Origin of the sequence: Streptomyces sp. NPDC047022, from assembly GCF_040644155.1 — a bacterium.
Classification (GTDB): Bacteria; Actinomycetota; Actinomycetes; order Streptomycetales; family Streptomycetaceae; genus Streptomyces.
This window is the reverse complement of sequence record NZ_JBEYVV010000008.1, coordinates 1-57,671: the sequence shown is the minus strand read 5'-3', so window position 1 is coordinate 57,671 and position 57,671 is coordinate 1. Positions and strand designations below refer to the sequence as shown.

Sequence of the window (57,671 nt, the reverse complement as noted above, 5' to 3'; positions counted from 1 at the left end):
CGCGGCGGTGGCGTCCGCGAAACCGCCCGGCGCGGTCCACATGGGGGTGCGGACCGGGCCGGGGGAGATCGCATTGACGCGGACGCCCTGGGGCGCGAACTCCTCGGACAGCGACTTGCTCAGGTTGGTCAGCGCGGCCTTGGCCGCCGAGTAGTCCACGACCATCGGGAAGGGCAGACGGGCGTTGATCGAGCTGATGTTGACGATCGCCGCCTCGCCGGCGCTGACGAGGTGGGGAAGTGCCGCGCGGCTGGCGCGTACGGCGCTGAAGAAGGTCAGGTCGAGGATCCGCTGCCATTCCGCGTCGCTGACCTGGAGGAATCCGGCGCGATGTGCCGCGGCGCCTACGTTGTTGACCAGGATGTCGAGCCGCTGGTGGCGCTCCACGGCCTGTCGGACCAGGGTCTCGGCCCCCTCCGGGGCCGCCAGGTCGACCGCGACGACCGTGACGTCATGAGTGTCGCGCAGGGCGTCGAGTTCGGGCGTGGAGCCGCGGCTGCCCGCCACGACCCGGACGCCCTCGCGGGCCATCGCCTCGACGACGGCCAGGCCGATGCCCTTGCTGGCTCCGGTGACGACGGCGACCTTGTCCTTGAGGTGGAGTTCCATGACACTCTCTTTCTGGATTGATCAGTACATAACGTTGGCACGCGAAAGCCGGGTGCCGGCACTTGAGCCGACGATCGAGTGGCGGTCAGTCCAGTGCGCGCATGGCCGTGGTGACCGCGTCCTCGACGAACGTCCTCCCGAGGCGAGCCCGGCCGACGACGCGGATCCCCTGGACGAAAGTGGTCAGGAAGCGGGCCAGTTCCGCCGGGTTCTTGTCCGGGGCCAGCTCGCCCCGGGCCTTCGCACGCTCCAGGGCGCCTGCGAGCAGTGACTCCAGCTGTCGTATCCCTGAGGCGACGCGGTCCGTCGCCGAGGACTGGGCCTCGCACCGCGTGGCGGCGTTGACCACCAGGCAGCCCCGTGCCGGGTCGGCGAGGTCCGCCTCGACCATGGAGACGAGAAGGTGGCGCACCGCGGGCCGGATTCCGGTCGCGTCCTCGAGGATCGCCGAGAGGTCGCCGCCCTGCAGCGAGATGTAGCGCTCGAGGGCGCGTATGTAGAGCTGTTCCTTCGAGCCGAAGGCGGCGTAGAAGCTGCCGCTGCCTATCGACAGCTCCTTGAGCAGGTCCTGCAGGGATGTCTCGGCGTAGCCACGGCGCCAGAACAGGTCCATCGCACGGTCGACCGCCTGGTCGATGTCGAATTCCCTGATGCGCGCCATGGGTGCAGCGTAGCACTCTTTCTGGAATGGTCAATCAAGTATGTCTGGCGTCCCGGCGCCGGTCCCGGACCTCAGGAAGTCGCTGAAAGCCGGCCGACCTGTACGTGGCGACGGCACCGGCATTGGAGCTCGGGGTGCAGACGATCGCGCTCGAAGAGCCCAGCTCCCCGAGTGCGGCCGCCGCTGCGAGGGTGATCGCCCTGCCGTGGCCGTGACCGCGATGCTCCCGGTGCACGCCCATAGGCTCGAGCAGCCCGGGCTTCCCCGGCCCGGCCGACCACACCGTCACCGCCGCCACCGCATGGCCCCGGTCGTCGTACGCGACCAGACACCGGGCGTCGGCGTAGGGCACTCCGGCCGCCATCGCGTGCCAGCGCTCGTTCGTGAACGTCGACCTGTCGAACGATGCCCGCAGTACGGCGGTCTGCACATGCGCCCGCTCCGGCCCGATCACCTCGATCCGCACGCCTGGGTCCTCCACCGGCTGAGTGAGGTCGCGGCGCAGCGGAGTCCACGGCTCGTCGGTGTTCCAGCCGTCCTCGAACAGCAGATCTTGGACCAGCGCGCCCATCGGCGCCTCGACGTACGCCGTCCCCGCTATCAGTACGCCGCGCTCCGGCTCGGTGATGTCCTCGACCAGCTGCCGCGCCAGCTCCTCGTCCCGCTGAGCGTCCGGCGCGATCGTCAGCCGCAACAGCTCGTCACCGTCCAGCAGCCCGACGGCGAGAATCCGTCCGTCCCGGCTCCAGGTGCGCACCGCCGCGGCCGTGGCCTCCGCACCGAACCGCCAGAACCAGCCCAGATCCCCCGGATGCAGTTGCATCGGGGCGTCGTCGTACTGCCACTCACGCAGCACGCCCACAGCCTCGGTCAGCCCGTCGACTCCCGGCACGCGCAGCACAATCGCCATACCCTCGATCTCACACCACCGAGCCGGCTGTCCGCACCCGATTTCCGGCCGGAGGGCGTGGTGTCGGTCAACTCCCGGACACCGGCAGGAATCCCGGCGTGCACCTACGTCTCGGCCGAGCCGAAACTCGCTTCAGGAAACCCGGAAGACCTTGGGATGATCGGCCGTGGGCCGCGCATCGAACCGCCCGGCTGCCGTGGTCGTGGCTGCGGCGGCCCTGGCACCGACGTTCCGAACGGTCGAGTCACCTCGGCCGGAGGAAGGCGAGTACACCCGCCATGTGCGGTGGCTGGAGCCCCGGATCCGGGAGTACCGGGAGCTGCTCCACAGCAAGAGCATGCGCACCGTGCAGAAGTCGATGCGCGCGGCCCGTCTCCCCGCGATCACGGCCATCGTCATCACCCGGGAACTCCTCGGTTCCGCCGACCACGGCCTGGAGGACGCGCGCATCGTCGTGTTCGACGACCCGGCGTGGCAGCGACTGGCCGACATCTACCGACGTGATCGCAGCTGGCTCGACGGGGAGCTCGAACGACTGTCCTGATCGCGCCGCATCGGGCCGTCCCGATCGCGAACGGGGACGGGACCCTTCCGCGGCGGCGAGTGCGCATGACGAGTGCGACCGATGGGCCGCTCAGTGCGGCTGGTTCATTTGGTGTGCGCCGACTCGACCCGGAACAGCCGCGGCTGGATGTCGGTGGCGATCGCGACGGCCTTGGCCATGTGCGCCGTGGCCTCGGGGTCGGCGAGCATCCTGCGGTAGTGCTCCTCGCTTTCCCACTGGGCGTAGTTGATGACGCGCTCCCCGTCCTGGGAGGCGTGGAAGTTGGCGCATATGAACCCCGGCTGATGCCTCATCGTCTCCTCCGTGGCGCGGGCGAGCAGGGCGACGAGTTCGCTCTGCCGGTCGGGAGCGACGGTGAACACGTTGATGAGCGTCATCACCGGGCGGGTGGTGTCGATGAACGCGGTGACAGCCATGCTTGCTCTCTCTTCTTGCGGTGGCGGGGGAGCGGAAGGGGCAGGTGAGTGGGTTCGCCGCGCACGGCTGCCAGGGGCCCGTCCACGGCATGGGTCACTATTCCGCAGAGCCCCCTTGTGTGCCGCCGCGTCGTCGTCGCCTGTCCGGATCAGCACGCCTGCGGCGGGGGCCGGCCGCACATCGCGGCAAATGCCTCGCGTAGGCGAGCAGAGGCCGTACTGGCCTCTGCTTCGCCATACGCCGCTACGAGTCAGGAGGTGGGACCGATCATCGCTGTGACGGGTCGGGGCTCCCGGTCTTCCCTCGAGTCGGCTGGGGAGTGCCCGCGGTAGGCGTTCCGAAAGGCTTGAAACGCACGTGCGCTTCACGTCCAACACGTGCGCTTCACCTCCAAGGCGTCGTCCGGCATCGTGGACCGGTCCTCTGCTTTCCGGCCGGGGCAGCACTTCCGGGAGACGCTGGATGTGTCCCCGCGCGCGTACCGCTCCGGCCTCCGAGGGGCGGGGCAGGGGTACGCGCGCGGGTAGCGCGTCGGCGGGGCGTGAACCGGCGTCCCGTCAGGCGGAGGCCGCCGGGGCGTGGAAGTAGTGTCCCTTGTCGAGGTCCTCGAGGATGCCGGGCTGGACCGGCTCCCAGTCCAGCAGTTCACGGGTCAGTGTGTTCGACGCAGGGGAGTCGGCGCCGATGAAGCGGCCCAGCCAGTCGAAGTGCTCGGCCGCGGCTTCGGGGGCGACGGAGACCACCGGCAGTTCCAGGTGCCGGCCGATGACCTCGGCGATGTCACGGATCGCGACTCCCTCCTCCGCGGCGCCGTGGAGCACGGTTCCGGCGGGTGCCTTCTCGGCCGCCAGACGGAACAGCCGCCCGATGTCGAGGCGGTGCGCGGCCGGCCAGCGGCTGGTGCCGTCGCCGACATAGCCCGAGATGCCCCTGGCGCGGGCGATGGAGACCAGGGCCGCCATGAATCCCTTGTCCCCGTCACCGTGGCAGGTCGGAGCGAGCCGCACCACCGATGAGCGCACCCCGCGCGAGGCGAGGTCGAGCACCGCCTGGGCGGTCGTCGACCGGATCGAGAACGGGGAGCCGTCGATCGTGGGCATGTCCCGCTCGGTCACCACGCGTCCCGGCATGAGCCCGAGCAGGCCCGCCGCCAGGACGAACGGGCGGTCGGTACCGGCGAGCGCGTCGCCGAGCGTGTCGGCGGCGCGGCGGTCGGCTTCGGCGGCGCCCCGGAAGTCGCCGGTGAAGGCGATGTCGTGCTTGAAGGCGAGGTGGATCACCCCGTCCGAGGCGGCGGCCGTGTCCCGAAGGACGTCGAGGTCGTCGATGGTGCCGCGGACGGCCTCGGCCCCGGCCGCGGCGAGCGCGGCCGCGGAGGCTGCGGAGCGGGCGAGCCCGGTCACCCGGTGACCCGCGTCGATGAGCTCGGGGACGACGGCGGAGCCGAGCCAGCCGGATGCACCGGTCACGAAGATGCGCATGGGAGTACCCCAGACTTGTTGATGTCAGTTGCTGTCATCGACTGTAGCACCTGATGTCAGTGACTGTCATCACGTACAATCCGCGCATGGGACGATGGGAGCCGAACGCGCGCGGGCGCCTGGCGGACGCGGCGCTGGAGCTCTACAGCGAGCGCGGATTCGAGCTGACCACCGTGGCGGATATCGCCAGACGAGCCGGACTCACCGAGCGGACCTTCTTCCGGCACTACGCCGACAAACGCGAGGTGCTGTTCTCCGGTGCCGTCCCGATGCAGGACCTGATGACCCGGGCGGTGGCCGACGCCCCCGAGGCCGTCGCACCGGTCGACGCTCTGGCTCTCGGCCTGGATGCGGTCTGCGAGGCGTTCACCGACGACCGCCGCGAGTTCTCGCGCAGACGGCAGGCCGTGATCACGGCGAACGTGGAACTCCGGGAGCGCGAACTGGTCAAGCTCGCCTCGATGGCGAGTGCGCTCGCCGACACCCTGCGTCGGCGCGGCGTGACGGAACCAGCCGCCACCCTGATCGCCGAGGCGGGGGTCGCCGTCTTCAAAGTCGGCTTCGAGCGCTGGATCAGTGCCGACGAGAAGCGGGAGATGGCGCCGCTCGTACGGGAGTGCCTCGACGGGCTCAAGGCCGTGATCGCCGGGGGCCGGGCTGCGGGCGCGGCCTGACGCGGCGCGGGTCGGGGCCGGGGACCCGGCCCTCGGTACCGGCGCGGTGGTTCGCCTCCTTCGGCGACCCCGACGGCAACGGCTGGGTCCTCCAGGAGGTCACCGAACGCTTTCCCGGTCGCTGACGCGAGCGATGCTCGCCGCGTCGTCCCCCTTCAGCACCGACTTCAGGTCGCCGCGCCGGCGGATGCCCAACTTGCGGTAACTATGCGTCAGATGGGTCTCCACGGTGCGGCGGGCCAGATGCAGCAGATCCGCGATCTCCGCGTTGGTGCGTCCCCCCGCGGCCAGCTCGGCGACGCGGCGTTCGCTGTCGGTGAGCGAGGCGGAGCCGGTGCGAGCGGCCGGGCGGCGCGCACCGCCCGCGCGCAGCGCCTCCTCCGCCAGGTCCCGCAGCCGTACCGCGCCGAGGCGCTCGGCGAGTTCGGCCGCCTCCCGCAGGGCGTCGCGGGCGCGGGACGACTCCCCGGAGGCGGTCAGCCGGTGGCCCAGGGCGAGCAGCGCCGCCACCAGTTCCAGCCCGGCGGGGCCGCCGCGCAGCAGTCGTACCGCCTCTTCGGTCAGTTCCAGACCCCGGCGCCCGCCGGTCGCGGTGCCGAGGACGCGCAGCGCCCGGCCCACCGTACGGGGCGTGTTCCAGACCCGGGCCAGGCGCAGCTCCTCCTCGGCCAGGGCCAGCGCCTCCCGGGGGACGCCCAGGGCCAGATGGCACTCGGCGGCGGCCGTACGCCACGGGGTGACGACCGGGCTGAACACCTCCCGGGCCGACTGGCGGCGCCCGCACTCCAGGAAGTCGTGCAGGGCCCCCGCCGTGTCCCCGCTCGTGGCGCGCAGCACCCCTCGCGCGTACAGGAAGCGGTTCAGTTCCCAGGACTCCGGCGCCGTCCGCAAGTCGAAGGCGGCGGCGAGGAGTTCGGCCTCGGCGGTGCGGCCCGTCTCCACGAGCGCCACCAGTGCGTGCGCGTGGGCGTTGGTGGGGGCCGCGGTGGCCGGGGGCCGCTCGGCCGGCAGGAGCGCGTGGTCCGCCCGTGCCGCGACGATGTCCATTCGGGTGTGGAGCAGCGCCTCCTGCATGGGGTGCAGGACGTCGGGGCGCTGCCCGGCCAGCCCGCGCTCCACGAGCCGTTCGGCCTCGTCGAGTTCGTCGGCCCACTGGGCGACCGAGGCGGCCGTGCCCAGCAGGTACGGCTCGGACAGCGGATCGGCGGGCTGCGCCAGCAGACCGCGCAGGCGCAGCATCGCCTCCCGCGCCGAGGTCAGGCCGGCCGTGACCGCGTACTTGACCAGAAACGCGTGGCCGGCCGTGCTGATCGACTCCGGCGAGCGCGCGGCGGCCTGGGTCAGCCGCTCGTACGCCTCCTGCCGCACGCGCTGGTCCTTGTCCGACAGTTGCAGGAGCGCTTGCCGCAGGATGCGCACCAGGTCGGGGCGGTCGCCGAGAGCGTCGTACAGCGAGCGCAGCACCTCGACCCCCGCGCGGGTCATCCCGCGGCCGGTGAGCGCCGTGCCCAGGGCCACCGCCGCGCGTACCCGCTCCTGCGGCGGTCCCGGCAGCCTCAGCGCCTCGGTGAGCCTCGGGATGCCCGCCGCGGAGCCGGGCGCCGCGTACTCCAGGGAGCCCAGTTCGGTCAGCAGTTGTTGTCTGCCCTCGTCGGAGAGGGGTTCGTTCAGGGCGCGGCGCAGGAACGCGACCGCGTCGTCCATACGCCCCTCACGCAGCGCGAGGGCGACCGCGTCCTGGAGTACGGGCAACGCCCAGGGGGCGTCCACCGTTTCGGCGAGCAGCAGTTGACGGGCAATCAGCTCGCTTGGGGCGCCCCGGTGCAGCATCGCCTCTGCGTTCGCCCGGTGCGCGGCGCGCCGCCGGGCCGCCGGGACACCGGTGAGTACCGCGTCGCGCAGCAGCGGATGGGCGTAGCGGGTGCGGCCCGTGGGGTCGGTTCGCAGCAGGCCGAGACCGGTCATCGCGGTGATCCAGCCCGCGACCCTGGCCGGGTCGGCGCCGGACTGCTCGGCGAGAAGCGAGGGAATGCCGAGGGCGGGAAAGGGTCCGGGTAAGGGGGCGCACGGGTCAGGCCCCTGATCCCAGCCCTCGTCCAGGACCGCCAGTGCCTGCGCCACCTCGGTCGTCCCCGGCCCGGCGCTGTCCAGCCACCAGCGCACGGCGGCCGGATACGCCCCCGGGTACAGCGCGGCCGAGCTGACCGGTACGACAGGGTGACCGCCCCCGGCGAGGTCGTCCAGGAGGGCGCGCAGCAGCAGGGGGCTGCCCGCACCGGCCCGTACACAGTCCTCGATCCAGGAGGCGGAGGCGTCCGGGAAGACCGAACGGACCGCGGCCGCCGCCGGGCCGTCGGTCAGCGGGTGCAGCGTGAAGGTGGTGACCAGGGCCGGGGAGAGGCCCTGGGTGAGGCCCTGAACAGGCGGGTCGACGTCGTACTGGCTGCGCTCGGTGACGGCCAGGACGATCGGCAGACGGTCCACCAGCCGGGCGCACTCCACCAGCCAGCGGCGGGACGCCCCGTCGGCCAGGTGGACATCGTCCACGGTGATCAGCAACGGTGACCGCTCGGCGTACGAGCGCAGCACCCGCCACAGCCCGGCCGCGTTCGCCCGTTCGTCGCCGTCCACCGCGAGATCGGCGAATTCCGCTACAGTGCCGAGGAGTTGCAGGACGGCCCCGAAGGGAATCGCGGAGTCGTCCGGGGAGCAGCGGGCGCGCAGTACCCGCATGCCGTGTACGGACGCGTCCTTCGCGGCGGCCTCCAGGACCGATGTCCGGCCGGTGCCGGTGGCGCCCCGCAGCAGAACCAGACGGCCGATGCCCGTCCGGGCGTGCTCGGCCGCCGCGGCCAGCAGCGTTTCCGCTTCGCGCAGTGCACATCCAGGTCGGGACACCATCCCTGCCTCCCAGCGTGAACATGGTCATCGTCGCTCACGGGGACGTCGGACGTGGGACATCGGTGGCCTGATCCGCGCCGTGACAAGAACCACCATGACGGCCCGCCCCCGCGACGGAACCGTTGCCGGACGTTTGCCGTCGCGGCCCACCGTCGTGGTCCCCGCGCGGCCGATCTCGTGGTCCGTGTCGTGGTCCTCCACGATTGCGCCGGTCATGGGCGTCACATGAATGTGGAGGGCCTCCGCCCGCCACCGACCCCACAGAGGTGGCGGGCCCTTGGACAGGGGACTCCGTTGCTCAACTCATTGCCGACGAACCGTCCCGGTACGGCCGATGACATCGCCGAGCCCCCGACGAGGATTCCCGTCGCGGTGCACGCCGGGGACCCGATCTTGCGCGAGGGGGCGATCGCCCAGCTGTCCCGGTTCCCGGGGCTGGAGCTGCGGGACGAGTCGGCAGGCGGCCCCGGTACGGTGGCCCTGCTCATCGGCGATGCGCTGGACCAGAGCACGCTCACCCGGCTGCGCGGACTCGTGCGCGGTGAGGGCGCCCGAGCCGTGCTCGTGGTGGGCGCGCTGCGCGAGAGTGAACTCCTCGACGTGATCGAGTGCGGGGTCGGCGCCATCGTGTGGCGCCACGAGGCCACCGCGCCCCGGCTGGAGCAGGCCGTGCTCGCGGTCGCCCGCGGTGACGGCGACCTGCCCGCGGACCTGCTCGGGAGGCTCATCAGCCAGGTGGGCAACCTGCACCGCAACATCTCCGGCCGGCCCGGCCTCTCCACCTCCTCGGGGCTCACGCCACGCGAGTCGGATGTGCTGCGGCTGGTCGCAGAGGGCCTGGACACCGCGGAGATCGCCGCCAAGATGGCGTACTCCGAGCGCACCGTCAAGAACGTCATCCACGGGCTGACCACCCGGCTGCACCTGCGCAATCGCGCACACGCGGTGGCCTACGCCCTCAGGGAGGGCCATATCTGACCGGCCGGGCGTCCGCGTGGCCTGTCGGGCGGTCGGCCCCGCCCCGCTCGTTCCCGGACGCGAACGCGCCCGGGACGGGAGTTCAGACGGTCACCTTGAACGCGTCGAGCCAGTGATCGTTGTCGGTGGTGCCGCCGAAGTTGAAGTCGGGATCTGCCTGGAGGCACTGCTGGTTGTGCCAGCCTTCGCCGTGGACATGGGACGTCTGGCAGCTGCGCCCGCTTTCGACGGCCAGGATGAAGCCCAGCATGTAGGGCGCGTCGCTCTTGGTGCTGCCGACGTAGAGGTCCTCGCCGTCGGCGATGATGGACGTCCATTGCGGTTCCGCCACACCGCGGCCGTCGATCGGATGGGCGGTGTGGAGCATGGCGTTGGCGAGCAGGCCCTTGGCGTTGTTCGCCGCGAAGTTGATGGCCTGGATGCGCTGGTTACCCACCGAGCCGGCCACGGCGCCGTCGCACACCGGCTTCTGCCAGCCGCTGCCGACGACGAAGACGCGGTAGCAGATGTGGTGCCCGGACGGATCGTTCGAGGACAGACGGCGCAGGGCCGTCGCCGCGGTGTCGTTCGCGGACCCGGCCGTCACGGTGGTCGTCGCCCCGCTTCCCCCGCCCCCGCTCTTTGCGCCTCCGTCCTTCCCGCCCCCGCTCTTTCCGCCGCCCTCCTTGCCGGCGGCCGGGGTCGGCGCCGGCTTCGGCTTGGACTTCGTGCTGGGGGCCGGTGAAGGCGACCGGGGCGCGGAGGGGCCGGGAACGACTGTGCTGACTCCGGCGTCCTGGACCTTCTCCGTGGCGAGGCTCTTGATCTGGGGTTTGTACGCGACCCACAGCACGGCGAAGGTGAGGGCGAGAGCCGTGAGGGTGCCGAGCACGGAGGCGAGCGAACGAGGGAGGAAGCCGCGCTGGATGTACATGCCCTCCACTGGGAGGGGATTCGCTCCTGACCGCTGCACGGTGAGCGTGTAGGGCCGCCGCTCCTTGGGGCCGAACCAGATGATCTTGCGCGGTGTGAGGGTGGCCTTGACGAAGGCGGCGCGCCCGGGCTCGATCCGGACGTCGCCGGGGTGGATGTCGCAGGCCAGTTGGCCGGCGTCGTCGCTGCCGCCCACCGAGACGGTGAGTTCAGTGTTGCCGAGGTTGTCGATGGCCAGGCGGGGCCGACCCGCAAAGCGGCCCTTCACCGTCGGCGGGACCGGTTCGGCCCGGACCTCGGTGAAGGGCGTGATGGTGACGTCGCCCTCGGGGACCGCGACCGCTTCCGGGTGTTCGTCGTGTCCCTCGGGGGTGATGCGGATGGCGTAGGGGTGCGGGCCCGCTACCGCGTCGGGGGTACGAGGCGGTGTGAAGGTCACTTCGACGGTTCCCGTGGTGCCCGGGTCCAGACGCAGCGTCTTCGGTTCGACCGCGATCCAGGGCGACACGGACCCGACGGGTTCGAAGCGGTACTCGTCGACGACGTCACCGGTATTGCGCAGTCGTAGCCGCACGCGTGCCGAAGCGCCCGGATCCACCGTCACGGACGCGGGTTCGAGAGAAGTCCACAGGCTCACGCCTTCACGCTAGCCGCGTCCGGGCAGACGGACAGCGGTCAAAGAGGCAGAGATCGCTGCCCATGAGGGGCACACCGCGGTCTGTACGAAGTCCTGCTCCCGCTCCCGCATATGGTTGCCGAAGGGAGCCGGAGCTTGATTGCCCGAGTGCGAGCACGAACTGACGCGGTGCGGGTGACGGCCACCGAGACCGCCGCATCTGCCCGACCCGCCGACCCCGCTGAAAGGACTCCGGAGAGATGACGGCCACCCAGATCTGCGCCGAGTGCGGCACCCGCGCGGAACCGGGCCAGTCGTTCTGCGACGGCTGCGGCGCCCGGCCGCGCCGGGCGACCGCCGCCCGCTCCGGCGGCGCACCGAGGGCGCAACGGGTGGACCGGGGTTCCCCCGCCGCGCTCCCCGCCCCGGCGAGCGGAAGCGGCACCGTCGGGGGCTCCTCGGCGATGGACCTCTTCGGCGACGCTCCGATCTGGGCCGACATCCCCGCTTCCCCGCCGGATCGAGAGGAGCCCGCGCTCTCGCCCGGTCGTGCCGTACCCGCGCCCGGCGAGCCCGCCTCCGGGGACCCCGCATCCGAAGAGCCCGCGTCCACCCGCCCCGACGATCGCCTCACCGACCGCGCCCGCGGACTCCTCGTCCCGGTCGCCGATCCGCAGGCACCGCGCGCAGCGTCCCCCTCCGCCGCACCCGTCCTCCTCGCACGCACGGTGTCGCGGCAGCTCCCGGCCGTACGGGCCCCGGGCGGGGCACTCGGTGCGGGCGACGGCGTGCCCTGCCCGTCGTGCGGCACCCCGAACCGGTCCGAGCGGCATTTCTGCGCCCGCTGCGCGATGCCCATGGCCGGGGAGGAGGAGGCGCCGGGCCGGCGCCCGTGGTGGCGGCGGCCGTTCGGCATCGCGAACGGGGAGACCCACTGGGCGGGAGACCGGCCCCGGCTGCGCCGTATCCTCGACCGTGTGCTGACCTGGCTGGGCGCGGCCCTGGCCTTGCTCCTGCTGATCGTGCTGGTCGTCAGCATCCCCCGGGGCATGCGGGCGACGCGTGACCACTTCGCCAAGCCTGCGCCGGTCTCCCCGGGCCGCGTCAGCGCCTCCCGCTCCTATCCGGGGCACGAACCGCAGCTCGCGTTCGACAAGCACAACAACACATGGTGGGGGCCGGGCGTCTCGCAGTCCGGTGAGGGGGAGTGGATCGAGGCTCGGTTCGACCAGCCCGTCCGGCTTCTGGACCTGCTGATCACTTCGGGTGTGTCCACCCATGCGGACCAGTTGTCCCAGTCGGCGCTGCCGCACCGCGTCAAGGCCACCGTCGAGACCTCCGACGGCAAGACGAAGACGCTTGAACTGTCCCTGGACCAGGGCGCCGGTGGTCAGCGCCGCCCCTTCCGGTTCACCGACGTCACCTCGGTCCGCTTCACCCTCGAGTCCGCCTACGGAGCCGGCTCCGACAAGCAAGTGGCCATCGCCGAGATCGAATTCTTCGGAACCTCGCGAGGCCACGGCTGACGGCATGCCGAACGGGGTTCGCCGGACCGGGCCCGGCGAACCCCGGTCATGCGCTCGGGGGATCAGCTGTCGGCGTTGAAGACCGGGTAGTAGCCGCTGGCGTGGCCCGCGGCGGTGGGGTGATACGACTCCCAGCTCGGCGAGAACACCAGGGAGTGCAGGTAGTTGCCGCTGCCGCACAGTTCGTGGCCGTTGAAGGTGGAGCGGACATCGCCGAAGACGAAGCCGTGGGCGGCGGCGCGGGCGGCGATCACGCTGTCGAGGAGATCGGCGGCCTCGTCGATCTTGCGGTGCTTGGTGTCGCTGAGGCCCACGCAGAAGACGCCCAGGGTGTACATGCGCGGGTAGCCCAGAACGACCACCTTGGCGGCCGGCGCCTTGGCGCGGATCGCGTTGTACGTGGCGTCCAGACGGGCGGGGAGCGTGCTCTGGGCGTAGCTCTCGGCCTGGTTGACCCGGTTGACGCAGTCGGTGTCGGAGCCGAGCACACAGGTGGTCATGACATCGGCGAAGCCGGCGTCATTGCCGCCGATGGTGAGGGAGACGAGGCCCGTGGAGGAGTTCAGCGGACCGAGCTGACCATTCGTCACATCCGTCGTGACCGCACCGGAGCAGGAGGTGTCGGCGAAGGAGGACGGGGCGTGGGCGTTCTTCCACAGATAGGGGAAGGAGCTGAGGCTGCGGTGGCAGTTGCCGCTCGAACTGTCGTAGTTCCCGGCGCCGTTGCCGGACGAGTATGAGTCACCGAGTGCGACGTAGGCGGGTCCGGCGGCCTGTGCCGGACCGGTCAGTGCCAGGCTGAAGATGATCGCGAGGCTCAGCGTGGCAAGGGTGGACAGCGACTTGATACGTCTCACGGAACCTCCCTGAGCGGGACAGCTGATACTCCGTTGGTACAACCGGCAATCAGGTTGGGGAAGTGTCCATGTCAAAGATTCTTTGCGCGTAGAGGTCTCACGTCCGTGCCGTCGGGACGGGTGTGCCTCCGAAGGGGCCGGAGTGGCTTCGGGCGGGCGGCCGGGCGCGGAAATTCCCCGGCGGCCGGCGGCGGGAAAAGTCGCGTACGCGGTTGAGCGCCCGGTACCGCGGGGCGAGTCCGCGTAAATGAACGGGAATTGCATGCCGGGGTGCGGCGGGATGCACTTCTCCGTGCCGGTCTCGGCCGTTCGGTGATCTGATTCGGCCATCGTGGCATGGATGGCCATTTTCTACCGGGTTTCTCCGCGATGGTGGCCGTGTTTCGAAGGCGTGCGGCGCGGGCATATCCGGCGGGCGCTTTGGCTGGCTTGTGGTGGTGTGCATGGGGTCGTCACGGGGCGGGCGGTGTCGCACCTGGTGGGAATTGCCCGGTTCCCTGTTGGCCGTGCTGCTGTCCGAGGGCTGGCTGAATCGATTCGACGTCAAGGTGCGCCGTTTTCCCGGGCGTTGACTGCCGAGAATGGGGACGCTAGCTTCCCTGTGGCTTGATGTAACAGGTTCTAGTTGCATTACGGGCGTCGCTGTTTCTCAGTGCGTCGATTGTTTCTCTGCACGTCGGTCGATCGTCCCCATCACCGCCCGCATTCCCCATCGTGCGGTCTTGCGATCATTCGGAGAATCATGACGTCTGTCGAAGATGAGAATGTCATGAACCTGATCATCGGAGTAACGCCGTTCGGTGAGCCCGACGCCAGGCTCGCCGCGGCGGTCAGCCGCGCCGGAGGGCTGGGCGTGCTCGATCTTGGGCTCGGCGACCGGAGGGCCAGGGAGGCACTGGCGCGGTTACGCCGCTCGACGGCCGGCCCGTTCGGTGTACGGGTCGGGCCGCGCTGCCGCATGGACCCCGCGGAACTCGTGTACGGCGGCACGGGAGGGGCGGGCGCGGGCGTTCCGCACACGGTGATCCTGGGCGCCGGCTCCCCGTGGCGCCCCGAGGACATCGCCGCCGAATGCCGGGTGCTGACCGAGGTCATGGATCTGGAGCAGGCCCGGGAAGCGGTCCGCGCAGGAGCGCACGGGCTGGTGGCCCGGGGCAGCGAGAGCGGCGGCCGTGTCGGGGAGCTCAGCACCTTCGTCCTGCTCCAGCACCTGCTTTCCGAGACCGGGCTCGACCTCCCGGTCTGGGCGTGCGGCGGCATCGGCCCCCGCACGACGGCGGCGGTGATGGCCGGCGGGGCGGCGGGGGTGGTGCTGGACAGCCAACTGGCGCTGCTGGCCGAGTCGGGGCTCGACGAAGCGGTGGCCGCGGCGCTGCGGTCGATGGACGGCTCGGAGACCGTCGTACGGGCCGGTCACCGGGTGCTGAACCGCAGGGGCCCGGACGCTCCGCGCCCCACCGCGGACGAACCGGCGGCGGTGGAGGCCCTGCTGGGTGCCCGGGACCCGCGGACCCAACTGCTGCCGGTGGGCCAGGACGGATTCCTCGCCGCCCGCTTCGCCGACGACTGGGGCGATACGGGCCGGACGGTCCGCGCGTTGACCGCCGCCGTACGAGATGCCGTGCGCGAGGACGCACCGGCCGGGGCGCTGCGGCCCGGCTCCCCGATGTGCCGGGCGCTCGGCACCCGGCTGCCCGTCGCCCAGGGCCCGATGACCAGGGTCAGCGACCAGCCCCGGTTCGCCGCCGCCGTCGCCTCGGACGGCGCCCTGCCCTTCATCGCGCTCGCGCTCGCGGACGGGGCCCGGACCCGTACCCTCCTGGAGGAGACCCGCGCCGCCGTGGAGGGAAAGCCCTGGGGGGTCGGCGTGCTCGGCTTCGCGCCGGAGGACGTCAGAAGCGCCCAGCTCGACGCCGTACGCGAGCTTCGGCCCACGCACGCGATCATCGCGGGCGGTCGGCCCTCGCAGGCCGAGACACTGGAACAAGCCGGCATCAGGACCTTTCTGCATGTGCCGTCACCCGGTCTGCTCCGCCAGTTCCTGGACGCGGGTGCCCGCAGATTCGTCTTCGAGGGATCCGAATGCGGCGGCCATGTGGGACCGCGCGGCAGTTTCCCTCTGTGGGAGGCACAGCTCGCGGTGCTCGACGACTTCCTGGCCGGGGCGGGGAAGGGCACGGCGGAGAGCATCGAGGTGTTCTTCGCGGGCGGTGTCCACGACGAGCGCTCGGCGGCGATGGTCGCCGCCCTCGCCGCGCCGCTGACCGAGCGCGGGGCCGCCGTCGGCGTACTCATGGGAACCGCTTACCTGTTCACGGAGGAGGCGGTGGCACACGGGGCGGTGGGGTCCTTGTTCCAGCAGCAGGTCGTCGCCGCGACAGGTACCACACTGCTGGAGACCGCGCCCGGTCACGCCACGCGCTGCGTCCCCAGTCCCTTCACCCACGACTACCCCGCGCGAGCGGCCGAGTTGAGCGCCCAGGGTCTGCCGGAGCGGCGGGTCTGGGAGGAGCTGGAACGGCTCAACGTCGGGCGGCTGCGCATCGCCAGCAAGGGTGCCGAACGGGACGACACCGGTGCGCTGGTGCCCGTGACGGAACAACGCCGGCTTGCGGAGGGCATGTTCATGGCCGGTGAGGTGGCCGTGCTGCGCTCGGCGACCACCACGATCGGCGCACTGCACCGGTCGGTGACCTCGGGAGCGGCCGACTTCCTCCAGAGACGGGCCGAGCTGCTGCGACGACACCTCGCGGTGGCGGCCGACGAGGCACCGGCGGCGCCGGCACCGCTGGACATCGCCATCGTCGGGATGGCCTGCATGTTCCCGGGAGCCCCCGATCTCCACGCGTACTGGGCGAACGTCCTCGGCGGCCACGACGCCATCGGGCAAGTGCCGGCCGACCGCTGGGACCCCGCCGTACACTTCACCCCGGACTCCGGCGACTCGGAGGACGGGACCGGCGCCACGCCCTCGAAATGGGGCGGCTTCCTGCCCCGTATCCCCTTCGACCCGCTGCGCTACGGCATCCCGCCGACATCACTGGGCAGCGTCGACCCCGTACAGCTGCTGGCGCTGGAAGCCGCCCGGCGCGCACTGGAGGACGCCGGATACGGGGACGGGGAGCGGGAGTTCGACCGCTCGCGCGTGTCCGTCATCTTCGGCGCGGAGGCGGGCAGCGACCTCGCCAACGCCACCACACTGCGCGTCGTACTGCCGTCGTACTACGGGAAGGTGCCGGGGGGCCTGGAGGAGCAACTGCCGCGCCTCACCGAGGACTCCTTCCCCGGCATGCTGGCCAACGTCATCTCGGGCCGGATCGCCAACCGGCTGGACCTCGGCGGCGCCAACTACACCGTCGACGCCGCCTGCGCCTCCTCACTGGCAGCCGTCGACATCGCCTGCAAGGAACTCGTCGGCGGCACCAGCGACCTCGTCCTGTGCGGCGGCGCCGACCTCCACAACGGCATCAACGACTACGCGCTCTTCTCCTCGGTGCACGCCCTGTCCCCGACCGGCCGCTCCCGCGCCTTCGACAGCTCGGCCGACGGCATCGCCCTGGGCGAGGGCGTCGCCTGCGTCGTGCTCAAACGGCTGGCCGACGCCGAACGGGACGGCGACCGCGTGTACGGGGTGATCAAGGGACTCGGAAGTTCCAGCGACGGCCGCTCGCTCGGCCTGACAGCGCCCAGGCCCGAGGGGCAGCGAGCCGCGCTGCGGCGGGCCTACCGCAACGCGGGAATCTCACCCGCCGAGGTCGGCCTGATCGAGGCGCACGGAACCGGCACCGTGGTCGGCGACCGCACCGAACTGTCAGTTTTGAGCGAGGTGTTCACCGAGGCGGGAGCCGGTACGGGCGGATGCTCGCTCGGCTCGGTGAAGTCGCAGATCGGCCACACCAAGTGTGCCGCCGGACTCGCGGGCCTGATCAAGACCGCCCTGGCCCTGCACACCGGCGTCACACCTCCCACCCTCCACCTGGAGCGGCCGAATGCGGCATGGCAGGAGGAGAGCAGCCCCTTCTCCTTCCCCGTACGGGCACAGCCATGGGCGGCTCCGGCCGCGGAACGGAAGGCCGGGGTCAGCGCGTTCGGCTTCGGCGGCACCAACTTCCATGTCGTGCTGGCCGCTCACACGCGTGCGGTACCACCGGACCAGTCGTTCCACTCCTGGCCCGCGGAGCTGTTCATCTTCCGCGGCAAGGACAGGGAAGCCGCGCTGCGGACCGTCGAGGACGTCCTGAACGCCGCGGAGACCGACGGCCGCCCGTGGCGGCTGCGCGACCTCGCACTGAGCGCGTCCCACCGCTCCGACACCGTCCACGCCCCCGCACAGGTCGCATTCGTCGCCACGGACGTGGACGGACTGATCGGGCAGCTGCGCGGAGCCCTGGCCGGCGAGCACGATCCGGCCGCGGGTATCCATCTCGCGGGCCGGGGCGGTCAGACAGAGGCCGGGGGCAAGGTCGCGTTCCTCTTCCCGGGCCAGGGCAGCCAGCGGCCGGGAATGCTGGCCGAGTTGTTCATCGCCTTCCCCGGACTCCGGCACTACCTGGAACCGTTGCGCGCGTACGCCGACGCGCTCTACCCGTCTGCCGCCTTCGACGCCGCCGCACGCGACCGCAGGCAGGCCGCCATCACCGACACCCGGGTCGCCCAGCCCGTGCTGGGCGCCGCCGGACTGGCCGTGCACGCCCTGCTCACCACGGCCGGAGTACGGCCCGACATGGCGGCAGGGCACAGCTACGGCGAGCTCGTCGCCCTCAGCGCGGCCGGTGCGATCGGCCCGGAGGACCTGCTGGAGCTCAGCGCCGAGCGGGCGACCGCGATCCTCGAGGCGGCGGGTGAGGACCCGGGCGCCATGGCCGCTGTCGCGGCCCGCGCCCCGGACGTGGAACGGGCCTTGCGCGCATGCGAGGCGCCCGTCTCGGTCGTCGTCGCCAACCACAACTCACCCGCGCAGACCGTGATCTCCGGGCCGACGGAGGCCGTCACCACCACCGTAGGACTGCTGCGCGACGCCGGAGTCGGCGCCCAGCGCATCCCGGTGGCCTGCGCCTTCCACAGCCCGCTGGTCGCCGGTGCGGCGGACCGGTTCGCGGGGGCCCTGGCGCACCGGACCGTCCACCCACCAGAGTTCCCGGTGTGGTCCAACCGCACGGCCGCACCGTACGGCGAGGACGCCGACGCGATCCGCGCGGAACTCGCCGCCCAGATCGGTGCCCCGGTGCGGTTCGTCGCTCAGATCGAGGCGATGTACGAGGCGGGAGCACGGATCTTCGTCGAAGCGGGGCCCGGCCGTGTGCTCACCAGACTCGCCACCCGGATCCTCGGTGACCGTCCGCACCGCGTCGTCGCCTGCGAACCCCGGCCGGACAGCGGCCTGCGGGACCTTCTCGACGCACTCGCCCAACTGGCCGTCGCCGGGTCGCCGGTACGCACCGGATGGCTGCTGCGGGAGCGTGACGCCGTCGACGCGTGCCGGGCCCCGGCGCCGAAGCGGCCCGGCTGGACGGTCGACGGGCAGCTGGTCCGCACCGCCGACGGCGAACCCCTTCCCGGTGCACTCGCACCGGCCCGACGAGTCGTGGAGACGGTGGAGACGACTGTGACGACGAACCCCCCGCACGGCGGCCCGGCCGACCGGGACGCGCTGATCTCCGAGTTCCTGCGCACCAGCCGGGAGATGGTCGCCGCCCAGCGCGATGTGCTGCTGACCTACTTCGGCGCCGCAGCGGGAGAGGGCATTCCCGCGCCCGTGCCGGTGAGACCGCCGTCGCCACGAGGCACCGGAGTCGTACAGGACGCCTCCTCCGGACTCCCCACGGACAGCAACGTCCCCGCCGGCGACTTCACGCCTGCCGCGGACGCCACGGACGGAACGCAAGCCGCGGGCGGAGCGGACGCCGGGGGCGGAGCGGTGACAGCGGCGGACCTCCTGCGCATGGTCATGGAGATCATCAGCGAGCGCACCGGCTATCCGGTCGACATGATCGAGCCCGACCTGGACCTGGAGGCGGACCTCAGCATCGACTCGATCAAACGTGCCGAGATCGCCGGTGAACTGGCCAGACGCCTTGGCGCCGGTAGCGGCGTGGACATCGCCGACCTGGGTGATGCGGAACTGGAGGAGCTGACGAAGGCCCGTACGGCGGCCTCCGTGACCGCATGGCTGGCCGAACGTCTCGGCGTGCCCGCGAAGACGGAACGCGCTCACGCGCACAGCCGCGCGGACGACTCCGGGAAGGCGGATGCGCCCGGCGCCGCTCCGAGGCGCTTTCTGCTCCGGCCGGTACTCCTGGAACAGCACGACGGCGCGGCGGACGACCCCGGCTCCGTACTGGCCGGAAAGCGGTTCGCCCTCCTCGGCGGTGCCGATACCGAAGGCGTGGCCCGGGAGGTGTCGGCCAGGCTCGCCTCCCACGGGGCCCACACGGTCTCCCTCCACCCGGGGCATCTGCTCGGTGAGGCGGACGGCCCGTTCGACGGGGTGCTCTACCTCGACTCCCTCGCGGACGACGGGCCCCCCGTGCTGCCCGACGCGTTCCCCGTGCTGCGGGCCGCCCTGGCACGAGGCCCGCGCTGGCTGTTCGCGATACGGCCGGCCGACGGCGACGGGCCGCACCTGAGATCCGCCGGACTGCACGGCCTGTTCCGCACCGTCGCACGCGAGTACCCGGCGACGGCCGCCCGGGTCATCGAGCTCGCCGGCAGCGACACGGACACCGGCACGGGCCCCGCCGCTGTCGCGGACGCGCTGCTCGCCGAACTGCTCACGCCCGAACCGGCACCCGTCGTGCTGCGCACGGCATCCGGACGCCACGGCCTGGACCTCGTGGAGACTCCCCTCGGACCGCTCGGCTCCACCGGTGCCGGACCCGCGGGAGACGGAGCGGCCGAGGCCGCCGCCCTCGGACTGGACCGCGACAGCGTCGTCCTGCTGGTCGGCGGGGCCCGGGGCATCACCGCCAAGTTCGCCGCCGCACTCGCCGGGGCCTCCCGGTGCCGAATCGAACTGCTCGGCCGGACGCCCGCACCGGCAGGTCCCGAGGATCCGGAGGTCGCCTCCGCCCGTACCCCGGCCGAGCTGCGCGCGGTGCTCGCCGCGCGTTCGGGTGGCGCCCGGACACCGGCCGACATCAACCGCGACGCCGAACTCCTCCTGGCCCAGCGGGAGATAGCCGGCACGCTGGAGGAACTCGCGGGGCTCGGCAGCCCGGCCCGCTATCGCTCGGTGGACTTCCGCAAGCCGGACCAGGCACTCCAGGCCGTGAAGGAGATCCACGCCGAGCACGGCAGGCTCGACGGCGTCGTCTACGCGGCCGGTGTGATCGAGGACCGGCTGATCGCCGAGAAGACCCCCGAGTCCTTCCAGCGGGTCTACGAGACGAAGAGGACCGGTGCCGGGACCCTGCTCGCGGCGCTGGAGGAACTGCCGGACGGGCCCGCGTTCACCGTACTGTTCGGCAGCGTCTCCGCGGCCCTCGGCAACCGGGGCCAGGCGGACTACGCGGCGGCCAACGACGCCCTCCAGGCTCTCGGCGCCTCCTGGGCCGTCCGGACCGGCAACCGCACCCTGACCGTGCACTGGGGTCCCTGGGCGCCCACCGGCACGCATGGCGGCATGGTCAGTCCGGAACTCGCACGCGAGTACGCCCGGCGCGGGGTCGAGCTGATCGACCCCGAGGAGGGCGTCGCGGCTCTGCTGCGCGAACTCGCCTGGGGCGACGAGTCGGCCGACGCCGTCGTCTACACCCCCTCCGGCCAGGGCTGGTGACATGACGGACAGGGGGACGTACGGCCGTACACCTGACCTGATGCGCGGTCAGCCGGCTGTGGCGATCGTCGGGATGTCGGTGCTGCTGCCCGGAGCGGCCTCCCTGGAGGCGTACTGGCACAACCTGCTGGAGGGCGTGGACGCGATCTCCGACGTCCCCGAGGGGCGCTGGGACGCCGACTACTACCGTCCGGACTGCGTGAACGAGCCGCCCGTTGCCCACCAGGTGTACTGCCGGCGCGGAGGATTCGTCGACGGTCTGGCCGAGGTGGAGGCCACCCGGTTCGGGATCATGCCGAACTCGGTGTCCGGCACCGAGCCCGACCAGCTGATCGCCCTGAACGTGGCCTCCGCCGCCCTCGCCGACGCGGGCGGCCAGGAGCGGCTGCCCGACCGGCACCGTGTCGGCGTCGTCCTCGGCCGGGGCGGCTACCTCACCCCCGGTCTGGTCCGCCTCGACCAACGGGTACGCACCGCGGGACAGCTGGTGCGCACCCTCGGCGAACTGCTGCCCGGCCTGGACTCCGGCCAACTGGCCAGGATCCGGGAGGCGTTCACCGAGCGGCTCGGGCAGGACAGCCCGGAGTCCGCCATCGGGCTGGTTCCCAACCTCGCCGCCTCCCGCCTCGCCAACCGCCTCGACCTGAGAGGCCCCGCCTACACCGTGGACGCCGCCTGCGCCTCGTCGCTGGTCGCCCTCGACCAGGCGGTCGGCGAACTCGTCGGCGGGCGCTGCGACGTGATGCTCGCCGGGGGAGTGCACCACTGCCATGACATCACGCTGTGGAGCGTCTTCTCCCAGCTGCGCGCGCTGTCCCCGAGCCAGCGGATCCGCCCGTTCCACCGGGAGGCGGACGGCATCCTGATCGGCGAGGGAACCGGCGTGGTCGTGCTCAAGCGGCTCGCCGACGCCGAACGCGACGGCGACCGGGTGTACGCGGTGATCCGGGGCACCGGTGTGGCGAGCGACGGCCGCGCCGCCGGGCTCGTCAACCCCGACCCGGGGGGCCAGGCCCACGCCGTACGCCAGGCGTGGCGCGTGGCCGGACTCGACCCCGCCATGCCGGACTCGATCGGCCTCCTTGAAGCCCATGGCACCGCCACCCCGGCCGGGGACGCGGCGGAACTGAGCACGCTGCTGGATGTGTTCGGGCACGGCGACGCCGTCGGAGGTGAGCGTGCGGTGATCGGGTCGGTGAAGTCGATGATCGGCCACACGATGCCCGCCGCCGGGGTGGCGGGGCTGGTGAAGGCCGCGCTCGCCGTCCATCACGGGATGCTTCTGCCGACCCTCCACTGCGACGACCCGCACCCCGCGCTCGCCGCCACCCGCTTCCGCACCCTGGACAAGGCCGTCCCCTGGGAGACCAACCCGAGCCGGCCGGTCCGCCGGGCAGCCGTGAACGCCTTCGGATTCGGCGGCATCAACGCCCATGTCGTACTGGAACAGGCGCCCGGTGCTGCGGCGGCGCGGTCCTCGGGTACCCGGGCGCCTGCCACTGCCACTGCTGTCACCGCCACCGCTGTCGCTACCCCCGCGGCCACTACCGCCACTGCGGCGGTCGCCGAGCCGGAGCGTGTGCTCCTGCTCGCCGCGGAGAGCCCCGAGCGCCTCGCCGCCCTGCTGGACGCGGACGACCCCGCGGTACTCGCCCGCGGTCTCGACGCCGGCCGTACGCACCCGGACGCCGGCCGGGCCCGGCTCGGTGTTGTCGCCCCGACAGCCAAGAGGCTCGCCCTGGCACGCCGCGCGGTCGCCAAGGGCCGCGCCTGGCACGGCCGCAGCGACGTCTGGTTCAGACCCGGCCCGCTGCTGGGCGGCGGAGAACGCGCGGGGAACGGGAAGCTGGCCTTCGTCTTCCCGGGCCTCGAAGGGGACTTCGAACCCCATGTCGACGACGTCGCCGTCCACTTCGGCCTGCCGGGCGTCACACGGCGGCCGGCGGATCCGCCGGGCGAGCGGAGCCGTGTCACGGACGTGGGACGGCACGGGTTCGATGTCGTCGGCGTCGGACGGCTCCTCGATGCGGCGCTGCGCGCCATGGGCGTCGTCCCGGACGCGGTGGCCGGGCACAGCGTCGGCGAGTGGACGGCGATGACGGCCGCCGGACTGTATTCCGGGGACGAGGTGGACGACTTCATGGCGTCCTTCGACCCGGACACGGTGACCGTCCCGGGCCTGGCCTACGGCGCCATCGGGGCGCCCGCCGAGCAGGTGCTCCACGCCCTCGGCGACGGGTGGGCGGACGCCGGGCTCGTACTCTCCCACGACAACGCGCCCGCCCAGTCGATGGTGTGCGGGCCGGACACGGCGGTGGAGCAGTTCGTGCGGTCCTTCCGCGCCCGGGGCGTGCTGGGCCAGGTGCTGCCCTTCCGGTCCGGCTTCCACACACCGATGCTGGAGCCCTACCTCACCCCCATCAAGGAAGCCGCGAGCCGGTTCCGGCTGCATACGCCGACGGTCGCCGTGTGGTCGGGGACGACCGCCGCGCCGTTCCCCGAGGGCGAGGGGGCGGTGCGCGAGCTGTTCGTCCGGCATCTGCTGGAGCCGGTGCGCTTCCGGCAGCTCGCCGAAGCCATGTACGCGGCGGGCCACCGTACCTTCGTCCAGGTCGGCACCGGTCAGCTCGGTTCGCTCATCGGGGACACGCTGGGCGGCCGGGACCACCTCGTCGTGGCCGCCAACTCGCCCCGCCGTACCGGCCTGGCGCAGCTGCGGCGCGCGGCCACCGCGCTGTGGACCGCGGGCGCGGCGGTGGCCCCCGCGCTGCCGCACGCCTCCGCCCTGCCGCTCGCCGCTGCGCCTCCGCACGCCGGCGCACCCACCGCCGGTACCGGCAAAGCCCCGGCGGGGCGGGGGCCCGTCCGGCTCGATCTGGGCGGGGCACTGGTTTCCCTGGAGGGCCGGGCCCTCGCGCAACTGCGCGCGGAGCTGGGTACCGGGCGGACGCCGGGCGCCGCCGAGCCGTCACCGCTGGACGCGCTGGCCGGGCGGTTCCCGGCCGCCGGTGAACTGAGCGCCCTGCTGCGCGACACCGCGGACACCGCCGCCGTACTGATCAGCGCGTCCGGCCGACGAGAAGCCCCGGTCTCACCCTTGCCCGCGCCCTCGGCCTCGCCCGCAAGGCCGACGCCGACGCAGGCCGGGGAGCGCACCGTCGCCCATGTCTCCCCGGACACGATGCCGTACCTTCTCGACCACTGCTTCTTCCCGCAGCGCCCCGGATGGCCCGACACGGCGGATCGTTGGCCCGTCGTTCCGGCCACCACCATCGTCCAGCACCTCATGGACGCGGCTCAGCGGGCGGTTCCGGGCACGCGCGCGGTCGCCGTGCACGCAGCCAGATTCGACCAGTGGCTGGCCGCCGCACCCGCAGTGGACGTACCGGTCACCGTCACCCCGGACGCCGACGCCCCGCACCGCCTCGCAGTGTCGTTCGGCCCCCACGCCCGGGCCGTCGTAGAACTCGCCCCCGCGTACCCGACCGCACCACCCGCCAGATGGCGCACGACCCCCGCTTCCGAACGCACCCCGGAGCACCGGGCGGCCCAGATCTACGACGAGCGCTGGATGTTCCACGGGCCGGCGTTCCAGGGTGTCACCGAGCTGAGCTCGATCGGCGACGCCCACATACGAGGCGTGATCACCACACCCACGGCCCCTGGAGCCCTGCTCGACAACGTGGGTCAGCTCCTCGGCTACTGGATCATGGCCACCCGCGGCGAGCGCACCGTCGTGTTCCCCGTCGGGATGCGGCACATGCGGTTCCACGGGCCGCACCCTCGGCCGGGAACGCAGGTGGAGTGCCTGGTGAGGATCACTTCCCTCACCGACACCGTCCTCGAGGCGGACGCGCAGCTGGCCGTCGCGGGCGAAGTGTGGGCCGAGCTGAGCGGCTGGCAGGACCGCCGCTTCGACAACGACCCGTACACCAGGCCCGTCGAACGCTTCCCCGAACGCAACACGCTCTCCCAGGCCCGGACCGGCGGCTGGTCCCTGGTCCACGAGCGCTGGCCCGACCTCGCCTCACGCGAGCTCATCATGCGCAACTCGCTGAGCGGCGCGGAGCGTTCGGAGTACGCCGCTCACACACCCCGTGGCCGCCGTCAGTGGCTGCTCGGCCGGATCGCCGCCAAGGACGCCGTGCGGCAGTGGCTCTGGGACCACGGCGAGGGGCCGGTCTTCCCGGCGGAGATCCGCATCCTCAACGACCCGTCGGGAGTGCCGTACGCCAGGGGCCTGCACGGCCGGACGCTGCCCTCGCTGGACCTCTCTCTGGCCCACTGCGCGGAGGCGGCGGTCGCGATCGTCCGGCCGCACACCCCCGGCCCGGGCCCCGGAATCGACATCGAGGAGGTCGTGGAGCGTGACGAGGCCGTCCTCGCCGTCACCCTCGGGGAGGCCGAGCTCCGGCTCCTGCGCGCACGCTGCGCCGCTACCGGAGAGTCCGAGGCGCTGTGGTTCACACGCTTCTGGGCCGCCAAAGAGGCGGTCGCCAAGGCGGAGGGCACCGGGTTCCGCGGGCGTCCGCGGGACTTCGCGGTGGTGGAGGCGACGGCTCCGGACCGGCTGCTGGTCGCGGGCGTCCTGGAACGCGCCCATCCGGTGCGATGTGAACGGACCGGCAATCCCCCCGGGCTGCCGGGCAGGGACTACGTCGTGGCCTGGACGACGGGCCCGGTGGACGAAGAGGAGAACGACCGATGAACCCCACCCGGCCCACCAGCGCGACCGGCGATCCCGTGCGCGCGGACGAGGAGTCGGTGCTCGCCGATGTCGTCGGCATGATCACGGCTCTCTTCGACGAGGAGGAGTACGGCCTCGACGACAGTGATCCGGACGGCGGGAACGGCGATGTGCTCGATCTGGAGATCGGTATGGAGACCACGTTCAACCGTGACCTGGAACTGGAGAGCATCGACCTGGTGACCCTGGCGGGCTTCCTGGAGGAGCGGTACGGCGGGCGGGTCAACTTCGCGGAGTTCATGGCCGATATGGAGTTCGACGAGATCATCGAACTGACCGTCGGCCGGCTCGTGGAACACATCGTGCTGAGCCTCAAGGCAGCGGAGGCGGGCTGACGGATGGCGATGGTCGACACCGGTGACATCCGGTTGCACGTCCAGAGAATGGGCCCCAGGGACGGCCGCCCCGCCACCGCCACCGTGGTGCTTCTGCACGGCCTCCTCACCGACAGCCTGGCCAGCTACTACTTCACCGTGGCGTCGTCGTTCGCGGCTTCCGGCATCGACGTCGTCATGTACGACCAGCGGGGCCACGGCCGCAGCGCCCGACCGAAGACCGGCTACACCCTCGACCACTACCTGGACGACCTCGACGCGCTGCTGGACCGGCTGGAGGTGACCGGCCCGGTCCACCTGGTCGGCAACTCCTTCGGCGGGACCGTCGCCTTCGGCGCCGCCGTACGTCACCCGGAGCGGACCGCGAGCCTCACCGTCATCGAGTCCGGGCCCCCGACCGAGGCGTGGGCGGTGACCATGGGCGGAGTACTGCAACGGGCGGCGACCGACGTCGCGCAGAACGAGGCCGCCGCGCTCGCCTGGATCACCGAGAACCTCAGCCGAAACACGGCCCGGCTGGCCAAGGGCGCGGCACGGCTGGTGCGGTCCACCACCATCGTGGACGACATACCGGGCAGCCGTGTGCTGAGCGAGGACCAGGTACGGTCCGTGAGCTGCCCGGCGCTCTTCCTCTACGGCGGCGACTCGGCCCTCGTCGCCCAGGCACCGTGGCTGGAGGCCCTGCTGCCCGACTGCCGGACCGTCGTCATACCCGGGCACGAGCACTCCGTACTGGTCGAGGCACCGAGGACAGTCGGGCGTCACACCCTGTCCCTGATCCACGAGGTGAGCGGACGGCACGGCGGGACGGGTGCCGTACCGAGCGGAGTCCGGTGAGCGGGGTGGGCACGGTGAGGAGATTCCTGTTCGTCGTACCGCCCCTGGTCGGGCACATCAACCCGGCGGTGGGCGTCGCGGCCGAACTGGCCGCGCGGGGCCATGAGGTCGCCTGGGCGTGCGCTCATCCGGGACTGGTACGTCAGCTGGCCGGTGACGCGGCGAAGGTGTTCCCGTGCGCCGGGCCGATCCCGGGGACGGGAGACGGAGTGAGACCGCCCGGGCTGCGGGGGCCGGAGGCGCTGAGGTTCCTGTGGGAGCAGTTCCTGGTGCCGCTGGGCGAGGCCATGGCCCCCGGGGTGGAGTCCGCCGTGCGGGAGTTCCGTCCCGACGTGGTCGTGACCGATCAGCAGACCGTCGCCGGCGGTCTGGTCGCCGAACGGCTCCGCGTACCGTGGGCGACCTCGTGCACCACCACCGCCGAGTTCACCCTCGACGACGCGCTCGCGGGCATGCCCAGGATGGCGGCCTGGCTGGAGGCGCTCCTCGACGAACTGCGGTGCCGTGTAGGTGATCCTTCGCGCGCCGTCGATCCGCGCTTCTCGCCCCGTCTCGTGCTCGTGTTCAGCACGCCCGAGCTGGTCGGCCCGGGCGCCAGGACGGGGGAGCGGATCCGCTACGTCGGTCCCGCCGTCGGGTCCCGGCCCGCCGCGACCGACTTCCCCTGGGACTGGCTCGACCCCGACCGCGCCACGGTGCTCGTGACCCTCGGCACCGCCAACACCGATGTCGGCGCGCGCTTCCTCGGCGTCTGCCTCACCGCGCTGCGCACCCGCGCGGACCGGCTTCAGGCGGTGATCGTGGATCCGGCGGACGTACTCGGCGCCCACGGGCACGACAAGGACGTACTGATCACGTCCTTCGCGCCTCAACTCCCGCTCCTGGAACGGGCGGACGCGGTGATCTGCCACGCCGGGCACAACACCGTGTGCGAGGCGCTGTGGCACGGTGTGCCGCTCGTGGTGGCGCCCATCCGAGACGACCAGCCCGCAGTGGCAGGCCAGGTCACCGAGGCGGGCGCTGGCATCCGGGTCAGGTTCGGCCGGGTCACCTCCGCACGGCTGGGTACGGCGATCGACTCCGTACTCCACGAACCCGGGTACCGCGCCGGAGCCGAGCGGATCCGCGCGTCCTTCCGCGCCGCGGGCGGCGCACCCGCGGCAGCGTCCCATCTGGAACGGCTGGCGTCCGACACGACCCCCAGGGAGCCCCGGTGAAAGACGAGTCCGGTCCCAGCCGCGCCGACCAGGTCTCCGCGGCGCGTCCCGCCTACCGCGCGGACCTGGCCGGCGGCCTCGACCGCTTCTTCGAACCCGCACGAGCCGACTGCCCCTGGTGCGGTTGCGCACGGCTGACGAACCGTCTGCGCACGACCGACCTGCTCCAGCACAAGCCGGGCCGGTTCACCCTCGACCGGTGCGGGGACTGCGGGCACGTCTTCCAGAACCCGCGCCTGAGCGCCGCCGGGCTCGAGTTCTACTACCGCGACTTCTACGACGGCCTCGGCGAGCAGCAACTCGGCAGGACCTTCGGCGGACGCACCCGCATGTACGTCGGACGCGCCGAATCGCTCCTCCCGTACGAACCCGCGCCCAAGACATGGCTCGACGTGGGCACCGGGCACGGCCACTTCTGCGAGGCGGCCCGCACGGTGCACCCCGGAACCTCCTTCGACGGCCTCGACTTCACCGACGGCGTGGAACTCGCCGAGCGCGCCGGACGGGTGGAGCGGGGCTACCGCGGCAGCTTCCCCGACCTGGCCCCGGAGCTCACCGGCCGTTACGACGTCGTCAGCATGTTCCACTACCTGGAGCACAGCACCGAGCCGCACCGTGAACTGCGCGCCGCGCACACGGCGTTGCGCCCCGGAGGGCACCTGCTGATCGAGGTCCCCGACCCGGACAGCCGCTACGCCCGCCTGCTCGGCCGCTGGTGGCTGCCCTGGCTGCAGCCCCAGCATCTGCACTTCGTGCCGGTCGGCAATCTGCGCCGGGGGCTGACGGACCTCGGCTTCACGGTCGTGGCCGAGCAGCACGCCGAACCGCACGACCCCGTCGACCTCCTCGCCGGCGCCTGGCTGGCACTCGACGCCGCCGCCCCGCGGGACGACCTCCCGTGGCTGCCGAAGCCCCCGAACGCGTTCCATCGGGCGCTGCGCGGCGCGATGCTGCTCGCCGGCATCCCCGTACTGCTCCTGGGCACCCTCCTGGACCGGTGCGTGGCGGCCCCCCTGTCGCACCGGCTGGGCCTGTCCAACGCCTATCGTCTGCTGGCCCGCCGCGACTGACACAGCCCCGTTACTGCTCCGGTTTCGCGTAGTCGTCGTAGAAGCCCTGGCCCGTCTTCATGCCCAGGTGGCCGGCGTCGACGTACCTTCGCAGCAACTCGCGTGGCCCCCATGGCACTTCGGGACGCTCGGCGGCGTAGTGCTCCTCGATGTCGAGAACGACGTCCAGGCCCACCAGGTCCATCTCGCGGAACGGCCCGGCCGCGGTGCCCATGTTGATCTGCCACATCCGGTCCACCTCCTTCGGGGTGGAGACCCCTTCCGCCACCACCGCCAGGGACTCGCGCTTGATGGCGGCCCAGATGCGGTTGAAGATGAAGCCGGTCGACTCCTTGCGGGCCTCGAAGGGATAGACGCCGTAGCGGGGCAATGTGCGTTCGAGGAACTCGATGACGCCGGGGTCCGTACGGCCGTCCGACATGATGTCGATCGCGTTCTGGCCCGGCGGCATGTAGAAGTGCATGTTGAGCACCCGCTCGGGATGCGCGACCTGGTCGATGAACCGGCTCGACGCGTACGACGAGGAGTTGCTCGCCAAGATGGTGTCGGGCCCGGCGATGCGGTCGAGCCGGCCGAACAGCTCCCTCTTCAGATCGAGCCGCTCGGGCACGGCCTCGACGACGAGCCAGGCGCCCGAGAGCGCCTCCTCCAGCTCGTCCGCGACGGTGACCCGGCCGGGTGTTCCGCCGTCGATCCCGGCGGCGACCTGGGCGAGGTTCTCCTCCACGAAGGCGAGGGCGTCCTCCGCCGCCCGCTTCGACGGGTCGTGCATACGGACCTCACCACCCCGGGTGGCGAACATCAGCGCGATTCTGCGTCCCAGGGTGCCCGCGCCGACGACACCGACCGGCCGGTTCTCGATATCGGTGGGCAGGGTGAAAGCCATGCGCTTCCTGCTTCCTGGGGGGCCGTGGCGCCGACGAGGAACCGCGGTGTCCTGCTTGGGAGCCAGCCTCCGCCGTACCGGGGTGCGGTGGCCACCGCTGCTACTCCACGGGAGGGACCGCCGCGGGTTCGCGGACGGCCCTCGTGCCGCCTCGTTGTGCGCACAGTCGTACGCGAACCGTAGATGGCCGGGCGTGCCGCGCACCCGTGACCGGTGGCGCTCCGGCTGAGAGGGCTCCTCCGGCTCCAGAGAACTTCGCGAGGTCGAGGATATCGCCAATTCTCCTGCTCAGACGGTGTTTTGAGGGTGGGCTCCGACCATAAGGCCCGCACGGGTGCTCTACAGATTTCCCTCTACTCCCCGGATGACGGCAACCCGTCGTTCATCGGGCCGTCGCCCTGAGACGGCTTGCTAGGGGGCGAAGTTATCTAGACAACTTTGCCCACCTGGGTACCGTCGCGGCGGCACTCGGGGCGGAGAGGACCCACCACCATGCCACCCCTCTCACAGACCGGCTCAGAGGCCGTCGCATCCGGGAGCAGCATCACGACCGGATCCACGACGCCCCCGCAGCGCGGCGACAAGCTGACCTTCACATGGGCTACCGACGCCCCCGACCCGAAGAACTGGATCGGCGTCTACCCCGCCGACCGGCTGCCCGGCAGCGGCGGCGGCAGCTCCCTCGTGTGGACGTACGTGCCCGGCACGTCCGGGCAGACGACCCTCGACACCTCAGGCCTGAGCGGCGGCCCGTACATCGCGTATCTGCTGGCCAAGGACGGCTACGGGGTTCTCGCCAAGACGGACCCGTTCAGCTTCGCGGGGTCCCCGCCGCCCGCCGGTGACTCCGTCGAGCTCACGACCCCAGCCCCGCACGAGGGAGACAAGGTCTCCTTCCACTGGACGACGGACACGCCCGACGCGAAGAACTGGATCGGGGTGTACGACGGCGACCGGCAGCCGGGTCATGGCTCCTCCCTCGCCTGGCAGTACACCCCCGGCGCCTCCGGCGACATCACCCTCGACACCGCCGGGCTCAGCGGCGGCCCGTACACCGCCTACCTGCTGGCCAAGGACGGCTACGGCATCCTCGCCAGGACCGGCCCGTTCACCTTCGCCGTACGCCCCGTGATCCCGCGTCCCCACGCGGTCGTGGACGCCGTCACCTCCGCCCCACAGACCGCGGGCTCGGACGTCTCGGTGAAACTGGGCGGCCTCTGGATCAGGCCCGAGGGCAACGCCGACGGCAGCGCGACCTTCCGTCGCGCCGGGGGTGACTCCTGGCTCTCGGTGGCCGCCGACGGCACGGTCAGCGGCAAGGCCCCGCTCATCGCGCCACGGCGGCCCGGCCGCCTGGTGGCCACCGTCACCGACAGCGCCGTCGGCAGTGACACCGTCACCGTCCAGGTTCCGGTGCGCACCTCCCGGGAGCGGCTGCGACTGAAGATCGCCACCCTGAACCTCTGGGACGCGGGCTCCCACGTCGACGCGCTCCTGGAGAAGCAGCTGCGGCTGGTGCTCACCCAGGGCCTGGACGTCGTGGCACTCCAGGAATGCGGTGACAAGGGAGCAGAGAACCTCGCCGGGGCGCTCGGCTGGAATGTGCACCAGGCAGGCGGCCTCGGCATCGTGAGCCGCTACCCGCTCACGGACGTCCTCGCCCCGACCGCGGAGCTCCCGGCCGCCGCCGCGACACTGCACCTGACCGGCGACCGGCCGGTACGCGTGTGGACGGCCCAGCTGGACGAGGCCGACTACGGTCCGTACGCGCTCCTCGCGGGCCGGACACCCGCGCAGGTCGAGACGGCGGAGAAGGGGACCAAGCGCTACGGGCAGGCGCAGGCGCTGGTGGCCGCGCTGCGCCCGGACCTCGCCTCCCGTACGCCCGTCGTGCTGGCGGGCGGTCTCGCCTCGCCGTCCCACCGCGACTGGACGAACCGTACGGCGTCCGCGCACGGGGGAGTGGGCCGGGTCCGCTGGCCCGTCACGGAGGCGCTGGAGAAGGCGGGCCTCGTCGACGCCTTCCGTGACGCCCACCCGAGCCCGGTGAAGGACCCCGGCATCACCTGGTCGCCGGTCAGGCCGCAGCGCGAGGGCGGCGGCGGTGCGGAACCGCAGGACCGGATCGACCAGATCCAGTACGCGGGACGCCTCAACGTCCTTGAGGCGCACAGCCTGTTCACCGGCTGGCCCCGGCCGGTCCCGGACACCTCCGCCAACGGCTGGCCCTCCGACCACGCCGCCGCCGTCGTCACCTTCTCCCTGTCCGCCCGCGGCTGACCGCGAACCACCCGAAGGGACTTCCTCCCATGACCGAGATCAGCCGCCGTACCTTCATCGGCTCCACCGCGGCGGCCTCAGCCGCCATCGCCGCCGGACTCCCCGGCACGGCTCAGGCCGCCGGACGCGGCAGTATCGCCGACGTCAAGCACGTCGTCATCCTGATGCAGGAGAACCGCAGCTTCGACCACTACTTCGGCACCCTGAGCGGGGTACGCGGCTTCGGCGACCGGCAGGCGAGTGTCCTCGCCGGCGGCGACACGGTGTTCCGCCAGCCCGACAGAAGCCGCAAGGAGGGCTACCTCCTGCCCTTCCGCATGGACACCACCAAGTACAACGCACAGAACGCCGGGGGCCTCCCGCACGACTGGGACACCGGCCACACCGCGGTCGACGGCGGGGCCATGGACAAGTGGGTGCAGGCCAAGGGCGAGCGGACCATGGGCTACTTCACCCGGCAGGACATCCCCTACCAGTACGCCCTCGCCGACGCCTTCACCCTGTGCGACGGCTACTTCTGCTCGCTCAACGGCCCCACCGACCCCAACCGCCTCTACCTGTGGACCGGCACCGCCGGGCCCGGTGTCGACGGCACCACCGGACCCTGGACCGACAACACACCCGTCACGAACAACCCGGTGGCCGACTGGACGACGTACGCCGAGCGTCTGGAGAAGGCGGGCATCACCTGGCGCGTCTACCACAATCCCGACGGCTCCGACGACCGGTACGGCGACTACGACGACAACGCGCTGTCCTACTTCAAGCAGTTCCACGAGTTCCCCAAGGACGACCCCCGCTACATCAACGCCATGACGAAGTGGGACCTCACGGCGTTCGACAAGCACTGCAAGGACGGCACCCTTCCCACGGTCTCCTGGCTGGTGGCGCCCTACCTGTTCTGTGAACACCCGGCGGCCGGCCCCGACTACGGCGCGCACTGGGTCGACACCGCGCTCCAGTCGTTGTTCTCCAACCCGGACGTCTGGAAGCACACCGTCTTCCTGCTCATGTACGACGAGAACGACGGCTACTTCGACCATGTCATCCCGCCGTTCCCCGAGCCCGGCACCAAGGACGAGTTCGCGGGCGGCAAGCCCATCGGCCTCGGCAGCCGCGTCCCGCTGTGGGTCGTCTCCCCGTGGTCGCGCGGCGGCTGGGTCAACTCAGAGGTGTTCGACCACACTTCGGTGCTGCGCTTCCTGGAGCGCGTCACCGGTGTGCACGAGCCCAACATCTCCGACTGGCGGCGGACGGTCTGCGGCGACCTCACCAGCTGCTTCGACTTCACCAAGCCCGACTACAGCATCCCGGGACTGCCCGACACGGTGGCCCTGATGGCGAAGGCGGACGCGGGCAACTCCCTGCCCGCGGTCAAGATACCCACCGAACAGTCCATGCCCGCCCAGGAACCGGGACACCGCCCGCACCGCCCGCTGCCGTACCGACCGTCGGCGGATGTGGCGGTGGACCGCGTCTCGGGCAAGGTGACCTGCACCCTCACCAACGACGGCAGCGTCGGCTACCACTTCACCGTGCTGCCGAACACCGCCCTGCCCTTCACCGGCACCCCGTTCACGGTCCCGCCGCGCTCGACGCGCACCTATGTATGGGACACCTCCGCGACCGACGGCCGCTACGACTTCTCCGTGTACGGCGCCGACGGGTTCGTCCGCCGCTTCTCCGGCACGGTCGTCCGCGCAGGCCAGGACGATGTGGCTGTGCCCTCGGTCAAGGCGACACTGAGGCACTCCGGGCGCCCGGGGAACGCGTCGCTCGACCTGGAGCTGCGCAACAACGGCGGCACCGAGGCGGCCTTCACGGTCACCCCGAACGACTTCGCGGGCAAGGAGCGGACCGTGTGGGTCGAAGCCGGGGAGCGCACCCGGCTGACTTGGCCCACCGATGAGGGACGCTACGACTTCACGGTCACCGCCGGTACCGGCACCCGGTTCGCCCAGCGGTACGCGGGCACCGTGCACGCCGGGTGAAACCCGCCTGCTGGGGGCGCTGCGGGTAGGGTCGGGTGCGGGCCGGGGTTCCGGCCCGCACCACCCATGAGCGGCCCAGGAGACCCGGTGCGGCAGCAGCACGACAACCCGGACAGCGAACTGCGCTACCGCAAGGTCGCGGCCGAACTCCGCGAGGCGATCATCCAGGGCGAGTACGCCACCGGCGCCAAGCTGCCCCCCGAGGCGACCCTGGCCGAACGCTACGGCGTCTCACGCGGCACGATCCGGCACGCCCTGGCCGTGTTGCGCTCGGACGGTCTGGTCACCTCCCGCCGCGGCACGCCCCGCACGGTGCTGGGAGGCCCCCGCGCCCAGAGCTTCTCCGAACTCCTGAGCTTCACCAACTGGGCCCGCTCCCTCGGCGAGACACCGGGCGGCCGGGTGGACCGCGTGGTACGCCGCCCCGCCGACCCGGAGGAAGCCGGTCAACTCGGCCTGGAGGAGGGGGCGGAGGTGTACCTGGTTCTCCGGGTGCGCACCCTGTCCGGGGAGCCGGTCATGGTCGAACGGACGCTGTACCCGCCCAGGGTGGGCGCCCTGGTGGCCGAGCTGCCCCCCGATGCCGTCTCCCACACCGAGGCCCTCGTCCAGCACGGCGTGCACTTCACCGACGCCGACCACACCATCGACCTCACCTGGGCCGACGCGGACGACACCAGACTGCTGGACTGCCCACCCGACCAGGTCCTGCTCCGCGAACGCCGCCGCACCACGGACCCCTCCGGCACCCCGGTGGAATGGTCCGAGGACCGATACCTCCCCGGCACGATCGCCTTCACGGTCCACAACTCGGTAACGACGTCCCCCCTGGGCCGCCACCACAACCCCCGCGCCCGATAAAGCCGCAACCCAGCACCGCCATCACGCCACAGGAGCAACTCCCCTGAAAGGGGCGCGGGGAACTGCGCAAAGACCCACGACGCACCCGCGCGGGACGCGACACAGAACCCCGCGCAACGCGATCACCCCCGCAGCAGCCCACCGAGCAACGGCAAAAAGTGCTCAAACCCCGGCGTAACGCCAAGAGGATCCTTGGCCCCGTCATCCCACCGCCGGACGGCAACCGCATCACCGGCCCCCGCCAACCCCGCAAACTCCGCCGCCTCCGCAGGACTCATCACCCCACCCTGCACCTCCAGCGTGTACTTGGACGCCGAGGACAACTCCTCGTAATACCCCGGCTCCACCGCACACAGATACCGCTTCGCCGCCACATGCAGCCGCACCGGCTCGGTCACCTCGGGCCCGAACCAGCGACCGAGCCAGTCCGCCCCCGTGTGGCTGTGCCGGTTGTCGTTGCCGCCCATCAGGTCCCTCCCGGTGACGGCGTCACCCTCGAAGTGCCCGATGTCGTGCAGCAGCGCCGCCGCCACCAGGTGCGGCGGCGCCCCCGCGGCCTCGGCCAGCGCTCCGGCCTGGAGCATGTGCTGGGCCATGGAGACCGGTTCTCCCAGGTACTCCACGGCCCCCGCACCCTCGAACAGCTCGGCCAGCGGTTCCAGGGTGTCCGCGCGCCGCAGCACCGCCAGGGTGCTCTCCAGACCGTCCAGATCCGCGTAGCAGCCCTGGAGGTGGCGGGCACCGTCCTGGGCGAACGCCGTACGGGCGTGCAGCAGCCGGGTGTTGTCGAACACGAGGCAGTCACCCGGCACCAGCCGCAGATCGAGCCTCAGCTCCGGCCGCAGCAACAGCTCGGCAAAGGTCCGATAGGCCGAGTAGAAGGACTCCAGCTCCCCGGCGGCCAGCCGCAGCGTGCTGATCGAGCGGTTGTTGAACCGCACCTCACGCACCCGCCCCAGCGAGTCCGTGCCGATCAGCGGCCGGTGGGCCCGCAGGTCGGTGTCCGCGTCACGGAAGACGAACGGGACGGGCGTGCGGACGAGGACCTCGAACGCCTCGGGGTCCTCACGTCGCAGCAGCGCCGCCGCGCCGAAGCCGTCGACCAGGCCCGAGTCGCCGCCGTCCGCGTCGTTGACCAGGCAGTGCAGCAGCTGCAGCGTCGGCACGGGGTCGCGGTACGGGTTGTCGGTGTGCGGTGTGATGGCGGACGAGGTGAAGGCCAGGTTGTTCGGGTCGGGCTCCACGCGTACGTCGAAGAGCTTCCCGTAGTTGGTCTCCCGGACGTGCCCGAAGGTCTCCGCGACTGCCAGCACCTGCTCATCGCGCTCGGGCACCCCGCGCAGCACCATGAAGCCCAGCCGCAGCACGGACTCCAGCATCCGCGCCCTTACGGCCGGCTCGCCCACGTAGTCCTCCCAGCGGGCCCCGGGCAGCCGCCCCGCGAGGTCGCGCGCCGTCCACAGCTCCTTTCCGTCCTCGGTACGCCGGTCCCGGCGCCCCGGGGTCCCCGGCCGGTTGGCCTCCAGCCAGGCCGTCGGGTAGGCCGAGCGGTGGCCGTCGGGGGCCCAGACCACCTCGACGGCCTGCCCGGCGCCGCCCCCGGCGGCGGCCACCGCCTTGACCCGCAGGCCCGCCGGGAGGTCACCGATCTGGAAGAGCTTCTGCCCGGAGCGCGGATCGCGGCACTGTGCGCACGGGCAGTTGTCGCGAAGCCACATCACCGGCATATCGCCGATGGGGAAGCCGGAAGGGCTGGACGGGTCGGACATGTTCGCTGCTCCGCTCAAAGTTGTATAGCCAACTTCTGAGACGGTCACAGCCGGACACGTCCCGGAGGTGACGCCGAGATGACGGCGGGGCGAACCCCCGCTGCTGGTGCTGTTCCGAGGCTGTCCACCGCCTCAAGAAATGGCATCCTCCGCGTGCAGGGCCATCGCGGCGAAGCTGTCGTGATCTTCAAGATCGCCGCCCTCGCCGGGCCACCACTCGTACGCGGTCCACTCGCCGTTCTCCCCGGCGCTGTCGGCGTGCAACAGCCAGTTGCCACCGCTGCCACCCCAGTCGACCGAGATCAGCAGGCACCGCTTGAGAATCTCGACGCTCTCGGCGAAGTGGTCCATGTCCGGCGACGACCACCATCCGAGGAGTTCGGCCTGCAGATCGGGAAACCACCCGATCTCATCGACCTTGAGCAGATCGAGACCGCCGATGTTGTTCCAGCCGTTGGTGGTCAGCAGAAAGTTCCGGTACGTCGGCGGCAGCCGGACCCCGAGTCGCTCTTCGGCAGCCAGGATCGCCTCCTCGCTCGCCGGCTCGTAGCCGAGCCAGCCGGCCTCCCGCTGGGCCTCACTCAGCAGGTCGGTCCCTTCCGAATCGGCCTCGCGGAGATAGTCCGAGTTGAGGAACTTGGAGCTGTAGTCACTGAGGAACGTGCGCCACTGGGTGGCGGTCAAGGGGGAGGGCTCCACGCCGGAATTCCTTCGATGGGGCAACGGGTCGCAGGGAGCCTCGCACCGATCCGCATCAATCGAACATATGTATGTAGTTCCATGTCCTTTCGGACATCACTTGATGCCTCCGCGTCCAGAACCGCGACCATTCCCTCAGCGACCGAGCTCCGGCAGAACTTCGCCGGCCAGCCGCTCGGCGTGTCCGGCAGGGTCGAACAGGGGAGTGAACAGGATGAGATCCGCGCCGGCGGCGAGGACCTCGTGGAGCCGGCGGGCGCACTCGGCAGGCGTTCCCGCGATCGCGGCGGCCTCGGTCTCGGGCGACCGTGTCATATAGAGGGCCGCCAGCTCGTCGTTGATCCGTTCGCGGGCCCGCCGCGCGTCGTCGTCCACCGCGATGTAGACGCGCTTGGCGATGGCGAAGTCCTGGGCCGGCCTTCCGGCCTCGGCCAGCGCCTCCCGCACGGTCCGCACCTGCTCGGCGAACTTCTCGGTCGTGGCCTGCCCCGCGCCGAAGAAGCCGCTGAACAGGCCGGGCGTCATCGCGGCGCGCCGCAGGGCGGTGCGCCCGCTCCCGCCGAACCACAGCGGAGGGTTGGGCTTCTGGAACGGCTTCGGTTCCATGGAGGCGTCGGCCAGCTGCCAGAACTCGCCCGAGAAGTCGACATGGGACTCGCGCCACAGGCGTGTCATCACCTCGAGGCCCTCGTAGAACCGGGCGACATAGCGGTCCGGGTCCACGCCGAAGGCCCCGAAAGGCCGTCGCTTGCCACCCGTGCCGAAGCCGGCCTCGATCCTTCCCCGGCTGATCTGGTCCAGCGAGGCGATGCTCTTCGCCAGGTGCGCCGGGCTGTGCAGCGTGGACACGAAGACCACGCACCCGAGGCGCAGGCGCTCCGTGCACGCGGCGGCGTAGGCCATGGTCTCGGCCGGACCGAGCTGCGGCTTCGAACCGAGCGTCTGTTCCTGGGCCCAGGCGCTGTCGAACCCCAGCCGCTCGACACGTGCGAGGTAGGCGCGGAACGCGGCTGGGCCGAACTCGCCGTCCGCGTGGAACTGCGGGATGGACATCGCGAATCGCATACGCGGATTCTATGGAGCGTCACCAGCACAGCCGGGTGGCCGCGCCGCCCACCGCGCGGCGGCGGGCGGCGAAGCCACGGCGCTGCGTCAGCCGTGGAACGTGATGTAGCCGTTGCCGTCCCGGTCGGAGCCGCTCTTCGTGTAGGAGTGCACGTCCGCGCGGCTGCCGCCGGGCTTGTACAGGTAGATGGTGTCCTTGTCGTTGTTCCACATGAAGTTGCAGTTCTGGCGGTACACGACGTTGCCGGCGTCGGAGTCCGTGCCGTGACCGCCGCGAAGCCTCACGTAGTCCCCCGGCTCGAGGTAGTGGTTCGCCGGGAACGTGAAGTGGTTGCCGGCGGCGTCCTTGACGACGTACCCCTTGAGGTTGACGGTCGTGGTGCGCGAGTAGTTCTTGATCGTCAGGTACTCGTTCTTGGCGTTGCCCGTCGAGCAGCTGTTGGAGTCCCGGCCCGGTGCGTCGTACTGGATGCCCGCGATCTTCAGTGCCGACGAATACTCGGTGGCCTGGGCCGGGCCGACCGCGACGATGCCGAGCGTCCCGGCCGCGGCGGCGGCGGCCACGACTGTGCGTATGCGCATGAGGTTCCCCCCTCGATGGTGCGAATGCAGCGCGAGGAGCCTACACAACCCGTAAGGGTCAGGTGCTGAAGAGGTGAGGAAACGGTGAAGGCGCACGGCGCCGGTGCCGTGGCGCCGCTCCGCGGGCCCGTGCCCGTGCAGCGCGGGCGATGAGTGCGTGAGCCCTGTACGCGCCCCCGAGGGCGCGGGAAGAATGCGCCGTGTCGGCGTCCTCCCGGCCGATCTGACACGCCCAACCGCCCACGTCCACAAGGAAGGCAGGTCGGCTGCCGTGCTGTTGCGTCTGCCCACGTCGGTGTCCGAAGCACAGGAGTACATGGCCCAGGGCGCGGTCCCGGTCGGCGGGGCGACGCTGGTGTGGGCCGCCTGGCAGCGGGACGGCTTTCCCGAACTGGCGATGTCGCTGCGCGAACTCCCCGAGGCCAACGCGATCGGGCACGGTGAACTGGGCGCGGCCGTGGTACTGCACCGCATCGACGGCCGTGTGCCCGAGACGCTCCACCGGGCCGCGGCCATGGTCGGCACCGGCGCGGTGCGCCGGACGGCCACCGTCGGCGGCAACCTCGTCGGCAGCACACTGCGCTGCCTGCTCCCCGCAGCGCTCGTCCTCGACGCCCGTGCCGTGATTCTGGAACGCGACGCCGTCTACGAGACCGAACTGGCCGGTGTCGTGGACAAGCACCCCCTCCTGCTCGGTCTGCGCTGGCAGGAACCGGCCGTCAGCGCCTACGACAAGCACACGGCCGCGCCCGGAGGACCGCCGCCGCTGGTGGTCGCCTCCGCCGTGCATGCGGACGGCGAGGGGGAAGGCCGTCTCCGGGTCGCCGTCCGCGACGGCTACGAGGTGCTCAGCGGCAGCGCCACGCGGCCCGACGGCGTAGGCACCGGCCATGTCCTGCACGCCCTGCGCGACACCGCCGTCGGTCAACTTCCCGCTGATGCGTGGGATGCGGTGTGCCGTCATGTGTCGGATCTGCTGGACCGGCTCTCCGCGCGGTAGATCCCTGGCGGCGCGTCCGTCACACGCATGAACGCAGGGCCGAAGCCGCTGCCGGAGCCATGGACCAGCGCATGGTGATCGCGGCGACTTGGTGGTGCTGGTCACCGGCACCCCCACGCATGCGTGTTCGGGGAAAGAGGTCGTGCGTGAACGCGGCGCGCGGACAGTCCGGACGGGCCGCCCCATGGCACCGGGCGTCGCCCGACTGGCGCAACCGTGCGCGTGCCCGAAAGCCGCCTGTACAGCGGCTGAAGCCCGGCGGTCACGGAGCGTACGGCGCCGCCGGGCGGCCAGGCGCGGGCGCTCATATGCTGAGTCCACAGCTCGGGGTCTGTGTTCTCGGACATGGCCGTGTATGACGGCCCGGTTGGAGTCAGCCCATGACGCACGCCCGTACCCGGTTGCGCAGGGGAGCCGCTGCAGCCGCCGCGGCAGGGACGCTCGCACTGCCGCTCGCGGTGAGCGCCGCGTTCGGGCTGCTGGATCCGGAGCCCACGACCTTCGCCGTCACCCTCCCCGACTCGCTCACCATCGCCAAGCCGTCGTCCGTCGGCGGCATGCGCAGGCTCACCCCTGAGGTGGCACGGCAGCTTGACAACGCTGTCCAACGGGTCATGCGTGTGGCGCACATCCCCGGCGCGACGGTCGGCCTGTGGACAGCCGACGGGGACAGCTACGTACGGTCCTTCGGCGTCGCGGACAAGGCCAGGGGTCTGAGCATGTCGCCGGACCTGTTCATGAGGATCGGCAGCGAGACCAAGACGTTCACCGTGACGGCGCTGCTCCAGCTCGTCGACCGCGGCCGGGTGCGGCTGGACGACCCGATCACGAAGTACGTCGCCGGGGTGCCGGGCGGAGACAGGATCACCCTGCGCGAGCTGGCCGGGATGCGCAGCGGACTGTTCAACTACTCCGCCGACGAATCGTTCTACAAGGACCTGACGTCCGACCCGCAAAGGTCATTCACTCCACGGCAGTTGCTCGAATACTCCTTCAGGCATCCAGCGCAGTTCCCGCCGGGGCAGCGGTTCGACTACTCCAACACCAATCTCATCCTGCTCGGCCTCGTCGTCCAGAAGGCCGGCGGACTGCCGCTCGGCGACTTCATACGGGCGAACGTCCTCGCACCGGCCGGACTGGACCACACGCTGTTCCCGGCCGGCCCGGCGTTCCCCGACCCGCACGCACAGGGGTACACCGACCAGACCGCCAGCGGGAGGACCGAGGACGCCGCCGACTGGAACCCCTCCTGGGCCTGGGCGGCCGGAGCGATGATCTCCGATCTTCAGGACCTGCGCGTATGGGCCCACACGGTCGCCACGGGCCGGCTCCCGAACGGCCGTGTCCTGATCAGCCCGGCCCTGCAGAAGCAGCGGCTCACCACGCCCCCGACCACCGTCCCGGGCGCCGGATACGGCCTCGGTGTCTTCAACGTCCAGGGCTGGATCGGGCACAACGGCTCACTGCCGGGCTACGAGTCCCTGACCGTCCATCTGCCCTCCGCGGGCGCGACGCTGGTCGTGCTGCTGAACACCGATGTCTCCCACGACGGCCAGGAGCCCAGCACCCTCGTCGGCGAGGCCATCACGAGGATCGCCACACCGGGGCATGTCTTCGACCTGCCCGCGGAGCGCAGCTCCCCCGGATGATCCCGCGTCCCGCGGCACTGGTGTCAGCCCCGTGTACGCACCGGTGAAAACCCGGTGCGCCGCTCCTGCTCGTCCTCCTACACTCATCACGAATCGCGCGCCGCTCCAACAGACCGAGTGGCGCGCGCCGTTGACGAGTGAGGGGAGCCCGGCCGTGCGTGAGCGCACCGCTGTTGTCGTCCCCCCGTCACGGTTCGAGGTGATCCTCGTGTCCCGGCACGTCCGGTACCGGCTGCGCGGCCGGGACCGGATGCCCGCGACGAACCTCTGAACACCACGCCGACACCCTGAGGCGCAGTCCCTCCGCGCCATACGTGCGGCTGCCTCGAGTCGCCCTGTTCGGGGGCCCGTTCGTCCGGGAATCGCGCCGCCCTGTTCGGATCACCCTTGAAAGGCCACGGGCCGTGCGCACCGACCTTCACCGCAACCCTGACCACCAGCTCATCGACCATCGGCTCGCCGCCGTTCGCAACCTGGGCATCCTCGCCCACGTCGACGCCGGGAAGACGACAGTGACCGAGCGGATCCTGTACGCCACCGGGACCACCCACCGGCGTGGAGAGGTCCACGACGGCACCACCGTCACCGACTTCGACCCGCAGGAACGAGACCGCGGCATCACCATCTTCGCCGCGGCGGTCAGCTGCGCCTGGGACGGACACCGGATCAACCTGATCGACACCCCGGGCCATGTCGACTTCGCCGACGAGGTCGAACGCTCGCTGCGCGTACTGGACGGCGCCATCGCCGTGTTCGACGCGGTCGCCGGCGTCGAACCGCAGAGCGAGTCGGTGTGGCGGCAGGCCGACCGGTACGGCGTACCGCGCATCGCCTTCGTCAACAAGCTGGACCGGGCCGGTGCCGACCTCGACACGGCGGTCGACTCGATACGCCGGAGACTGCATCCGTCGCCTCTGGTCGTGCAGATGCCGATCGGTGCGCAGGACGGCTTCACCGGAGTGGTGGACCTGCTGCGCATGCGGTCGCTGGTATGGGCCGACGGCGCGGACACGCCGGAGGAAGGCCCGGTACCGGACGCCCTGCGCGAGGATGCGCTGCGTCGCCGTGCCCTGCTGGAGGAGGCGGTGGCCGAGCTCCACGCCGGGGCGCTGGAGGAGTTCTGCGCCGGTTCCGGACTCGGCGAGCGGACCCTCGGCGGGGCGCTGCGTGACCTCACGCGCTCCGGTGAGGGCGTGGTGGTGCTGTGCGGTTCCGCCTACCGCAACCGCGGCATCGAGCCGCTGCTGGACGCCGTCGTGGCCTATCTGCCCTCACCGCTGGACGTACCACCCGTGCGGGGCGCTGGGGACGGCGGCGAACAGGAACGGGCCGCCGACCCGCGGGCTCCGTTCGCCGCGCTGGCGTTCAAGGTGAGCGCCGCCGCCACGGGACGGCTCACCTATCTGCGTATCTACTCGGGAACTTTGAGGAAGGGGGAGACGGTCTTGGACGCGACGACCCGGCGGACGGAACGGATCGCCCGGATCCTGCGCGTTCGGGCCGACCGCCATGCCGAGCTGGACGTCGCCGTGGCCGGGGACATCGTCGCCGTGGCCGGGCCGAAGGCGGCCCGGGCCGGATCGACGCTGTGCGCGCCCGGCCGACCGGTGGTCCTCGAACCGCCGGTGGCCGCGGAACCGGTCGTGTCCGTCGCGGTCGAGGCCCGTGCGAGCACGGACACCGACCGGGTGGTGGCGGCGCTGGCAAGGCTGGCCGAGGAGGACCCCTCGCTGGTCCTGCGCAGCGACCCGGAGACCGGTCAGACGCTGCTGTCCGGAATGGGGGAGCTGCACCTGGAAGTGGCGGTCGAGAAGGTCCGCCGCGCCCACGGCCTCGACGTCAACGTCGGCAGGCCGAGGGTCACCTACCGGGAGACGGTGGCACGTGGTGTCGTCGGCCGTGTGTACCGGCACGTCAAACAGGACGGCGGCGCCGGGCAGTTCGCGCATGTCGTGCTGGACGTCGAACCGCTTGAGGCCGCGGGCGGCGACGACGCCGCGAGCGGCTTCGAGTTCCGTTCGGCCGTCGTCGGCGGGCGGGTGCCGCAGGAGTACGTCCGTGCCGTGGAGGCGGGTTGCCGTGACGCCCTCGCCGAGGGCCCGTTGGGCGGGCATGCGGTGACCGGGCTGCGCGTCGTGCTGACCGACGGGGGGACTCATCCGAAGGACTCCTCGGAGATGGCGTTCCGCACCGCCGGCCGGCTCGGCCTGCGGGAGGCGCTGCGGGCCTGCGCGATGACCCTGCTGGAGCCGGTCGCGGAGGTCACGGTCACCGTGCCCGAGGACGCCCTCGGTTCGGTGCTCGGTGACCTCGCGTCACGCCGGGGCCGGGTCTTCGGCTCCACGGCGCGGCCCGGAGTGACGGCGGTCGATGCCACCGTGCCGCTGGTCGAACTGTTCGGCTACGCCACCCGGTTGCGCAGCCGCACCCAGGGCCGCGGTGTCTTCACCGCCAGGCCCGCCGGCTACGCACCCGCGCCGCAGTCCCCGGGGACGGCGGAGCGGTAGCCGGGCGACGCGTCCCACCCCGCCTTGTGTGCGGGGTGGGCCGCGTCCGTCCCGTACGGGGTGGCCGTGCTGTCCGTCGGCCGCCCGTTCGGGTTCGAGATCGACGCATCAACACATCATCAGATATCCGCAGGAGAAATCACTCGTATCTCCGACAACTCGCGGGAGTTTCCCGGAGATAGGAGGAACGCTGTCGCTGGCATAATGGGCGACCGACATTGCATGTCGCTCAGAAAGGACCGCCATGACCGTGTCCACCGCCAGTCCCCATGAATCCGAGCAGTCGGTTATGGGGAGTGGGGAGGAAGGCGACCCGGCCGAGTTCGATCGCCTCCGTATCACTTGGTGGATGTGGGCTCTGGCGGGCACGCTGTTCTTCCTCTATCTGACGGTGTCAATCCGGCTCCATGAGCGCCTGTATACGTTCGGTTTCGACCTCGGGGTATTTGAACAGGCCGTTCGCTCTTACGCCGAGGGGCATTGGCCTGTATCCGAAGTCAGGGGAGCGGGCTTTCCTGTCCTCGGAGACCACTTCTCGCCGATTCTCGCTCTCATTGCACCGTTCTACGCGTTGTGGTCGACACCCAAGACCCTCATGGTCGTGCAGTCCGCCCTGATCGCCTCGAGCGTGGTGCCGTTGCTCCTGTGGACACGGCGGAGGCTGGGTGACGTTCCGGCCGTGGTGATCGGCGGGGCGTACGGGCTCTCCTGGGGTGTGGCGAGCGCGGTGCAGGGCTCGTTCCACGAGGTGGCCTTCGCGCTACCGCTCATCACGTGCTCGCTGATCAGCCTCGTGGACGGTCGCCTCCGCCAGGCCGCGCTCTGGGCGCTTCCGCTGATCCTGGTCAAGGAAGATCTCGGAGTGACCGCGGCCGTGATCGGCGGCTTCATCATCCGGCGCGGTGACCGAAAGCTCGGCATCACCACGATCCTGGCCGGATTGGCGGCCAGCGCCGTGGCCTTGCTCGTTGTCATGCCGGGGCTGAATACGTCCGGATCGTTGGACCGCACGGACTGGCTCAAGACACCCGGCGGCGGTGGACTCGGAGATGTCCTCTACCACTACACCGTGGGTGTGATCACACCCGATGTGAAGATGACCACGCTTCTTCTGGTGCTGGCACCCACCCTGGGCCTGGCCGTTCGGTCTCCGCTGATCCTCGTCGCGCTGCCCACCATGCTGTGGCGGTTCGTCGGCTCCTATATCGTCGCCTGGCGTACCGACACCCATCACTCCCTGGTGTTGATGCCGATCATCTTCATCGCCTTCGTGGATGCCCTGGAGCGGCGGCGTTCGTCGCCGGCCGGCCTGAAGCGATATCTCATGGGCTCTGCCGCGATCACATTGCTGCTCTTCCCCCAGTTCCCGCTGTGGGGGGTCTTTCAGCCGGCCACGTGGAAGAACGACCCTCATGTCGCCGCAGCACAGCGGATGATGGCCTTGGTCCCCGACAATGTGACGGTCCAGGCCAGCAACACCTTGGTACCCCATCTTGCGAACCGCACGAGCGTCAGTATCTTCGGCTGGGGCGAGAGCCGCCCCAATCCACAGTGGATCGTGGTGGACACGGCGGTGCCACTGTTCCAACGCTGGCCGTACGACTTGGCGACCGAGGCGAGAGTCCTGGACGCGGACCGTCAAGCCGGGTACACCACGATGGGCAGCGACGACGGAATCGTGGTGCTGAAGCGTGCGAACTGAGCCTTGAGCCAGGCCGGTTCGGCGCGGCACGGGATGGGACGTTCGCGAGATGTGAGACGCGGGACCGAATTCAGCTGTCCGGTACGGGGTTTGACCGAAATGAAGAGTGCCGGGCGGCCGGAAGTGCCGATGCGGCCGTGTATGTACGGCTTCTCGGGTGACGTCAAGAGCGTGGCGTGATCTTTGGTGCAACCCCGAATGTCAGCATCAGTGCGCAGGGCTGGTCGGCCGCCAGTGCGTGTGGGCGGCGGGGAAGGTCTAAGAGAATCCTCGGGGTTGCAGATGAAGCCGAAGATTTGCCTCAACATGATCGTCAAGAACGAAGCCCACGTGATCAAGCGGTGCCTTGAATCGGTTCGCCCCCTGATCGATACATGGGCGATCGTTGACACGGGCTCGACCGATGGCACCCAGGACATCATCCGGGAAGTTTACCGTGATGTGCCCGGAAACCTGTACGAGCGGTCATGGAAGGGATTCGGGAAGAGTCGCTCGGAAGCGATCGAGCTGGCTCGTGATTCTGCGACGTACCTCCTGTTCATCGATGCCGATGACGAGATGGAGATCGATTCGAATTTCACCATGCCCGAGCTCACGCAAGACGCCTACATGGTGGCACTGCACGACGGTCCGATCATCCATTGGCGTCCGGCACTGGTGTCGACACGGCTGCCCTGGCGCTATGTCGGAGTGCTGCACGAGTACATCGAATGCGGCAGGGAATACGATCGCGCGACCATCAAAGGCTTCAATATCCTTTCCCTCGGCGGTGGGGCACGCCTCAAGGAGCAGGGGCAGCGCGCCAAGTACTTGCAAGATGCCGCGATCCTCGAGGAGGGGCTCCGTGAAGAGCCCGACAATGCGCGGTACGTTTTCTACCTCGCACAGAGCTGGCGCGACGCGGGTGAACCGGAGAAGTCTCTTGAAGCCTACGACCGCCGTGCGGAAATGGGCGGCTGGGCGGAGGAGGTGTTCTGCTCCCAGCTGTACGCCGCGCGCCTCTCGGAGCGGCTGGGGCATGACGTGAGTGTCGTCATGGACCGGTATGTCCGGGCGTACGAGACCAGGCCGGTCCGGGCCGAAGCCCCGGGGGAGCTCGCCCGTCTGTGTCGGCTGTCGGGGCGCTGGCAGACGGCATACGCGTTCGGGAAAGCGGCCGTCAATATCCCTCGACCGGACGACATTCTTTTCGTGGAACACGGTTGGTACGCTTGGCGTGCGCTCGATGAATTTTCCATCGCAGCCTACTGGACCGGCCGGTATGAAGAAGCGAAAGAAGGCTGCGAGAGGCTTCTGCGAAACAAGTCGCTCCCTGCGGGGGAGCGGGATCGAGTGGCCAAGAATCTCGACTTCTCCCGCATGAAGCTGAGTGCCAGGATTCCCGCGGCGATGAAGCCGGTTGGCGTGCGCAGGTAGTCGACTGCATGACGTGCGATTGCCTGGAGCGCAGCAGGTGCGCCATCCCATCATGACGAGCGGAAATTTGCGGGGCGTGAGCACGTCGTCATGTCGTCGAGTGGGACAGTGGCTGTGCCGCATGATCGCCGATCCGGTCTCCAGGGTGCTTTCTCTCATGGCGCCGCCGCCCCTGGCCGAGCCGCGGGTGTTGTACGACGCCTGCCCCCTCTGCTCCTCTCCTCGGTTCTCCACGCTCCGGACGGGGAACTGCTCACAACATCCGCTGTACAAGCCGGTGGTCGAGCCGATCATGACGTGGATGTGCTGCGCCGCCTGCGGACACGTCTTCACCGACGGCTACTTCGCGGATGAGGTCTGCGCGGAGGTCTTCTCCTCGACCAACCCGAATCAGCAGCCGGGCGCGGCGTTCGAGCAGAACCGCTATGTGTCGGCGCGCATCGTGGAGCGCGTGGCGCGGTACGTCCCGGACGGCCGCTGGCTGGATGTCGGTTTCGGCAACGGATCGCTGCTGTTCACCGCGGAGGAGTGGGGCTTCGCGCCCGAGGGGCTCGATCTGCGGCCGTCGACCGCCGAGGGAATGCGCGGGCTCGGCGTGGAGGCCCGCTGCGCCGACCTGACGACGCTCGATGAGCCGGGCCGGTACTCCGTCATCAGCATGGCTGACGTATTGGAACACATGCCCTATCCCGGTCAGGGCCTGGTCGCCGCGCACCGGCTGCTGCGGGAGGACGGAGTCATCTTCGCGTCGATGCCCAACTACGGCTGTGCGGCCTGGCGGCTGCTCGACGCGGGCGACGTCAACCCTTACTGGGGGGAGCTCGAGCACTTCCACAACTTCAGCCGTCAGCGCCTCTACGACTTCCTGGAGGAGCACGGTTTCGAGCCCTTGCACTACTCCGTCAGCGAGCGTTATCGCGTGTGCATGGAGGTGATCGCGCGTCGGGTCCGAACCGTGTGACGGCCGTGGGCGGTCGGTACCCAGCCGGCAGGCCGGGCACGCCGCACCGGGGGTGGAAGCCCGCCGCGAGCGCCGCGCAGCCATGACGGTCACTTGTTCGAAAGCGCTGGCCGGCGGCCGGGCGGCGGGAATCAGCGCAGGTCGGTTCTGAGCCCGTGTCCCATGGGACGTCCCCCGCATCCCTGGGACGCCGGAACGGAATTCCCGGCCCTCGGCACGGAAACTCTGGGCGACGAGATCACGCTTCGTGATCTGCACTGTCAGCACGGAGGTTTCCATGATTCGTCGGACACTGCAGGGCGGCCTGGCGGCCGTGGTCGCGATGTTCGCGCTCGCGCCCACGGCCGTGGCCGCCACGGGTGAGCACATCACCCCGGCGCCGGTCGTAGTGACGGTCCCGCACCACCCGCACCCGCTGCTCCCCGTTGCGGCCCGGTCCGCGCCCGTCCGGCACCGTGCGTACCGCGTCCACCGGTGCCGTCACCATCTTCGTCACATCCGTCATACTCGCCACATCCGCCACGCCGGGTACGTCCGGCACACCAGGTACGTCCGGCACTCCGGGTTCATCCGGCACACCGGCTATGTCCGCCACGTGCGTCGCCTCCACCACGTCACGGGAGCGGTGTACCACCGCCGTAGCACCCGGGTCATGGGCCGTGTCGCCACGCGTCACTCCGCGCTGAACATCCGCTCCGGTCCCGGACTCGGATACCGCGTGGTCGGCCACCGCCGCTACCACGGACGCGTGCTGGTGGTCTGCAAGAGGAACGGCTCGTACATCTACGGCAACCCGCGCTGGTACCGGCTCGCACACGGCAAGGGGTACGTCTCCGCCCACTACGTCCGCGTATGGAGGTACGTGCACTGGTGCTGACCCGTTCGTCCTCTCCCCTCCCGAAGGAACGGCCCGCCCGGTCACCCGTGTGCCCGGGCGGGTCCGTGCGCCGCCGCCCCGTCAACTCACCGCCTCACCGATCTCATGCGGATCCCGATGTGTGGCAGCAGGGGATTCAAGGGAACACATTCCGACAAGCGGGGCGAACCGCCCATACTGGAATCGGCGTTGAGGGACTGAGGGACTGAGGGATGTTGAGGGATCATGCCATGAGACAGCCCCAAGGACCGGGACGGTGACAGCGGGCGCGGCGCGGACAGAGGCGCCCGACGGGCCGGAGGCCGCCCCGCCCGGGCAGCTGGACGGGCCGTTCGCGGCCAGACTGCGCGACCTGAAGAAGGGTACGGGCCTCAGCCTCGCGGCCCTGGCGGCGCGCACCCCGTACAGCAAGTCCGCCTGGCACCGCTATCTCAACGGCGTCCAGCGACCCCCGCGCTCGGCGGTGGAGGCGCTCGCCCGGCTCGCCGGTGCCGACCCCGGTCCGGTGCTGGCCCTGTGGGAGGCGGCCGAGCGTGCGTCGGGAGAGGACCCGGAGGCGCCCGGCGATGTCCGGACGGACCGGCGTTCCCGGCTTCTGCGGCAGCCACTGCCGGCGTTCGCGCTGCTCGTCACCGTGGCCGCCGTGGGCGTCACCGTGGTGGCGACCCGCGGCTCCGACGCGCCGGACGGCCGGACGGCCCAGGGGTCGCCCCGTTGCCGGGGCGCCTCCTGCCAGGGCCAGCTGCCCGGGGTGTCCGCGTGCGACAGGGACGCGCAGACCAAGAACTCGGTCCGTGCGTCGTCGTACGCGGTACGCCTTGAGTACTCCCCGTCCTGCCGCGCGGCCTGGGCCGAGGTCCAGGCGCGGGCGTCGGACGCCCGTGTGATCTCGGTCCGCTCGGGCCAGGATGTGCTGTCCGCCAAGTACCCGGGGGACGGGTCCGCCGGCACGGCGAGCCCGATGCTCGCCGTCGCCTCGCCCGAAGGGGTGGAGGCGTGCGCCGTGGTGGACGGCAAGGTGGCCTGCACCGGCCTGGACGCGGACGCCGCAGACGACCGCTGAGCGGATCATCGGATCACGGCTGCGCACCTGATGCGCCCGATGTCAACAGTCTCCCCTGGCGAATGTCCTACATGTTGTAGGGTTTGGCTCATTCGTCAGCCGGCCGGCATCGGCCGGTGCGTGGTCGCCGATCGGGGGATCTGTGCAGGAGCCGGACGAGCCGTCACCGGAGAACGGCCCGATCTTCGAGAGCGTGGTGGACCGGGCCTTGGACCTTCCGCGGTTCGCGGCAGCGATCCGCGTCACCGAGGCGTGCCCCTCCCGTGAGCGGCTGCGTGCGCAGGCCCTCGAGTCGCGCGTCCGTCTCGCCGGGGTCGCGGCCGACGAGTACAACCGCTACCTCGCGCTGCGCGCCACCGCCGTCGCCCGCAACGGGAGGCTCACCCGTGGTGACCGCCGCTCCGAGGCACTCCTGCGCGTACTCGCGGTACTGGTGCCGAGCCTCGGCATCGTGGTCACCGGCGTCTTCCTGCTGTGCGGATTCGGTCTGCGCGCGTTCGCCGTGCGCCCCCACTTCGACGACGGGCTCGTGATGGCGGGGGTGATCGCCGCCGCGGTGACGTCGGGAGCGGCCCTCGGGGATCTCGCCTGGCTGCTGGTGGCCCGCGCGCGGGGCCGCTACGGACAGGGCGGCGACGATCTCGCGGACCGCCATGTGGAAGTGCGCCGCGCTCGCGAGGAATGGGAGCGCGCCGTACTGGAACGGGGACTCGTGCCCTTCCTGAGCGAGCGCGTCAGCCCCGGGCACCGCGAACAGCACCATGAGCACGCGGCCCACGGGCAGGCCGATCCCGACCGTGCCGTCGGCGCGGAGGAGACGGCCTCGTAGCGGCTGCCGGACGGTCCCGAACGAGTGATTCTTTCCGCCCCTCACCCGCCCGGTTCTTCCATCCTTTCCTGACTCCTACCGTCCACAGGGTTCTCATAGCTCTTGCCGACTGTAGGGTCGATGGGCGCGTCGGACAGAACCAATAACAGGCTGTCCGCGTCCTATGTGTCAGATCCTGCCCACGCCGGTAGTTCCGGCCTCACTCTCCTCAAGGTGAATCATCTCGGTGCCCGCACAGCAACGACCACTGATCCCTCAGCAGCGCGGCCGGGACTCGCAGGACACAGGGAAGGAGCGCCCCTCCCTGCTCGCGCGCCTGCGCCCGGGGGCGGCCGTGGCCACGGTCTGGTACCTCAGGCTGCAAGCCGTGCTGAACATAGTGGCGGTCCTCTCGCTGCCCTTCCGTGAAGAGGTCCACGAGCACAACGCCGGTGAGTTCTTCACCCCGTACCTCGCCACCGCCGGCCTTGCCTCCGCCGCTCTCGCCCTGTTCCTCGCCGTGGTCATGCGGCGCCGCAAGCGGGCCGCGTGGATCTTGAACCTGCTGCTGGCCGGTCCCCTGTTCGCGCTCTACGTCCTCGCCCTCACCCAGGCCGAGTTCCGGCATCACGTCCTGAACTGGATCTCGGTCCTGCTGACCGGTGCGTTCGTGGCCGCTCTGCTGATCGGCCGCAGGGAGTTCAGGGCCATCGGCGACCGCTCCAACCCCAAGCTCGCCCTGATCGTCGCCGCCTGCGGCATCCTCGTCAGCGGCGGCATCGGCACCCTGCTGGTGAACGCCACCAACAAGCTGCCCGGCGCCACCCTGACCGACGAGATCGCGTACTCCCTGCTGCGCGGCGTCAGCGTGGGCCCACTGGCCGACCGCGTGGCCGCCGTGCACGCCCCGCGCTGGGTGGACATCACCATCAACGTCCTGATGGCGATCTCCTTCCTGTTCGTCCTGTACGCCTGCTTCCGCGCTCCACGCGGCGCGGAACTCCTCGGCGACGAGGACGAGCGGCGGCTGCGCGCCCTGCTCGACAAGCAGGGCGAACGCGACTCCCTGGGCTACTTCGCACTGCGCCGCGACAAGGCCGTGATCTGGTCCCCGAGCGGCAAGGCCGCCATCACCTACCGGGTCCTCGGCGGGGTGACCCTGGCCGCGGGCGACCCGATCGGCGACCCGGAAGCCTGGCCCGGAGCCATCGAGGAATGGCTGGAGGAGGCCCGGCAGCACGCCTGGACGCCCGCCGTCACGGGCGCCAGCGAAGAGGCCGGAACGATCTACGCCCGGCACGGCCTGGATGCTCTGGAAATGGGTGACGAGGCGATCGTGGACGTCGCCGACTTCAGCCTCGAAGGGCGGGCGATGCGCGTAGTGCGCCAGGCGCACAACCGCGTCCGCCGCGCCGGATTCACCGTACGGATCCGGCGCCACGGCGAGATCCCTGACGCCGAGATGGCCACCCTGATCGAGAAGGCCGACCACTGGCGCGACGGCGGTGAGCGGGGCTTCTCCATGGCGCTCGGCCGCCTCGGAGATCCCTCCGACGGCAGCTGCGTGATGCTGGAGTGCAACGACGCCGAAGGCGAGCCGCGAGCCCTGCTCAGCTTCGTCCCCTGGGGCGAGAAGGGCCTCTCGCTCGATCTGATGCGCCGCGACCGAAGCTCCGAGAACGGCCTGATGGAGTTCATGGTCATCGAGCTGCTGCTGCGCGCCCGGGACATGGGCATCGAACGGGTGTCGCTCAACTTCGCGATGTTCCGCGCCGTCTTCGAACGCGGCTCCCGTCTCGGCGCCGGGCCCGTGCTGCGGCTGTGGCGCTCCGTGCTGACCTTCTTCTCCCGCTGGTGGCAGATCGAGTCCCTCTACCGCGCCAACGCGAAGTACCGGCCCGTCTGGGAGCCTCGCTTCCTGCTGTTCGAGAAGACCAGCGACATCCCGCGCATCGGTATCGCCAATGCGCGCGCCGAGGGCTTCCTGAGCGTGCCGAGCCTGCCCTCCCTCTCCCGGCGCCGCCACGTCGAGGCACCGCAGGAGCGGCCGAGCCCGGCGAACCGCTGACGACCAGGTACAGAAAGGGTCATCGAGCGGCAAAGTCCCCGGTCCGGGATGAGACCCGGCGCCGGTGGCGACGTACCGAAGGGGAGCGGGAAGCATCCCGCCGAGCCCGCTCCCCGTGGAGGTACCCCGCCCGTGACGATCGTCAAAGCACCCCCGGCCCCGGCCGACCGGCGCGAAGGCGAGGAGGGGAATCCGCAGGGCTGGCAGTTCAACTCGTCCCTGGGCCTGGTCCTGCTGCTGCTCCTGCTGGTCGTCGGGCAGGGCCCGGTCCGGCGGGCGCTGGGCGCACCGGTGATGCAGAGCTGGATGACCGTGTTCCTCGCGGTGGTCGTGCAGGCGCTGCCCTTCCTCGTCCTCGGTGTGCTGCTGTCGGCGGCCCTCGCGGTGTTCGTCCCGCCGTCGTTCTTCGCCCGCGCGCTGCCGAAGCGGCCCGCCCTCGCGGTGCCGGTCGCGGGCGTCGCCGGGGCGATCCTGCCCGGCTGCGAATGCGCCTCGGTGCCGGTCGCCGGGGCGCTGGTGCGACGCGGTGTGACACCCGCCGCCGCCCTGGCCTTCCTGCTGTCCGCTCCCGCGATCAACCCGATCGTGCTGACCGCCACGGCCGTCGCGTTCCCGCGCAATCCGGAGATGGTGGTCGGCCGGTTCGCGGCCAGCCTCCTGGTGGCGTGTGCGATGGGCTGGCTGTGGCAGCGCCTGGGCCGTGCCGACTGGCTGCGGCCACCCGCGCGGGCCTCGTACGAGGGCGATAGCAAGGGCGCCGCGTTCTGGGGCTCGGTACGGCATGACGTGATGCACGCCGGCGGATTCCTGGTCGTCGGCGCGATGGCCGCGGCCACCCTCAAGGCCGTGGCCCCGGCGAGCTGGCTGCGCACTGCGGCGGGCAACCCGGTGGTCGCGATCCTCGCACTGTCGGTGCTGGCGGTACTGCTCTCCATCTGCTCGGAGGCCGACGCGTTCGTGGCCGCGTCGCTGTCCCAGTTCTCGCTCACCGCCCGGCTGGCGTTCCTCGTGGTCGGACCGATGATCGACCTCAAGCTGTTCGCGATGCAGGCCGGTACCTTCGGCCGCGCCTTCGCGCTGCGGTTCGCGCCCGTCACCTTCGTCCTGGCGATCGTGGGCGCGCTGCTGGTCGGGGCGGTGCTGCTGTGAACCGCCAGGCACAAGCGGCCGTCCTGTTCCTGCTCGGCGGGGCGATGCTGCACGCCGGAACCACCGGTCTCTATCTCCGGTACGTCAAGGCCGGGCTCCAGCCCCTGCTGCTCGCGTCCGGAGCCGTCCTGATCGTGGCGTCCGCCGCCACCGCCTGGTACGAACTGCGCATGGCGCGAAGGTCCAAGCGACAGGACGCCCAGGACACGGGCCACGACGACGGGCACGGACACGGCCACCGGGAGCCGCGCATCTCCTGGCTCCTGGTCCTGCCCCTGTTCGCCCTCATCCTGGTGGCCCCGCCCGCGCTCGGCTCCTACACCGCCGTGCGCAGCGGTACGGCGATCCAGCCGCCCCTGGCCTATCCGGCACTCCCGTCCAGCGATCCGGCCCCGCTCAGCCTGGTGGACTACGCGGGACGCGCGGCCTACGGGCACGGGCGCACCCTCGGCAACCGGCAGATCCAGATCACGGGCTTCGTGGCCCTCGACAGCGGCGGCAAGCCCTACCTCGTCCGCATGGCCCTCAACTGCTGCGCCGCCGACGCCCAGCCGGTCAAGGTCGGCCTGTCCGGGAAACTGCCGCCCGTGCTCCAGCCCGACGCGTGGCTCGAGGTCACCGGCACCTACACGGCTGAGCGGACCAAGGATCCAGTCAACGGAGGGATCATCCCGTACATCGACGTCATCCAGGCCAGGCCGGTGCCGACCCCGAAGGACCCCTACGACGAGAGCTGGAACCAGTAGTACGAGCGGTGGCAAGCGGGGGACGGGCCCGCGCGCTCCGGGTCAGCCGCGGGAGGTCCGCACCCCGTCCAGGGCGATGTTCAGCACCCGGTCGCGCTGGGCGTCGTCCAGGAAGTTCGTGGCCGTGATCCCGGCCACCATGCGCAGCAGGTCGTCGAACCTCATGTCCGTACGGGCCTCACCGGCCTGCTGAGCCCGCTCGAACAAAGGGCCGCCCGCCAGGTACATCGACTCCCGGCAGGCCAGGAAGATCTCCGACTCGTCGTCCATCGCCTCGCGCAGCGCCCGCTTGGTCACCGTGTAGTCCACGAACCGGCGCAGCCAAGAGGAGAGCGCCTCCCAGGGCTCCAGTTCCGCGGCTTCCTCGGCCACCCGGCACAGGTCGTTCACCTCACCCGCGTACACGCTCTCGAAGAGATGACGGCGGGTGGGGAAGTTCCGGTAGAGCGTGCCGATGCCGACGCCCGCGCGGCGCGCGATGTCCTCCAGCGAAGCCTCCGCGCCGTGCTCCGAGAAGATCTCGCGGGCCGCGGCGATCAGGGCGTCGTAGTTGCGGGCGGCGTCCTTACGGTGCGGACGCTGGGACGCGACGATCTCGCTGACGGGGAACGACTGAACCGTCACTGTGCCTCCCGGCCGGAACGCTTGAAGCGGAGGTTTGCCTCCGGTACAGTGGAGGCATACCTCCACTTTAGCAGTCGGGGTGCGTCCGCCCACGGACGCGTGCAGCCACGCACCCCTTCGCTCATCCCGCTGACTTCGGGCCCGCGCCGATCGCGCCCGCCCGCCCCTTCGTACCGTGACCGCTCGCTCCCCGCGGCGGTGGCCGGGCGACCCCGGCCGCACCCCCCAGTCTCGGAGTCCATACATGCCTCGGAAGTCAACCCGCCTCACCTTCGCGGTCCTCGCGACCGGTGCGGGCGTGTTCTCCATGCTGCAGTCGCTGATCGCGCCGGCCCTGCCGACCGTCCAGCACGCGCTGCACACCTCACAGTCCACCGCCACCTGGGTGATGACGGCCTATCTGCTGTCCGCCTCGGTCTTCACCCCGATCCTGGGACGGGTCGGTGACCTCGTCGGACGCAAGCGGACGCTCGTGTCCGTACTGATCGCCGTACTGGCGGGCTGTCTGCTCGCCGCGCTCGCTCCGAACATCGGAACACTGATCGTCGCCCGTGCCGTCCAGGGTGCCGGCGGCGCGCTGTTCCCGCTGTCCTTCGGCATCATCCGCGACGAGTTCGCGGCGTCCGAGGTCCCCGGCAGCATCAGCAACCTCTCCGCGGTGATCGCCGCGGGCGGCGGCGTCGGCATGGTGGCGGCCGGTCCCATCGTGTCCGCGCTCGACTACCGCTGGCTCTTCTGGATCCCGGTGGCTGTGGTCGCCGTCACCGCGCTGATCGCACTCCGCTATATTCCCGAGACGCCCCACCGGGCCGAGGGGCGCGTCCACTGGCTCGGCGCCGGACTGCTGTCGGCCTGGCTGGTCGCCCTGCTGCTGCCCCTGAGCGAGGCGGCCCACTGGGGCTGGGGATCGGCTCGTGTGGTCGGGCTGTTCGTGGCCGCCGCGGTGCTCTTCGCGCTGTGGCTGTCGGCCGAGTCGCGCACCCGCTCCCCGCTGATCGACCTGCGCGTCATGCGGCTGCCCGCCGTGTGGACGACCAACACCGTCGCCCTCCTGTTCGGCGCGGGCATGTACTCGATCTGGTCCTTCCTTCCCGGCTTCGTGCAGACGCCCCGCGCCGCCGGATACGGCTTCGGCGCCTCCGTCACCGCCTCCGGGCTGCTGATGCTGCCGATGCTCATCGCCATGTTCCTCTCGGGCATCCTCAGCGGCCGACTGGAGCCGGTGCTCGGAGCCAAGAAGCTCCTCACGGCCGGAGCCGCACTCGGCGCCGTGGCCTGCGGCTTCCTCACCCTCTGGCACGACAGCCGGTGGCAGGTGGCCGTCGTCGCCGGCGTGTTCGGCCTCGGAATCGGACTGGCCTTCGCCTCGATGGCCAACCTGATCGTCGGCAGTGTTCCGCCCGAGCAGACGGGCGCCGCGACCGGGATGAACGCCAACATCCGCACGATCGGCGGCTCGATAGGCGCGGCGGTCGTCAGCGTCCTGGTCACCGGCCGACTCCAGCCCTCGGGCCTGCCCTACGGCGACGGCTACACCCACGCCTTCGCGCTGCTGACCCTGCTCCTCCTGGCCGCGGCCCTGGCGGCTCTCCTGGTCCCGGCCCGCCGAGCGACACGCATCACGTCCGCCCCCCGAGCCTCCGAAGCAACCCCACATCCCGCCCCGGAACCGGCAACCACAGCCTGACCCTCCCCAACACCCGAAGACTCCCCGCGCCCCAACCACCAGGGACGCGGGGAACTACGGCCTCTCGTTTGGATCAGACCGGGCTCGCGGGCCCTGGTGCCGTTCCCCCAAGCTCTTCGAGCAGGGGGTACCCCCAGCCGCGTTGTCGTCGGTTGCCATGGCTCCGCCATGACGCCCTCCTCCGCCTTGCGATG

General features: G+C 71.1%; 40 protein-coding genes (1 of these 40 running past the window's edge). 26 read left to right on the top strand and 14 right to left on the bottom strand.

Going from position 1 to position 57,671, the window contains the following annotated elements:
- The 3 genes from ABZ845_RS11680 to ABZ845_RS11670 form a co-directional block, all read right to left on the bottom strand.
- A protein-coding gene (locus ABZ845_RS11680) for an oxidoreductase (protein WP_360976555.1) crosses the window boundary here: on the bottom strand, positions 1-609 show its 5' portion. Its footprint begins 186 nt before the window's first position; only the first 609 of its 795 coding nucleotides appear in the window; it begins with the start codon at positions 607-609; the stop codon falls past the left edge of the window.
- An 85-nt stretch (positions 610-694) separates the two neighbouring features.
- Positions 695-1,270, bottom strand: coding sequence for a TetR/AcrR family transcriptional regulator (locus ABZ845_RS11675; RefSeq protein WP_360976552.1), 576 nt, complete (start codon positions 1,268-1,270; stop codon positions 695-697).
- Positions 1,271-1,304: 34 nt separating this feature from the next.
- The gene (locus ABZ845_RS11670; RefSeq protein WP_360976549.1) at positions 1,305-2,180 is read right to left on the bottom strand and encodes a GNAT family N-acetyltransferase; all 876 of its coding nucleotides are present in this window, start codon (positions 2,178-2,180) and stop codon (positions 1,305-1,307) included.
- A gap of 166 nt (positions 2,181-2,346) precedes the next feature.
- Between ABZ845_RS11670 and ABZ845_RS11665 the strand changes: the two genes are divergently transcribed.
- Positions 2,347-2,724, top strand: coding sequence for a hypothetical protein (locus ABZ845_RS11665; RefSeq protein ID WP_360976546.1), 378 nt, complete (start codon positions 2,347-2,349; stop codon positions 2,722-2,724).
- 104 nt (positions 2,725-2,828) lie between these two features.
- On the opposite strand, the gene ABZ845_RS11660 is transcribed toward ABZ845_RS11665, so the two are convergent.
- Positions 2,829-3,161 carry an antibiotic biosynthesis monooxygenase family protein gene (locus ABZ845_RS11660; RefSeq protein ID WP_360976543.1) on the bottom strand — a complete coding sequence of 111 codons (333 nt, stop codon included), beginning with the start codon at positions 3,159-3,161 and terminating at the stop codon, positions 2,829-2,831.
- A gap of 558 nt (positions 3,162-3,719) precedes the next feature.
- Positions 3,720-4,643, bottom strand: a complete 924-nt coding sequence (locus tag ABZ845_RS11655) for an SDR family oxidoreductase (protein ID WP_360976540.1) — start codon at positions 4,641-4,643, stop codon at positions 3,720-3,722.
- Positions 4,644-4,729: 86 nt separating this feature from the next.
- Between ABZ845_RS11655 and ABZ845_RS11650 the strand changes: the two genes are divergently transcribed.
- Positions 4,730-5,317 carry a TetR family transcriptional regulator gene (locus tag ABZ845_RS11650; protein WP_360976537.1) on the top strand — a complete coding sequence of 196 codons (588 nt, stop codon included), beginning with the start codon at positions 4,730-4,732 and terminating at the stop codon, positions 5,315-5,317.
- Between the two features lie 99 nt (positions 5,318-5,416).
- Here ABZ845_RS11650 and ABZ845_RS11645 read toward each other — a convergent pair whose 3' ends face one another.
- Positions 5,417-8,218 carry an AAA family ATPase gene (locus ABZ845_RS11645; RefSeq protein ID WP_360976534.1) on the bottom strand — a complete coding sequence of 934 codons (2,802 nt, stop codon included), beginning with the start codon at positions 8,216-8,218 and terminating at the stop codon, positions 5,417-5,419.
- Between the two features lie 306 nt (positions 8,219-8,524).
- Between ABZ845_RS11645 and ABZ845_RS11640 the strand changes: the two genes are divergently transcribed.
- Positions 8,525-9,196 (top strand): LuxR C-terminal-related transcriptional regulator, encoded by a 672-nt coding sequence (locus tag ABZ845_RS11640; RefSeq protein ID WP_360976936.1) that lies wholly within the window; start codon positions 8,525-8,527, stop codon positions 9,194-9,196.
- 82 nt (positions 9,197-9,278) lie between these two features.
- On the opposite strand, the gene ABZ845_RS11635 is transcribed toward ABZ845_RS11640, so the two are convergent.
- The gene (locus tag ABZ845_RS11635) at positions 9,279-10,745 is read right to left on the bottom strand and encodes a hydrolase (protein ID WP_360976531.1); all 1,467 of its coding nucleotides are present in this window, start codon (positions 10,743-10,745) and stop codon (positions 9,279-9,281) included.
- A gap of 239 nt (positions 10,746-10,984) precedes the next feature.
- Here ABZ845_RS11635 and ABZ845_RS11630 point away from each other — a divergent pair, with 239 nt between their 5' ends.
- Entirely contained in the window at positions 10,985-12,250 is a 1,266-nt protein-coding gene (locus ABZ845_RS11630) for a zinc ribbon domain-containing protein (protein ID WP_360976528.1), read from the top strand.
- 62 nt (positions 12,251-12,312) lie between these two features.
- Here the strand turns inward: ABZ845_RS11630 and ABZ845_RS11625 are convergent, their stop codons facing one another.
- Complete coding sequence (locus ABZ845_RS11625) at positions 12,313-13,107, bottom strand: SGNH/GDSL hydrolase family protein (protein WP_360976525.1); 795 nt, start codon at positions 13,105-13,107, stop codon at positions 12,313-12,315.
- A gap of 769 nt (positions 13,108-13,876) precedes the next feature.
- On the opposite strand from ABZ845_RS11625, the gene ABZ845_RS11620 reads away from it, so the two are divergent.
- From ABZ845_RS11620 to ABZ845_RS11595, 6 genes are read left to right on the top strand one after another with little or no spacing between them, the layout of a single operon-like run.
- Positions 13,877-20,881 carry an SDR family NAD(P)-dependent oxidoreductase gene (locus tag ABZ845_RS11620; protein ID WP_360976522.1) on the top strand — a complete coding sequence of 2,335 codons (7,005 nt, stop codon included), beginning with the start codon at positions 13,877-13,879 and terminating at the stop codon, positions 20,879-20,881.
- 1 nt (position 20,882) lies between these two features.
- On the top strand, positions 20,883-25,589 hold the full coding sequence (locus ABZ845_RS11615) for a beta-ketoacyl synthase N-terminal-like domain-containing protein (RefSeq protein ID WP_360976520.1): 4,707 nt from the start codon (positions 20,883-20,885) through the stop codon (positions 25,587-25,589).
- Positions 25,586-25,963, top strand: coding sequence for a phosphopantetheine-binding protein (locus ABZ845_RS11610; RefSeq protein ID WP_360976517.1), 378 nt, complete (start codon positions 25,586-25,588; stop codon positions 25,961-25,963). The genes ABZ845_RS11615 and ABZ845_RS11610 overlap by 4 nt, the downstream gene beginning before the upstream one ends.
- Before the next feature lie 3 nt (positions 25,964-25,966).
- Positions 25,967-26,800 (top strand): alpha/beta hydrolase, encoded by an 834-nt coding sequence (locus ABZ845_RS11605; RefSeq protein WP_360976514.1) that lies wholly within the window; start codon positions 25,967-25,969, stop codon positions 26,798-26,800.
- Positions 26,801-26,814: 14 nt separating this feature from the next.
- A complete protein-coding gene (locus ABZ845_RS11600; protein ID WP_360976511.1) occupies positions 26,815-28,017 on the top strand; it encodes a glycosyltransferase in 1,203 nt (400 codons plus the stop codon).
- Complete coding sequence (locus ABZ845_RS11595; RefSeq protein WP_360976508.1) at positions 28,014-29,087, top strand: class I SAM-dependent methyltransferase; 1,074 nt, start codon at positions 28,014-28,016, stop codon at positions 29,085-29,087. The genes ABZ845_RS11600 and ABZ845_RS11595 overlap by 4 nt, the downstream gene beginning before the upstream one ends.
- Positions 29,088-29,097: 10 nt before the next feature.
- On the opposite strand, the gene ABZ845_RS11590 is transcribed toward ABZ845_RS11595, so the two are convergent.
- Positions 29,098-29,973, bottom strand: coding sequence for a 3-hydroxyacyl-CoA dehydrogenase family protein (locus ABZ845_RS11590; protein WP_360976505.1), 876 nt, complete (start codon positions 29,971-29,973; stop codon positions 29,098-29,100).
- Between the two features lie 492 nt (positions 29,974-30,465).
- Between ABZ845_RS11590 and ABZ845_RS11585 the strand changes: the two genes are divergently transcribed.
- The 3 genes from ABZ845_RS11585 to ABZ845_RS11575 all read left to right on the top strand — a co-directional run bounded on the left by ABZ845_RS11585 (position 30,466) and on the right by ABZ845_RS11575 (position 35,105).
- Positions 30,466-32,253 (top strand): endonuclease/exonuclease/phosphatase family protein, encoded by a 1,788-nt coding sequence (locus ABZ845_RS11585; RefSeq protein WP_360976502.1) that lies wholly within the window; start codon positions 30,466-30,468, stop codon positions 32,251-32,253.
- 29 nt (positions 32,254-32,282) lie between these two features.
- The gene (locus tag ABZ845_RS11580; protein ID WP_360976499.1) at positions 32,283-34,244 is read left to right on the top strand and encodes a phosphocholine-specific phospholipase C; all 1,962 of its coding nucleotides are present in this window, start codon (positions 32,283-32,285) and stop codon (positions 34,242-34,244) included.
- Positions 34,245-34,331: 87 nt separating this feature from the next.
- A complete protein-coding gene (locus tag ABZ845_RS11575) occupies positions 34,332-35,105 on the top strand; it encodes a GntR family transcriptional regulator (RefSeq protein WP_360976496.1) in 774 nt (257 codons plus the stop codon).
- Between the two features lie 122 nt (positions 35,106-35,227).
- Here the strand turns inward: ABZ845_RS11575 and ABZ845_RS11570 are convergent, their stop codons facing one another.
- From ABZ845_RS11570 to ABZ845_RS11555, 4 genes are all read right to left on the bottom strand, one after another.
- Entirely contained in the window at positions 35,228-36,874 is a 1,647-nt protein-coding gene (locus ABZ845_RS11570) for a TauD/TfdA family dioxygenase (protein ID WP_360976493.1), read from the bottom strand.
- A 132-nt stretch (positions 36,875-37,006) separates the two neighbouring features.
- Positions 37,007-37,558 carry an SMI1/KNR4 family protein gene (locus tag ABZ845_RS11565; protein WP_360976490.1) on the bottom strand — a complete coding sequence of 184 codons (552 nt, stop codon included), beginning with the start codon at positions 37,556-37,558 and terminating at the stop codon, positions 37,007-37,009.
- 150 nt (positions 37,559-37,708) lie between these two features.
- Complete coding sequence (locus ABZ845_RS11560) at positions 37,709-38,638, bottom strand: LLM class flavin-dependent oxidoreductase (RefSeq protein WP_360976487.1); 930 nt, start codon at positions 38,636-38,638, stop codon at positions 37,709-37,711.
- 87 nt (positions 38,639-38,725) lie between these two features.
- Positions 38,726-39,220 (bottom strand): lamin tail domain-containing protein, encoded by a 495-nt coding sequence (locus ABZ845_RS11555; protein WP_360976484.1) that lies wholly within the window; start codon positions 39,218-39,220, stop codon positions 38,726-38,728.
- A gap of 271 nt (positions 39,221-39,491) precedes the next feature.
- On the opposite strand from ABZ845_RS11555, the gene ABZ845_RS11550 reads away from it, so the two are divergent.
- The 12 genes from ABZ845_RS11550 (at position 39,492) to ABZ845_RS11495 (ending at position 55,166) form a co-directional block, all read left to right on the top strand.
- Positions 39,492-40,220: an FAD binding domain-containing protein gene (locus ABZ845_RS11550; RefSeq protein WP_360976933.1), complete on the top strand. Its 729-nt coding sequence runs from the start codon at positions 39,492-39,494 to the stop codon at positions 40,218-40,220.
- A 380-nt stretch (positions 40,221-40,600) separates the two neighbouring features.
- Complete coding sequence (locus ABZ845_RS11545; RefSeq protein ID WP_360976481.1) at positions 40,601-41,869, top strand: serine hydrolase domain-containing protein; 1,269 nt, start codon at positions 40,601-40,603, stop codon at positions 41,867-41,869.
- A 404-nt stretch (positions 41,870-42,273) separates the two neighbouring features.
- The gene (fusA, locus tag ABZ845_RS11540) at positions 42,274-44,376 is read left to right on the top strand and encodes an elongation factor G (protein WP_360976478.1); all 2,103 of its coding nucleotides are present in this window, start codon (positions 42,274-42,276) and stop codon (positions 44,374-44,376) included.
- Positions 44,377-44,620: 244 nt separating this feature from the next.
- Complete coding sequence (locus ABZ845_RS11535) at positions 44,621-46,078, top strand: DUF2079 domain-containing protein (protein ID WP_360976475.1); 1,458 nt, start codon at positions 44,621-44,623, stop codon at positions 46,076-46,078.
- 306 nt (positions 46,079-46,384) lie between these two features.
- Positions 46,385-47,494, top strand: coding sequence for a glycosyltransferase (locus ABZ845_RS11530; protein ID WP_360976472.1), 1,110 nt, complete (start codon positions 46,385-46,387; stop codon positions 47,492-47,494).
- A 157-nt stretch (positions 47,495-47,651) separates the two neighbouring features.
- Entirely contained in the window at positions 47,652-48,455 is an 804-nt protein-coding gene (locus ABZ845_RS11525; RefSeq protein ID WP_360976469.1) for a class I SAM-dependent methyltransferase, read from the top strand.
- 277 nt (positions 48,456-48,732) lie between these two features.
- Positions 48,733-49,332, top strand: coding sequence for an SH3 domain-containing protein (locus tag ABZ845_RS11520; RefSeq protein WP_360976466.1), 600 nt, complete (start codon positions 48,733-48,735; stop codon positions 49,330-49,332).
- Between the two features lie 256 nt (positions 49,333-49,588).
- Positions 49,589-50,395, top strand: coding sequence for a DUF2690 domain-containing protein (locus ABZ845_RS11515; protein ID WP_360976463.1), 807 nt, complete (start codon positions 49,589-49,591; stop codon positions 50,393-50,395).
- A gap of 142 nt (positions 50,396-50,537) precedes the next feature.
- Positions 50,538-51,224: a hypothetical protein gene (locus ABZ845_RS11510; RefSeq protein ID WP_360976460.1), complete on the top strand. Its 687-nt coding sequence runs from the start codon at positions 50,538-50,540 to the stop codon at positions 51,222-51,224.
- Positions 51,225-51,528: 304 nt separating this feature from the next.
- Positions 51,529-53,271: a phosphatidylglycerol lysyltransferase domain-containing protein gene (locus tag ABZ845_RS11505; RefSeq protein ID WP_360976930.1), complete on the top strand. Its 1,743-nt coding sequence runs from the start codon at positions 51,529-51,531 to the stop codon at positions 53,269-53,271.
- 132 nt (positions 53,272-53,403) lie between these two features.
- Positions 53,404-54,420 carry a permease gene (locus ABZ845_RS11500; RefSeq protein ID WP_360976457.1) on the top strand — a complete coding sequence of 339 codons (1,017 nt, stop codon included), beginning with the start codon at positions 53,404-53,406 and terminating at the stop codon, positions 54,418-54,420.
- On the top strand, positions 54,417-55,166 hold the full coding sequence (locus ABZ845_RS11495) for a TIGR03943 family protein (protein ID WP_360976454.1): 750 nt from the start codon (positions 54,417-54,419) through the stop codon (positions 55,164-55,166). The genes ABZ845_RS11500 and ABZ845_RS11495 overlap by 4 nt, the downstream gene beginning before the upstream one ends.
- 42 nt (positions 55,167-55,208) lie before the next feature.
- Here ABZ845_RS11495 and ABZ845_RS11490 read toward each other — a convergent pair whose 3' ends face one another.
- A complete protein-coding gene (locus ABZ845_RS11490; RefSeq protein ID WP_360976451.1) occupies positions 55,209-55,790 on the bottom strand; it encodes a helix-turn-helix domain-containing protein in 582 nt (193 codons plus the stop codon).
- Between the two features lie 244 nt (positions 55,791-56,034).
- Here ABZ845_RS11490 and ABZ845_RS11485 point away from each other — a divergent pair, with 244 nt between their 5' ends.
- Positions 56,035-57,477, top strand: a complete 1,443-nt coding sequence (locus tag ABZ845_RS11485) for an MFS transporter (protein ID WP_360976448.1) — start codon at positions 56,035-56,037, stop codon at positions 57,475-57,477.
- The last annotated feature ends 194 nt before the right edge of the window (positions 57,478-57,671 follow it).

What these genes read in the sequence shown, in the direction of transcription:
- ABZ845_RS11530 (WP_360976472.1), top strand. Translation starts at nt 46,385, where the DNA reads ATGATCGTCAAGAACGAAGCCCACGTGATCAAGCGGTGCCTTGAATCG.
- ABZ845_RS11610 (WP_360976517.1), top strand. Translation starts at nt 25,586, where the DNA reads ATGAACCCCACCCGGCCCACCAGCGCGACCGGCGATCCCGTGCGCGCG.
- ABZ845_RS11615 (WP_360976520.1), top strand. Translation starts at nt 20,883, where the DNA reads ATGACGGACAGGGGGACGTACGGCCGTACACCTGACCTGATGCGCGGT.
- ABZ845_RS11650 (WP_360976537.1), top strand. Translation starts at nt 4,730, where the DNA reads ATGGGACGATGGGAGCCGAACGCGCGCGGGCGCCTGGCGGACGCGGCG.
- ABZ845_RS11630 (WP_360976528.1), top strand. Translation starts at nt 10,985, where the DNA reads ATGACGGCCACCCAGATCTGCGCCGAGTGCGGCACCCGCGCGGAACCG.
- ABZ845_RS11560 (WP_360976487.1), bottom strand. Translation starts at nt 38,638, where the DNA reads ATGCGATTCGCGATGTCCATCCCGCAGTTCCACGCGGACGGCGAGTTC.
- ABZ845_RS11545 (WP_360976481.1), top strand. Translation starts at nt 40,601, where the DNA reads ATGACGCACGCCCGTACCCGGTTGCGCAGGGGAGCCGCTGCAGCCGCC.
- ABZ845_RS11620 (WP_360976522.1), top strand. Translation starts at nt 13,877, where the DNA reads ATGAACCTGATCATCGGAGTAACGCCGTTCGGTGAGCCCGACGCCAGG.
- ABZ845_RS11570 (WP_360976493.1), bottom strand. Translation starts at nt 36,874, where the DNA reads ATGTCCGACCCGTCCAGCCCTTCCGGCTTCCCCATCGGCGATATGCCG.
- ABZ845_RS11660 (WP_360976543.1), bottom strand. Translation starts at nt 3,161, where the DNA reads ATGGCTGTCACCGCGTTCATCGACACCACCCGCCCGGTGATGACGCTC.
- ABZ845_RS11525 (WP_360976469.1), top strand. Translation starts at nt 47,652, where the DNA reads ATGGCGCCGCCGCCCCTGGCCGAGCCGCGGGTGTTGTACGACGCCTGC.
- ABZ845_RS11535 (WP_360976475.1), top strand. Translation starts at nt 44,621, where the DNA reads ATGACCGTGTCCACCGCCAGTCCCCATGAATCCGAGCAGTCGGTTATG.
- ABZ845_RS11645 (WP_360976534.1), bottom strand. Translation starts at nt 8,218, where the DNA reads ATGGTGTCCCGACCTGGATGTGCACTGCGCGAAGCGGAAACGCTGCTG.
- ABZ845_RS11675 (WP_360976552.1), bottom strand. Translation starts at nt 1,270, where the DNA reads ATGGCGCGCATCAGGGAATTCGACATCGACCAGGCGGTCGACCGTGCG.
- ABZ845_RS11670 (WP_360976549.1), bottom strand. Translation starts at nt 2,180, where the DNA reads ATGGCGATTGTGCTGCGCGTGCCGGGAGTCGACGGGCTGACCGAGGCT.
- ABZ845_RS11585 (WP_360976502.1), top strand. Translation starts at nt 30,466, where the DNA reads ATGCCACCCCTCTCACAGACCGGCTCAGAGGCCGTCGCATCCGGGAGC.
- ABZ845_RS11520 (WP_360976466.1), top strand. Translation starts at nt 48,733, where the DNA reads ATGATTCGTCGGACACTGCAGGGCGGCCTGGCGGCCGTGGTCGCGATG.
- ABZ845_RS11555 (WP_360976484.1), bottom strand. Translation starts at nt 39,220, where the DNA reads ATGCGCATACGCACAGTCGTGGCCGCCGCCGCCGCGGCCGGGACGCTC.
- ABZ845_RS11605 (WP_360976514.1), top strand. Translation starts at nt 25,967, where the DNA reads ATGGCGATGGTCGACACCGGTGACATCCGGTTGCACGTCCAGAGAATG.
- ABZ845_RS11655 (WP_360976540.1), bottom strand. Translation starts at nt 4,643, where the DNA reads ATGCGCATCTTCGTGACCGGTGCATCCGGCTGGCTCGGCTCCGCCGTC.
- ABZ845_RS11580 (WP_360976499.1), top strand. Translation starts at nt 32,283, where the DNA reads ATGACCGAGATCAGCCGCCGTACCTTCATCGGCTCCACCGCGGCGGCC.
- ABZ845_RS11485 (WP_360976448.1), top strand. Translation starts at nt 56,035, where the DNA reads ATGCCTCGGAAGTCAACCCGCCTCACCTTCGCGGTCCTCGCGACCGGT.
- ABZ845_RS11590 (WP_360976505.1), bottom strand. Translation starts at nt 29,973, where the DNA reads ATGGCTTTCACCCTGCCCACCGATATCGAGAACCGGCCGGTCGGTGTC.